We start from the raw sequence: 55,767 nt of genomic DNA, 5'->3' as shown, positions 1-55,767 counted from the left end.
TGACCGTGCCGAACAGCCCGAGCAGCGCCGGGGTGAGCCACTGGCGCCGGGGGACGCGGCCGGCGGGCTCCCTGAGCTCCTCGGCCGAGCGGACGGGCGGGTTCAGCACCAGCAGCGTCGTTCCCGAGACGGCCAGGCCGGCCCCGACGACGGCCATGGTGGGAACGCTGCCCAGCAGGCTGACCCCCGCGATGGCCAGGGCCGGGCCCGCCATGTAGGAGAGCTCCACGAGCATGGAGTCGAGGGAGAAGCCCATCCTGCGCTGCTCGACCGGGACCAGCGCGGTCAGGCACTGCCTGATCACGCTGAACACGGGGAGGGTGAACAGGCCCGCCGGGATGGCGGCGGCCAGCAGCAGCGGGAACGGCATCAGCCAGGCGGTGGACCAGAAGACGACCTGGGCGAGGGTGGTCACCGCCAGCACCGGGCGCAGGCCGTGGCTGTCGACGAACCTCCCGGCCAGCGGCGAGCCGACGGCCATCCCCACCGTGCTGGCCGCGGTCACCAGACCGGCCTGGACGTAGTTCAGGCCCAGCCCGCTGGGATCGACGACGTGCATGGTCAGCGTGATGGAGACCGCGGTCGTGGGGATCCGGGCGAGCATGCCCACCAGCAGCAACGATCGCACGCCCGGCAGTGCCAGCAGGCGGCGGTAAGGTTCGACGGCCATGATGATTACTTACCTCCCCGGGCATTGTGCCGTACGTCCCCGGTGTCCCCGCCACCGGATGACCCCCTGAGCCCGTCCCCGGCGATCTCCGCCCGCGCGGGAATCCCCAGCGTGGGCGCCCTCTGCCCGGCCCGCCGACCGGGATCGGATTACCTGGCGGATCGGGTCTGTTGAACCTGCCGGGCCCGTGCAATCATCGAACCGTCCGGGGACGCCACTGGGGCGCCTCGAGACTTCACTGGAGGTCCCACATGTCCTCTTCCGTCACCAGCCGGCCGACCTCTCTCTACGGCGGCCAGGCTGGACGCAGGGTCACCGTACGTGACATCGCCGCCGCCAAGGAGCGCGGCGAGCGCTGGCCGATGGTCACCGCGTACGACGCGATGACCGCCAGGATCTTCGACGAGGCCGGCATCCCCGTGCTGCTCGTCGGCGACTCGGCCGCCATGGTCGTGTACGGGTACGACTCGACGCTCCCCGTGTCGGTGGACGATCTCATGCCGCTGACGGCGGCCGTGGTCCGCGGTTCCTCGCGCGCGCTGGTCGTGGCCGACCTGCCGTTCGGCTCCTACCAGGCCTCCCCCCAGCAGGCCCTGGAGACGGCCACCCGGTTCATGAAGGAGGCCGGGGCGCACGCGGTCAAGCTGGAGGGCGGCCGCCGGGTGCTCCCCCAGGTCGAGGCGCTGGTCTCTGCGGGCATCCCGGTGATGGCCCACCTGGGCCTGACCCCCCAGTCGGTCAACGCTCTCGGCGGCTACCGGGTGCAGGGCCGCGGCCAGTCCGGGGACGAGCTGATGGCCGACGCCAAGGACCTGGAGTACGCCGGGGCGTTCTCGGTGGTGCTGGAGTGCGTCCCCGCGGACCTGGCCGAGCGGGTCACCTCCTCCCTGTCGATCCCGACGATCGGCATCGGCGCCGGTCCCGGCACGGACGCGCAGGTGCTCGTCTGGCAGGACCTGATGGGCCTGACCGCCACCCCGGCGAAGTTCGTCAAGAAGTACTCCGACCTGGCCGGGGAGATGGACAGGGCGGTACGCGCCTTCGCCGACGAGGTGACGGCCGGCGCTTTCCCCACCGCCGAGCACAGCTACCGCTGACGACCCGGCCGCTCCCCGGCCCCCCGCGAAAGCCGTGGAAGCCCCCGCGGGGACGCGGGGACGCGGGGACGCTGTGGAGACGCGACGAGCCCCTCGGCCGCCCTCAGACGAGGGTGGCCGGGTCGGTGTTGGCGCCGCACACCACGACGGCCACCCGCTCCCCGGGCGCCGGGCGGTAGGCACCGGACAGCAGTGCCGCGTAGGCCGTGGCCCCGGCGTGCTCGACGGCGAGCCGGTGGTCGCGCCACATCGCGCGCCGCGCCTCGACGATGGCCTCGTCACCGACCACGAGGCTCTCCACCCCGGCCGCGGCGGTGATCTCGTAGGCGAGCGCGCCCGTCCTGCTCGCGCCGAGCGCGTCGGAGCCGACCCCCGAGACCCCGACGGGTACGGGCCCGCCCGCCTCCAGGGCCCGGTGCAGGGTGGGGATGAGCTCGGGCTCGACCGCGACCACCCGGGCCCGGCCGGCGAGGGCCACGGTGATCCCCGCGACGAGCCCGCCGCCGCCGACCGCGACCAGGACCGTGTCGACCCCTCCGGTCTGCTCCAGCACCTCCAGGCCGACCGTGCCCTGCCCCGCGACCACCTCGGCCTGGTCGTAGGCGTGCACGTCCAGGGCCCCGGTCTCTGCCGCGCGCTTGACCGACGCCTCGTACGCCTCCGCGTAGAAGGCTCCGACCTGCGTCACCTCGGCGCCCAGCGCGCGCAGCCCGGCCACCTTCACCGAGCTGGACACCGTCGGGACGAAGATCTCCGCCCGGACCCCGAGGCTCCGGGCCACGTACGCCACGGCCAGGCCGTGGTTGCCGCCGCTCGCCGCGATCAGGCCCGCCTCCGGGAGCGTCCCGGCAGACAGCGCCCTGTTGAAGCCTCCTCGGGCCTTGAACGACCCCGAGTGCTGGAGCGCCTCCAGCTTCATGAACAACCCGGGCGACACCTCGATCACCGGTGTACGGAGGACATGCCCGGCGATGCGCCCGGCCGCCCGTTCCACGTCCCCGATCGACACGCTCACGCGCGCTCCCCTTCCCGGCGAACGACTCCGAAGGTTCCAGGCGAACGACTTCGAGGGGCCGCCGGGTGATCGGCGGCCTCCGTGCCGCAGTCTAGGAGAAGCCCCGGCGCCGCACGCCGGTCAGGAGAGCGCCTGCTCGATGTCGGCCCAGAGGTCCTCGATGTGCTCGATGCCCACGGCCACCCGTACGGTGCCCTCGCCGATCCCGTGCCGGGCCAGCTCCTCGGCGGTCAGGGTGCGGTGGGAGGTGGTCGCGGGGTGCAGGACGAGCGTCTCGACGCCGCCCAGGGACGGGGCCAGCAGGGCCAGCCGCACCGAGCTCATGAACCGCTCCCCGGCCTCGCGCCCGCCGACCAGGTCGAAGGAGAAGACCCCTCCGAAGTCGGGCAGGAGCTTGGCCGCCAGCTCGTACGAGCGGTGCGAGGGCAGGCCCGGCCAGTACACGGCCGAGACGGCGGGGTGGTCGTTCAGGCGGGTGGCCAGCTCGCGGGTGTTGGAGCAGTGGCGCTCCATCCGCAGCGACAGCGTCTGCATGCCGCGCAGGGTGAGCCAGGCGGCGAACGGGTCCGGGGTGGCGCCCAGCTTGCTCGCGAAGGCCCACACCTTGCGGTACAGCTCGTCTGAGGCGAACACGGCGATTCCGCCGAGCACGTCGGTGTGGCCGCTGAGGTACTTCGTGGTGGAGTGCACGACGATGTCGGCGCCGTGCTCGATCGGCCGGCACAGGATCGGGGAGGCGAAGGTGTTGTCGACCACGGAGATCAGGCCGGCCTCGCGGGCCGCGGCGCACATGCCGGGCAGGTCCGCGACCTGGGTCACCGGGTTGGCGATGGTCTCCAGGTAGACGAGCCTGGTCTCGGGCCGTACGGCCTCGCGCAGCGCCGCCGGGTCGTCCTCGGCGACGTAGGTGACCGTGATCCCGAACCGGCCCACCATGTCGTTGATCATCGCGGCGGTGCCGCCGTAGAGCGGCTTCTGCGCGATCAGGTGGTCGCCGGGCGCCAGCAGCCCGAACAGCACGGCGTTGATGGCGCCCATGCCGGAGCCGGTGGCCACGGCGCCGACGCCGCCCTCCAGGCCGGAGACGGCCTCCTCCAGGGAACGGACCGTCGGGTTGGACATGCGCCCGTAGACGAACGCCCCGTCCGGACGGCCCATCCCGTCGGCGAAGACGGCCGGGTCGTCGAAGATGAAGCCGGAGGTCTGGTAGAGCGGCACCGTGATGGGACGGCTGCCGTTCAGCGGCGGCTGGGGAAGGTGGACGGTGCGCGTCTCCGGACGGAAATCAGTCATGCCCCAAGGATGTACGCAAAATAGGCCCTTTGTCAGATCCAATCCGGCAAGATTGGTCCATCATGGGAGCCAATAACGACGAACTGATCGCCAGGCTCGGCCGCTGGTCGTCGGGCAGGGGCCCGCTCTACCTGCTGCTCGCGGTGCGGTTGCGCGCCCTCATCGACGACGGGGAGCTGCGCCCGGGCACCCTGCTGCCGCCCGACCGGGAGCTCGCGCGGTCGCTGGCGGTCGGCCGGGGCACCGTGGTCGCCGCGTACGACCTGCTCCAGCAGGAGGGCCGGGTGGTACGGCGCCAGGGCAGCGGCACCCGGGTCTGCGCCGCCCAGCGGCCGCCGTCCGGTCCCGGCGGCACGGCCAACCCGCTGCTGCTGCACCTGCTGGACCCGCCCGAGAACGTCACCCTGCTCAGCTGCGCCGCCCCGGACGGCCCGCCCCCGGTGCTGGTGGAGGCGTACCTGGAGGCGGCGGCCCGGCTGGGCCGGATCCGGCACGACATCGGGTACCACCCGGCCGGGTACCCCGAGCTGCGCGAGCGGATCGCCTCCTACCACCGGGAGCGCGGCGTGCCCACCACGGCCGGGCAGATCATGGTCACCAACGGCGGCCAGCAGGCCCTGACCCTGCTGGCGAACCTGCTGCTGTCCCCGGGCGACACCGTGCTGACCGAGGCCCCGACCTACCCCGGCGCGCTGGAGTCCTTCCGGGAGGCCGCAGCCCTGTTCCGCACGGCCGCCGACACCGAGGCGTTCGGCGCCGCGCTGGCGGACCGCCCCGCCCTGGGGTACCTCGTCCCGACCTGCCACAACCCGACCGGCGCGATCATGCCCCCGCTGGTCCGGCGCCGCCTGGCCGCCCTGGCCGCCGAGCACGACGTGCCGCTCGTCGAGGACGAGGTCCCGGCCGAGCTGTGCTTCTCCGGCGAGACCCCGCCCCCGCTGGCGTACTTCGGGGACGGGCGGCGGATCATCACGGTCGGCTCGCTCAGCAAGCTCGTCTGGGGCGGGCTGCGGATCGGCTGGATCCGCGCGGCGGCGCCGGTGATCTCCCGGCTGGTGCGGCTGCGCGCCGTCCACGACCTGGGCGGCGAGATCCTCGGCCAGCTCGCGGCGGCGTCGCTGATCTCGCAGATGGACCGGCTCCGCCGGGACCGGATCGACGTCCTGCGGCGCCGCCACGACCACCTCCTCGGCGAGCTCGCCGCGAAGCTGCCCTCGTGGAGCGCCGAACCCGCCCTCGGCGGGCAGACGATCTGGGTACGGCTCCCCGGCGACGCGGGGGCCTTCGCCCAGGTCGCGCTCAGACACGGGGTGGCGGTCCCCCAGGGACGCTCGTTCGACCCCTCGGGCGGCCACGGCGATCACCTGCGGCTGCCGTTCCTGTTCGACGAGGAGACGCTCACCGCGTCCGTCACCGCGCTGGCCGCGGCCTGGCGGGACTACGACGGCACCCGCCGTCCCGGCACCCTGCAGGCCCTCGTCGTCTGAGCGTCCGCTCCCCCGCTGACAGCCGTCCAGGAGCCCCCGGCCGGGGGGCCCCGGGGGGTGCCGGCCGGTCAGATGTCGGTGAGGCGCAGGCCCGCGTGGGCCTTGTAGCGGCGGTTGATCGAGATGAGGTTGGCGGTCAGCGCCTCGACCTGGTGGGCGTTGCGCAGCCGGCCGCCGTACACGCCCCGCACGCCCGGGATGCGGCCCGCCAGCCCGCGCACGATGTCCGTGGCCTCGCGGTCGTCGCCCAGCACCAGCACGTCCAGGTCGATCTCGGCGACCTCGGGGTCCAGCAGCAGGACGGCCGAGACGTGGTGGAAGGCGGCGACCACCCGGCTGTCGGGCAGGACCGCGGCGGCCTGCTGGGCGGCGCTGCCCTCCTCGACCGGCAGCGCGTACGCGCCCTGCTTGTCGAAGCCGAGCGGGTTGACACAGTCGATGACGATCTTCCCGGCCAGCTCGGCGCGGAGGGACTCCAGCGTGGAGCGGTGCCCGTCCCAGGGAATGGCCACGATCACCACGTCGGCCTCGGCCGCCACGGCCGCGTTCTCGGCGCCGCGTACCGCGCCGCCGAGGGTGGCCGCCGCCTCCTGGGCGCGCCCGGCGCTGCGCGAGCCGATCAGCACGGTGTGGCCGGCGAGGCCGAACCGCCGGGCCAGGCCCTTGCCCTGGTCCCCGGTGCCGCCCAGGATGCCGATCGAGACGCCGCTCACGTCCGGAACATCGGTCGGGTTGTCAGTGCTCACTCGCCGCTCCTCGTCGTCCCCCGGTCATCCGGAGCCGGAGCCCGTCGACCATGTTTCCAGTGTCCATCGCCTTTTCCGATCATCTCAGGATCGCGTTCCCCGGATCACCGCGGGGTCCGTACGGCACCATGGGCACATGGACGCTGGGGCGGTGACACTGCTGCGCGAGATGCTGGCCTCCACCGGCTGGATCGAGCGGACCCGCGAGCTGGGCCTGGCCCTGCGCGCGACGCGTTCGGCCGGGGGGCTGATGGTGGTGGGCACGCCCGCTGAGGAGCCCTGGCACCTGACCGCGCACCTGAGCGACGAGGCCAGGCTCTCCGGGCTGCCGCAGCTGGCCCCGACGCTGGTCCGCTGGGCGCCCGCACCGGACGCGCCGGCCCACCTGCGGATCGGGCTGGACAGGATCGAGCGGGCGCGAAGGGGCGAGACGCTGTTCGTGGTGGCCGAGGAGGCCGCCCCGGAGGCCCTGCTGGAACGGGTGAGCGACGCCCGCAGGACCGGTACGACGATCCTGGCGCTGGACGGCGGCGACGCCGAGCTGGCCGGTCTCGCCCACGACGCGCTGACGATCCCCGAGCGGGCGCCGTTCTCCTTCGACGGCGCCCAGCACCTGGTCAGCATGGCCGCGGGAGAGGTCGGCCGCCGCCCGGGACTGCGCGACCGGCTGGCCGGGCTGCTGGAGCGGGTCAGCGGCCCGCACCTGAACGACTAGGCGGGCCCGGTCCGGGCCCCCGGGTCGCACCGCACGGGTCACGGCCCCGCCCGTGCTCACCGGCCGTGCTCACCGGCGGGGCGGTCAGGACGTCCTCCAGCGGGCCCGGAGCCGTTCCGCCAGGCCCTCGGCCGCCTCCCTGAGCGCCGCGATGACCACGGCCTGCACCGGGTCGGGCTCCCCCGAGCGGGTGCGGCTGAGGCGGGTGACCGCGTCCAGCTTCCTGGCTCCCACTCCGGTGATGCCGGTGACGACGACCTCGCCGTCCGGGACGTCGAGCAGGGCCAGCGACGGCACGATCGCCACCCCGTGCCCCGCCGCGACCAGGGCGAGCGTGGGCGGGAACTCCTGGATCGTGTGCACCCGGCGCGGGGTGAACCCGTGCAGGGCGGCGAGCCGCTCCAGGGCCTGGCCGCTGGCGTGGTCGAGCGGCCCGGCGACCCAGGGCACCTCCGCCAGGTCCGGCACCTCCCGGGGGACCTCCGCCCAGCCCGGCGGGGCCACGATCCGGTACTCGTCCACGTACAGGGGGTGGGAGACGATGGCCTGCCGCGCCACGACGGCCTCGTCGGCGTCCTGCTCGGTGAGGGCGAGGTCGACCCCGCCGAGGCGGAGCTCGCTCAGCGCGGGCGGCCCGTACAGCTCCCGGATGCGCGGCGTGATCCGGGGGTGGCGCTCGGCCAGATCGCCGAGCGCGGGCACCAGCAGGTGCCGGATGACCGTGGGGAAGGCGGCGATCGCCACCGGCCCGGCCAACCGCTCGGTGAAGCGGATCAGCTCCCGTCTGGCCTCGTCCAGCTCCTCCTCGACGCGCTCGGCGTATCCGGCGAGCACCCTGCCCGCGGGGGTGAGGGCGACCCGGCGCTGGGACCTGTCGATGAGGGAGAGCCCGACCTCCCGTTCCAGGAGCGCGAGCTGCTGCGAGACCGCCGAGGCCGTCAGGTGGAGCGCCTCGGCCGCGCGCATGACGCCACCGCGCCGGGCGACCTCGTGGAGCACCCGCAGCCGCCGGGGATCGATTTCCATGTAGCTGAGCTTACGTGGATGGTAAGACAACTTTATTTGACCTTCAGTGACCGGGGCGGAAACCATGGGGGCATGAACCTCTTCCCGTCGGGCGCGTGATCCCGTGCCCCTCTTCATCGACCTGCTCGGCTGGGCCGGAGCCGCCCTGCTGCTGTACGGGTACGCCATGGTCTCGACGTCCAGGATGTCCGGCGACGGCATGCCCTACCAGGTGATCAACCTCACCGGCGCGGTCACCCTCATGATCAACTCGGCCTTTCACGCGGCCTGGCCGTCGGCGGTCCTCAACGTCGTCTGGGGTGCGATCGGCCTCGTCGCCATCGCCAGGATCGCCGGGGCCCGCACCGGACACGGGCAGGTGAGCGTCCCGTGAGCCGGCTGGTCGAGCTGAGCCACCGCATCACCGAGGGCATGATCACCTACCCCGGCGTCCCCGGCCCGCGCCTGGGCGTGCACCTGAGCCGGGAGGCCTCGCGGGAGGTCTACGCGCCGGGCACGGAGTTCCACATCGGCAGCGTCGAGCTGGTCGCCAACACCGGCACCTACCTCGACACCCCCTACCACCGCTACCCCGACGGACCCGACCTGTCGGGGGTGCCGCTGGAGTCGCTCGCCGACCTCCCGGGGCTGGTCGTACGGGCCGAGGGGGCTCCCTCGGTGGGCCTCGACCGGTTCGCGGGGCTGGACGTGCGCGGCAGGGCCGTCCTGCTGCACACCGGCTGGGACCGGCACTTCGGCACCGACGCCTACTTCCACGGCCACCCCTACCTCGAACCGGAGGCGGCCAGATGGCTCGCGGAGCGGGGTCCCGCGCTCGTCGGCATCGACAGCCTCAACATCGACGACACCCCGCCCCGCGGTGAACGCCCCGCGCACACGCTGCTGCTCGCGGCGGGCATCCCCATCGTGGAGCACATGACGGGGCTGGCCGCGCTCCCCGGCAGCGGGTTCCGCCTGCACGCCGCGCCACCGCTGCTGGCCGGGATGGGGACCTTCCCCGTACGCGCGTACGCCGTCGTGGACGGCTAGCGGGCGGGCTCAGTCGTCGTCCCCGTCCCACCCCCGGTCGTTCTTCTTCCAGTCCTCGTTCCGCCGGGCCGCGGTCTGCAGCGCGCCGGCCGCGGCCTCGCGGGTCGGGTACGGCCCCATCCGGTCCTTGTTCGGGCACCCCTTGTCGGGTTCGACGGCCTGGTGCGTGAGACAGAACCACCATTGATCGCTCATGCCGCAATCCTGCCCAGCCGGAAGCACAACTAGACTGCTGGACCATGACGACACTGCTCCAGCCCGGGCGGATCTCTCCCCTCCGCAAGGTCCCCTCCCACATCCAGCGGCCGGAGTACGTCGGGAAGAAGACCCCGAAGACCGGGGAGCCCGACGTCAAGACCCCCGAGATCATCGAGCGGATGCGGGTCGCGGGCAGGCTGGCCGCCCAGGCCCTGCAGGAGGTCGGCAGGCACGTGGCCCCCGGGGTCACCACCGACGAGCTCGACCGGATCGGCCACGAGTTCCTCTGCGACCACGGCGCCTACCCCAGCACGCTCGGCTACCGGGGCTATCCCAAGTCGCTCTGCACCTCGATCAACGAGGTGATCTGCCACGGCATCCCGGACGACACCGTGCTGCGCGACGGCGACATCGTCAACGTCGACATCACCGCCTTCATCGGCGGCGTGCACGGCGACACCGACGCCACCTTCCTGGTCGGCGACGTCGACGAGGAGTCGCGCCTGCTGGTCGAGCGCACCCGGGAGGCCACCGACCGGGCGATCAAGGCCATCGCCCCGGGCCGCCGGCTCAACGTGGCCGGCCGGGTGATCGAGGCGTACGCCAAGCGGTTCGGCTACGGCGTGGTCCGCGACTTCACCGGTCACGGCATCGGCACCACGTTCCACTCGGGCCTGATCGTGCCGCACTACGACGACCCGTCGCTGGCGGTCACCCTGGAGCCGGGGATGACGTTCACCATCGAGCCCATGCTGACGCTCGGCACCATCGACTACGACGTCTGGCCCGACGGCTGGACCGCCGTCACCAAGGACCGCAGGCGGACCGCCCAGTTCGAGCACACCATCCTGGTGACCGAGACCGGCCGCGAGATCCTCACGCTTCCCTGAGCCGCAGCGCGGAACCGGCCGCGGGCCGTCGTCTACGGCCCGCCCCGGCCTCGTTCCCGGGCCCTACCCCCGGTCCTGCTTCCGGAGGGGAAGCACCCCGGTGACGGTGGTCCCCTCGCCGGGGCTGCCGTTGACGCCGAGCGAGCCGCCGAGCCTGCGGACCTGGGCGCGCATGGCGACGACGCCCCGGCCCCGGGCCTCGCCGAAGAAGCCGACACCGTCGTCGCTGATCGTCATGCGCAGCCCGCCGCGCCCGTGGGTGACGGCGACGGAGACCGTACGGGCGCGGCTGTGCCGCTCGACGTTGGCGAGCGCCTCCTCCAGCACCGCCAGCACGACCTCGGCGAAGGAGGCCGGGACGTCACGGCCGGGCAGCGCCCAGATCTCGACGGCGATCCCGGTGCGCTCGGACCATTCGGTCAGGTATCCCTCAAGGGCCTGGGCCAGACTCCGGCTCCTGTCGTCGCGTACGCGCAGTTCCTCGGACACTGCTCAACCTTCCCATGCACATGGCGATCACCGGCCCCCCGACCGGATGTGACTCGGCGTGGCGCGCGACGACGAAGCGCTGCACCCGCTGCGGTGAGCACGAGCCCCTGTGGGACACCAGGCTACCGGGAGGGACACCGGGAAGGCGGTAAGGGTAGGAGGGCGTAACCGTGGGGCTACCGACCGTTGTCACGCTTGTTGAGTCTGGCCAGGTAGTCGTTGTAGTCGTCGAGCCTGCTGTCCCCGCTGCCACCGGTACGGGCCGCGGCGGCCTCGGCCCGGCGGTCGGCGTGGCGGGCCCCGCGGTCGTCGGCGCGCCACCACTGGAAGGCCAGCGCGAGCAGCACGATGAGCGTCGGGATCTCCCCGAACCCCCAGGCGATGGCCCCGCCGGCCTGCTGGTCGGCCACGGCGCTGGGCCCCCAGGTCCGGCCGAGCTGGTCGTACCACTCCGCGGCCAGCACGGTGGTCATGCTCATCAGCGCGATGCCGAAGAACGCGTGGAACGGCATGGTCACGAACAGCAGGATGAGCCGGGCCACGTGCGGCAGCCGGTGCGGGGCCGGGTCGATGCCGATGATCACCCAGAAGAACAGGGAGCCGCTGAGCAGGAAGTGCACCGTCATCGCGATGTGGCCGAGGTGCTCCTCCATGGCGGCGGCGAACAGCGGCGTGAAGTACAGCGCGTAGGTGGAGACGATGAAGATCGCCGTGGCGATCGCCGGGTGCGAGACGAACCGGACGAACCTGCTGTGCAGGATCGTGGTCAGCCACTCCCTGGGCCCGCGGTCACCCCTGCGGGCGGCCGGGGAGAGGGCCCGCAGCGCCAGGGTCACGGGCGCGCCGAGCACCAGGAAGATCGGCACCATCATGGAGAGCGTCATGTGCTCGGCCATGTGCGCGCTGAACAGCACCTTGGCGTAGCGGGCGACACCGCTCTGGGTGGCGATCAGCAGGATCAGCACGCCGACGAACCAGGCGGCCGTACGGCCCTTGGGCCAGGGGTCGCCGCGCCGGGCGAGCCGGACGACACCGGCGAGGTAGAGCCCGGCCAGCAGGGCGACGAGCGTGCCGGAGAACAGGTCGAACCACCACAGCGTCGCCAGGTTGACGAGGGAGATCTCCGGGGGCATGGTGTAGCCGAGCAGCTCGAAGGCCCTGTCCACGGGCAGGACGGCGGGCGGTGGCGCGGTACGGGACAGCGCGACGGCCAGCCCGACGGCCGCGAACATGACGACGATCTCACCGGTGGCGAACCGGACGAACGTCCCGGACCCGCCACCGGCCAGCAGCGGCAGGGTCCGCTTCCTGTGCCACCAGCCGATGACCCCGAGCAACGCGAACGCGGCCGTCTTGGCCAGCAGCAGCAGGCCGTACGCGGAGGTGAACAGCTCCGAGGGCGAGGTGAGCCTGGCCAGGACGCTGAACAGGCCGGACAGCCCCACCCCGATGAAGCACCACAGCGCCAGGGCCGAGAAGCGGGTGGCGGCGGTCGCCAGGTGCGGCTGCCGGCGCAGCGCGTGCGCGCAGAGCACGCCGAGGCCGCCCACCCAGAGCGCCAGGACGATCAGGTGCACGGCCACGCCCGTGGTGGCCAGGTCGTGGTTGGGCGAGGAGGAGGAGTGGCCGGTCAGCGCGGGCGGGAGCATGGTGATCAGGGCCAGCACGAGCAGGCCGCCGGCCGCGCCCACGGTGATCGCGCCGCGCGCGAAGAGCGCGATGGCGACCGAGAACAGCACCACCAGGGTCAGCGCGATGCCCTGGGAGACCTGGCTGGCGAAGCTGGTGAGCTCGTCGCCGGCGAGCACCTCGGCCACCGGCGCCCCGAGCGCCTCCGAGAGGCTGAACACCATGGTGGCCGCGGCGGCCCCGGCCCAGACCAGGGCCGTCCAGGAGGCGGCCCTGACGTAGGCGAGGGCGGGCCCGCCCAGCAGGCCCTTGTCGCTGGGGAGCAGGATCGCGGCGGCCAGCAGCGTGCCGACGGTGAGCAGGCCGGCCCCGTCCATCGCCAGCTTGGCCAGCGGCAGGCCCCAGCGGGTGAGGGCGCCCTGGTCGGGCAGACCGGGGATGATCCTGGGGAACGCCGCGCCCCCGGCGATCATCGCGATCACCAGCGCGACCACGGCGGCGCCGGTGCCGGCGAGGACGAGCCGTACGGTCCCGCCGTTCCCGGACGTGGCCGTGTCGTCCGTCTTCGCCGTCTTGGCCGTCTGCGCGGCCCGCGCGGACCCGCTCACGGCCGCTTCTTGCCGCGCATGCTGAAGAACATGCCGATGCCGACGCCGGTCAGGGCGCCGACGACGATCCACATCCAGCCCGGTACGCCTCCCGAGGAGCCGGACTCCTCGGCCGCGGCGGCCGGGGTGACCGGGACCTCCGACGGGGTGGCCGGGGCGCTCGCGGTGGCGCTCTCGGTGGCGGAGCCCGGTCCGGCGCCCGCGGGCGACGACTCCGACGCCTCCGGTGCCTGGGACGACGAGGACGGCGAGGACGGCGAGGACGCTGCCTGGCCGACGAGGGTGAAGGGGATCTCCCCCTCGATCGGGTGGCCGTCGGAGGAGACGACACGGTAGGCGATCACGTACCGGCCGGGAGGAAGGCCGGCCTTGACCTTCTGGGTCACCACGGCGCCGTCCACGGAGGGCTTGCCGTCCTGGTGGGACGTGTCCCCGGAGCGGACGACGACGTTCGGGAAGCGCACCGAGGCGCTGAAGGTCAGCTTCACCTCCTCCAGGCGCTCGACCTTCGCGTCCTTGGCCGGGCTGCTGCTCTTGAGCCGGTCGTGTGCGAGGGCGGGCGTGGCGAAGGCCGTGCCGAGAACGAGGGCGACGAGGAGCGCGAGGGCGGCCGCGACAGGGGAAGTCTTCATGACACCCCCAGGCTACCGACGCGGCACCGCGGTCTCGACTCCCCTACCCGATCCACGGCTGCGCGCGTCTCCCCTCCGTCCGGCCGTTCCCGGCCCCTCACCCACCCGTCCTTCCCGGCCGACCGGCCGGGGACACCTCGGCGGGCCTACAGCCCGACGCTGGCCAGTGCCCGCTTGTAGGCGTCGACGCTCCGGACGGGCTCGTCGATGCGCTCCAGGACCTGTGCCGCGGTCAGCCAGGCGTGGGCGGTGTCCCGGGTGACGGGCGAGCGCTCCAGGCACTCGGCCCCGGCCCCCAGCTCCCGCGAGGCCTCCTCCTGCCTGCCCAGCTCGGCGAGGGTCTGGCCGTACAGCAGCCGGGCCTCGGCCTGCATGATCTGCGGCATGCCGTCGAGGAGGTCGCAGACGGCACGCATGCGCTCCGCGGCCGGCTCGGGCCGGGAGAGCAGCAGTTCCACCCGGGCGAGGTTCATCGCGCAGCGCATCTTGTCCATGGGGTTGGCGGAGCTCTCGGCGAGCTCGCCCTCCACCTTCAGCAGCACGTCGCGCCAGGCCTCGGCCTCCATCGGCCGGGCGGTCAGCAGCACCTGGGCGTAGTCGCCGCGCAGGCGGGCCAGCCGGCGCGGGTCGCCGTACTCGGACTGGATGGCCAGGGACCGCTCGACGTGGGCGACGGCCTCCTGGGCCTGCCCGCTCTCGACGGCGACGATCGCGGCGCCCCAGTGCGCCAGGGTGAGCGCCTGCGGGGTGCCGAGGGTCTCGGCCGCGGCCAGCAGCTCGGCCGAGAACTGGCGCGCCCGCAGCAGGTCGCCGCGGCTGACGTAGGCGACGAGGAGCTGGCCGCCCAGCCGCATCAGGCCGTCGTTCCAGGCCGGGCGGACCGCGCCGCCGAGGATCTGCTCGGGGACCTGCACCGCCCGCGCCAGGTCGCCCTTCTCGCGGTGGCAGCGGGAGAGCGCGACGGCGACCGCGACCTGACGCTCGGGGTTCATGACCACCGTGTCGTTCTCGCGCAATCCGTCGAGCAGGACGATCGCCTCGTCCAGGTCGCCACAGGCCTCGGTCGCCAGGGCCAGGCCGTACTCGGCGTCCTGGCGGAGCTGCGGCAGACCCGCCAGGCCGCCGTCGGCGAGGAGCTCCGCGTAGCGGGTGCGGGCCTCGACGACCTCGCCGTTCTCCATGGCCAGCTTCGCGTAGCCGAGCGCGAGCTCGATCTCCTGCATCTGCTCGGCCGTGACCCCGTTCACCAGATAGGTGAGCGAGCAGTCGAGTTTCTCGGCAAGAAGCTCCAACACGGCGGGGGTCGGAGTACGCTTGCCACTCTCGATGAGAGAGACGTAGCTATCCGACAGTTCCGGGTGAGCGAGCTGCGCCTGGGAAAGACCACGTTGCCGACGGACGGTCTTGATGCGTTGACCGACTAAGTCTTGACCAGTCACGTTACCCCTTGAAAGATAGTGTTGAGCAGCAGAACCCACGACAGGAGTCTCCCCGTGCGCCGACGTCTTACCTTGTCCCTGTCTGCCCTCGCCATGCTATTTGCGGCTGCTTTTGCCGTCTCTGGCAATGCTACGACCGTGAGCGCTGATTCGTCTGCCCCTCAGAACGACACCTCCAACTATTCTTTGCCCTTGAACGCCATGGGCGAACTGGGCTGGAATGGCCCCGACTAATCGGCGACTCAGTTCACCGGTAGGGCCGGAAGTCCGACCGGAAGCGGATCCGCTTCCGCGACGGGCTTCCAGACGCTGAGTCACCACCTCCGGTGAACCCGGCGTCGTCCACCCCGGCTTCCGCACCCGGGGTCCGGTACGGATGTCCCCGAGGCCAGGTCTTCGCAGACCTGGCCTTTCGCTTGTCGCGAACACGACCGTCCGCCGCCTGGCCGATCCGGCGCTTCAGTGATCTTCTCCGGCCCTTTTCCGTTCCTCGCGGGGCATCTCGGGCCCTTTTCGTTCCCGGGGGCCGCCTCCGGCCTCTTTTCGTTCGCCGGGCGCCGCCTTCGGCGCGGCTTCGGGCCGCCGTGCCTGCCCGTGCCTGCCCGTGCCGATCGCGTCAATCGTCCCGGGAGGCCTGCGGCCCGGAGCGTCTCACTGCTCGCAGACCACGCCGTCCCCGTCCACGTCGATGTACCAGTCGTACTGCTTGTGGACGCCGCGCGTGTACGGGCCGTACCCGTCGGCGGTCGCCTGCTTGCAGGTGGCGTACCGGGGATCGCCGCCCCCGCCGGCAGGGGCGGACGACGTGGTGGTCCGGGGGGAGGGGTTCGTCGCGGGCGGGTCGGTGGCGCCCTGACCGGTCCCGCTCCGGTCGGTCCCGCCCTGATCGGTCCCGACCGGGTTGGCGGCCGGATCGGTCGCCGGATCGGTCACCGGGTTCGTGGCCGGATCGGCCGGGTTCGTGGCCGGGGTGGTGGGCGCCTGCCGGCCGGGCGACGGACCCGCGGAGGGATCGGTGGACGGGGTGAAGACCGACCCGGTCGGCTGAGGGCCCGGCGCCGGCTGCGTCCCGGCGGGGCGGGAACCGATCAGCCGGACGACCATCGCGTCCGCCTGCTCCTTGGTGAAGGCCCCGGCGATGCTCAGGCTGTCGTCGGTGATCGCCTGGGCCACCCGGGGAGCGGCCACCACCTTCTCCCCCACCACGATCGCGATCTGCTGCCTGACCGGGTCGTCCTCGTTGACCGCCTCCTCGGTCAGGGCGTTGATCTGGTCGCGGAAGGCGGGGGCGAACGCGATCCTGACCGAGTAGCCGCCGCTCTTCTCCTGGACGGCCTCGATCTTGCGTACCGCGTTCACGGTGATCCCCGCGGCGACCGTGTAGCAGTTCTGCCCGAGGTCGTCGGGGTAGGTCTCCGGGACCGTGCAGGCACCGGCCTTCACCTCGGTCACCGGCGCGAAGTGGATGGGGACCGCCAGCCGGCTGGGCGGAGGGGCGCCGAGCGGCATGTCGGGGTTGCGGGTCATGAGCACCGCGATGGTGCCGAGAACGCCGGTGATCAGTACGACCACGACCAGGGCCGCCACCAGGATCGCGGTGGTGGCCCGGCTCGCCCGCGGCACCACCGGGACCGCGACCGGGGGTTTGCCGCCCCCCGGCACGCCCGCCCCGGGCACGTTCGTCCCCGGCGTACCCGCCCCGGGCACACCCGCCCCTGGCACACCTGCGGCCGCGGGCACACCGGGCTCGGGGATGCCCGCAGGTCCGGGCACACCGGGCCTGGGGAGACCGGCGGGTCCGGGGGGACCTGCGGCCCCGGATGCGGGGGCGGCTCCGGAAAGACCGGCGTCGGGCGCGTCCATCCCGAAGCCGCCCACCCGCGTCGTGGCCTCTCCCGGATCGTCCGGTTCCCGGCCACCGGGTCCCGGCCGCCCGGCCCGCGTCCCGGCGTGTCCCGGGTCGTCGTATCCGGAGTGGCCGTATCCAGGGTCGCCGTGATCCGGACGGCCAGGCTCATCATGATCCGGACGGCCCGGAGAGCCGTAATCCGGAGCACCGGACCCCGGACCGCCGTACTCCGGACGGCCCGGAGAGCCGTAATCCGGAGCACCGGACCCCGGACCGCCGTACTCCGGACGGCCCGGAGAGCCGTACTCCGGAGTGCCGGAGTCACGGCCGGGAACGTCCCGGACGCCGGAGGGCTCCTCACCGGATCCGCCGGTGCCACGGGCATGGCGTCCGGGCGACGCGCCGGGACGCGGCGGCGGCGTGAAAGCGTCATAGGTGTCGGACGTGAAGATGGCCTGAAGGCCGGGTGGGAGGGCACCGGGGAAACCGGGCACGAAGACGCCACGGGCACCCGGCGGCGTGAAAGCGTCACGGGAACCGGGCGTGAAAGCGTCACGGGAACCGGGGGTGAAAGCGTCACGGGCACCCGGCGTAAAGGCGTCACGGGAACCAGGCGTGAAAGCGTCACGGGAACCGGGCGCGGGTTCCCGGGAGCCCTCGAACGGGTCGTCGGGACCGGCTGGAGGCCCCTGCGGTCCGGGCGGCGTCCCACCCTGCCCCGCGTGCATCCCCATCGTCACGTCCCCGCGTTCCTCACAGCCGTTCGCGTCCGTTCGCGGCGAGCCTACCGATCGGCGCGAGAAGCCGGTAACCCTCTAGGTCAGGACATGTGGCGAACGGCGGGTCATGCTCCCGGCCGGGACGCGTCCGGGGTCCCCGCGGGCGGCGGAACAGGCCCCGGCGTCCCCGCCCCGCCCGACCGTCCCCCCTCGCCCCGTCATCCCCTCGCCGGAACGTCGCCGATATGTCACCGGCACGTCACCGGCGCCTCGCCGACCTGCACGTTCGCCCCGTCCGCGCGTGATCGCCCCCTTTCGGGGAACGCACAGGGGAACGCACACCGCGGACGAGGACACGCGCCCACCCTGGAGGAGCCGTGAGAATCTCAGTTCCCCGCGAGGTCAAGAACCATGAGTACCGCGTGGCCCTGACGCCCGCCGGAGCGCACGAGTTCGCCCGGCACGGCCATCGGGTCTTCGTCGAGAAGGGCGCCGGGCTGGGATCCTCCATCCCCGACGCCGACTTCCGGAACGTGGGCGCGACCATCGTGGACTCCGCCGACGACGTGTGGGCCGAGGGGGACCTGGTCCTGAAGGTCAAGGAACCGGTCCCCGAGGAGTATCACCGGATGCGCAAGGGCCAGGTGCTCTTCACCTACCTGCACCTGGCCGCCTCCCGGGCGTGCACGCTGGCCATGCTCGAGTCCGGTGTCACCGGTGTCGCGTACGAGACCGTGCAGAGTCCCGGGGGGTTCCTGCCGCTGCTGGCCCCGATGTCGGAGGTGGCCGGGCGGCTCGCCCCGCAGGTGGGGGCGTACCACCTGATGCGCCAGGGGGGCGGGCGGGGCGTGCTGATGGGCGGGGTCCCGGGGGTGCGCGCGGCCTCCGTGGTGGTGATCGGCGCCGGGGTGTCCGGCATGAACGCCGCGGTCATCGCGCTGGGCATGCAGGCGGAGGTGCTGCTGCTGGACCGCGACATCGACCGGCTGCGCCAGGCGGACGTGATCTACAAGGGCCACTGCAAGACCGTCGCGTCCAACGCGTACGAGATCGAGCGGGCGGTGCTGGACGCGGACCTGGTGATCGGCGCGGTGCTGATACCGGGCGCGCGGGCGCCCAAGCTGGTGAGCAACGAGCTGGTCTCCCGGATGAAGCCGGGCTCGGTGCTGGTGGACATCTCCATCGACCAGGGCGGCTGCTTCGAGGACTCCCGCCCCACCACCCACGACGACCCGACGTACCGGGTGCACGGGTCGGTGTTCTACTGCGTGGCCAACATGCCGGGCGCGGTGCCGCACACCTCGACCCACGCGCTGACCAACGTGACCGTCCCCTACGCGCTGGCGATCGCCGACCGGGGCTGGCGGGAGGCCCTGCGCGCCGATCCGGCGCTGGGGGCGGGCCTGAACACCCACGAGGGGCACCTGACCAACCGGCCCGTGGCCGAGGCCCACGGGCTGGAGGCGGTGCTCACGGAGGACGTGCTGCGCGGCTAGGGTCCCTCCCGCCCGCGCCACCGGCGAAGGGCGCCGCGGACGGGAACGGAACCGGCCTCAGGGGCCGACGGGGTCCCGGCGCGCGCGCCACTTGTCGAGCAGGAGCGGGATCTCCTCATGGCAGAAGGCCATGAAGTCCCGCATCTCCGCCAGAGTGCGGCCGGGACGGGTGTCGGGGCCGCCGATCGCCACCAGGCCCTCCTCGATGGCCTCCACGACCAGCTGAAGGCGGTTGCCCTTGGTGAGGGTCGCCTCCCACCACGTGTCGTCGCTGATGCCGTAGAGATCGCGCCGCGACCCCGGCACCGGCACCCGGTGGATCATGCCGATGGTCGTCAGATGGCGTACGGCACCCGAGATGGCGCCGGAGCTGGCGTCGAGCCGCTCGGACAGGTCGGCCGCGCTGAGCGCGTCCTCCTCGGCGGTCATCACGGTCAGCAGCACCCTGGCGGCCATGGGCGGGAAGTTCCACTCGGCCATCTGGCGGCTCATCCGCTCCACGAACTGACGCACGGCTTCTTCGTCTCTCATCGGTCCTCCTCGGTCGGGCGTCAGGGGTTCGCACGAACTACTTTCATTTATCTCTGAAACTTCTGTATGTTCTGAAGAGTGAACAACATCATCTCCGTGTCCGGCCTGACGAAGCGCTTCGGCCGGACGCGCGCGCTGGACGGCCTGGACCTCGACGTCCGGGCAGGCCAGGTGCACGGCTTCCTGGGCCCGAACGGGGCGGGCAAGTCGACCACCATTCGCATCCTGCTCGGCCTGTTGCGGGCCGACGCAGGCACGGTCCGCCTGCTGGGCGGCGACCCCTGGAAGGACGCCGTCGAGCTCCACCGCCGTCTGGCGTACGTGCCGGGCGACGTCACCCTATGGCCCAACCTGTCCGGTGGCGAGGTCATCGACCTGCTCGGCCGGTTGCGCGGCGGCCTCGACAGGGCGCGCAAGAAGGACCTGATCGAGCGCTTCGAGCTGGACCCGCGCAAGAAGGGGCGCGCCTACTCCAAGGGCAACCGGCAGAAGGTCGCCCTGGTCGCCGCGCTCGCCTCGGACGTGGAGCTCCTGCTGCTGGACGAGCCCACCTCCGGGCTGGACCCGCTGATGGAGGCGGTCTTCACCGACTACATCGGCGAGGTCCGCGCGCAGGGACGCACGGTGCTGCTGTCCAGCCACATCCTGGCCGAGGTGGAGAAGCTCTGCGACCGGGTGAGCATCGTCCGCGACGGCCGCACGGTCGAGACCGGCACCCTGGACGAGCTGCGCCACCTGACCCGCACCTCCATCACCGCCGAGCTGGCCGCCCCGCCCGGCGGCCTCACCGGCCTCACCGGCCTCACCGGCCTCACCGGCGTCCACGGGCTCCGCGTCAGCGGCGACCGGGTGACCTTCGAGGTCGACGCCGACGGCCTGGACGAGGCGCTGCGGCAGCTGTCGGCCCTCGGGGTGCGCTCGCTCACCAGCCGCCCGCCGACGCTGGAGGAGCTCTTCCTGCGTCACTACCAGGCCGAGCCGGCCCGATGACCGGCACCTGGTCCCTCGTCCGGCTGATCCTGCGCCGCGACAGGTTCCTCCTCCCGCCGTGGGTGCTGGTGATCGCCGTGCTGCCGATCGTCCAGACCTCCGGCATCGCGGAGCTGTACACCGACGAGGCCGCCCTGCGCCGGTTCGCCGCCTCGATGGGCTCCGCCCCGGCCTTCTCCGCCCTGTACGGGCCGGTCCTGCACTGGAACGCCGCCGCCATGGGCGTGTGGCGGGCGGGCTTCACCCCGGTCGTGCTGGCGCTGGCCGTGATCCTGACCGTGGTGAGGCACACCCGGGCGGAGGAGGAGACGGGCCGCCGCGAGCTGCTGGGCGCCACCGTGCTGGGACGCCGGGCCGCCCTGTCGGCGGCGCTGATCGTGGCCGGGGCGGCCTGCCTGGCCGTCGGGCTGATCGTCACCCTCTCCTTCGGCGCCCACCCCGCCCCGGGCGCGCTCGCCACGGGGCTGGGCTACGCCTGCGTCGGCATGGTGTTCGCGGCGGTGGCCGCCGTGGCCGCGCAGCTCACCGAGAGCGCGGGCGGCGCCAGGGCGATCGCGATCTCGGTGCTCGGCCTGGCGTTCGCCCTGCGGATGGCGGGCGACACCGGCGGCACCGGCTGGCTGTCGTGGTCCTCCCCCATCGCCTGGGGCCAGCGGATGCGCCCGTTCGCGGGGGAGGAATGGTGGCCGCTGGGCCTGTTCGCCGCGCTGGTGATCACGCTCTGCGCGCTCTCCTACGCGCTGGCCGGGCGCAGGGACCTCGGGGCGGGCCTGCTGCCTCCCCGCCTGGGACCCGCCGACGCCGCCCCCGGTCTCGCCACCCCCCTGGCGCTGGCCTGGCGCCTGCACCGGGGATCGCTGGCCGGCTGGAGCGCGGCCGTCGCCTTCGGCGGCGCCGTGGTGGGCGCCACGGCCCAGGCCGCCTCCGGCGCGCTCGGGCAGAACAGGCAGGCCCTGGAGATGCTGGCCAGGCTCGGCGGCGGCGCCGGGGTGGGCCAGGCCCTCATCGCGAGCGTGGTGAGCGTCCTGGGCGTCGCCGTCTCGGGCTACGCGATCCAGGCCGCGTCGCGGATGCGTACCGAGGAGACGCTCATGCGGGCCGAGCCGCTGCTGTGCGCCGCGGTGAGCAGGCGGAGGTGGACGGCGAGCCACCTGGTGTTCGCGTTCGGAGGCCCGGTCGTGGTCCTGGCCGTCCTGGGGCTGTCGGCCGGGATCGCCTACGGGGTCGCCACCGGCGATCCGGGCGCCCACGTGTCCGAGGTGCTGGGGGCCGCGCTGGTCCAGCTGCCCGCGGTGTGGACGCTGAGCGCGCTGGTGGTGGTCCTGTTCGGGCTGCTGCCCAGGCTGCTCCCCCTGGCCTGGGCGGTGCTGGCGGCGTTCCTGGTGTTCGGGCAGGTCGGCGCACTGCTGGACCTGCCGGGGGCGCTCGTGGGCCTGTCCCCCTTCAGCCACCTGCCCCGCCTGCCCGGCGGGGAGGTGACGGCGACGCCGTTGATCACGCTGGTGGCGATCGCGGCGGCGCTGACGGTCGCCGGCCTGTACGGCTTCCGCCGCCGCGACATCGGCTGACGGCCCCCGCGTTCCCCGGGCCCGCACCGGATCAGGGCACGGGCCCGAACACGGGCCCGAGCGCGGATCCGGGGCCGGGCGGGCCTGCGCCGGTCAGGGAGCCGGGCTGGCGCTGGGCGCGGGGGTCGCCTCACCGGTGGCCGCCGGGCTCTGGCCGGGCGTCGCGGTCGGTGCGGACGACGGGGCGGCCGCCGGGATGGGCGCCTCGGCGGTGGTGGTGCCCACGCCCCCGCTGCAGGACGCGCCGAGCTCGGGGGTGTCCGGCCCGTTCTTGTACTTGGTGATGAACTTGGGCAGGCGCGGGTCGTCGGCCCCGTTCAGCTTGAGCTGCTTGTTCCAGGAGCTGGCCACCACCTTGGCGGGCAGGCCCGGGTAGGGGCTGAGCAGCATGTAGTCCTTGGATGCCAGCTCCCTGAGGGTGTCCACCTCGGCCTTGGGCAGGTCGGGCCGGTAGGTGATCCACACGGCGCCGTGCTCCATGGAGTGGACGGCGTTCTCATTGTTGATCGGCTGGTCGTAGATGCCGCAGTTCTGCCAGGCCGAGCTGTGCTCCCCGCCCATCGGCGGGGTCTCCTTGTACGAGACCTTGCTCTCGACGTGGAGGCTGCCCGGATACTTGGCGCTCGTGACCGCGTCCAGCGACGTTCTCGAACGCTCGTTGATCAGGTAGAAGGCGACGATCCCGACGAGCAGAACGATGACGAGACCGCCGCCACCCCACATCAGGAGCGAGGTCCTGCGTTCCTTGCGCTTCTGCTCCTCACGCATCCGGTTGAGGTGCTCGCGCCTCGCCTGCGCCTTTTCCTTGGTCATCGACCCTCCAGCCGGCAAACAACTTTTGTCACCCTATGCCCTAGTGGCGTATGTGGAGAATAAGGGTCTGACAACGTGCGACACAGCAGTGATTCCTGACAGTGGGTACGCTGAGGAGATAATGGAAACCGCGGTTCACGATGATGCAAAGCCCAAGCGACGGCCGGCGCTCGGCGCGCTGCTCGGCTGCCTGCTGGTGGCGGCCGTCCTGCTGCTCGTCATGGGGAGAACGGCCACCCCGACCGACGCCTCACCGGAGGCGGGTTTCGCCCGCGACATGTCCGTCCACCACGCCCAGGCCGTCGAGATGTCCTTCATCGCCAGGGACGGGAGCAGGGACGAGGCGCTGCGGCGGCTGGCGTACGACATCATCGTCACGCAGACGGCGCAGCGCGGGATCTTCACCGGCTGGCTGCAGCAGTGGGGGCTCAACCAGTCGGGCGAGCGGCCCGCCATGGCGTGGATGGCCGGCCACGGCGGCCACGGCGGCACCGGTGGCGGCGCTGTAACGCCGGGCGCCCCGGCCACGATGCCCGGTATGGCCTCGCAGGACGAGCTCACGAGGCTCCGCGCGGCCACCGGAAAGGACCAGGAGGTGCTCTTCCTGCAGCTCATGATCCGCCACCACGAGGGCGGCGTGCAGATGGGCCGGGGCCTGCTGAAGCTGTCCGACCGCGACGAGGTGGCCACCATGGCACGGCACATCGTCAACGGTCAGACAGGCGAGATCGAGTTGATGACCGACATGTTGCGGCAGCGCGGCGCCCAGCGCCTGCCTTCCATCCTTTAGTGGCGTCGGCGCGTCCGTGTGCGGCCGGTTCCCGGCCAGGGCAGCATGGAGCCAACCTGGCCGGAGGAATGAGAATGGTGAACGACGAGCCGGAGAACCGGCTGGAGGTGAGCATCTCCGCCGAGGTGGAAATGGGGCAGTACGCCAACTTCGCCTCTGTGTGGCACACCCAGGATGGCTTCGTCCTGGACTTCGCGGTGATCACCCGGCCGCCCCAGCTGGCCAACGACCCCTCCTCCGGAGAGCACTTCGTGAGCGTGCCGACCCGGATCGTCAGCCGGATCCGCATCCCCCCGAGCCAGGTGTTCGAGCTGATGAAGGCCCTCGAACAGCAGCTCACCGCCTACGAGCACGAGACCGGCCACAAGAACTGAGCGCCCGGCCCGGGTCCGGGCCGGGCGCCCGGGTGATGCCCTGAGGCGGAAGGCGGCCCCGGCCGCGCGGGCTCACGCCGGGGAGAGGCGCATCTCCTCCGCCACGGCGGCGGCGAACGCGTCCACGTCGGCCTCGGTGGTGTCGAACGCGGTCATCCAGCGGACCTCGCCGGTGGCCTCGTTCCAGGTGTAGAAGCGGAAACGCTTCTGCAGGCGCTCGGTCACGTCCCCGGGCAGGATCGCGAAGACCGCGTTGGCCTGCACCGGGCGCGGGATCCGCACGCCGGGCACGTCCCGCACGGCCTCGGCCAGCCGGAGCGCCATGGCGTTGGCGTTGCGGGCGTTGCGCAGCCACAGGTCGCCCGCGAGCAGGGCCTCGAACTGCACCGAGACGAACCGCATCTTGGAGGCGAGCTGCATGGCGCTCTTGCGCAGGTAGCGCAGGCCCCGGACGGCGCCGGGATCGAGCACCACCACGGCCTCGCCGAACATCAAACCCGCCTTGGTGCCGCCGAAGGAGAGCACGTCCACCCCCGCGTCGGTGGTGAACGCGCGCAGCGGCACGCCGAGCGCGGCCGCGGCGTTGGTGGCGCGGGCGCCGTCGAGGTGGACGACCATGCCCAGGCCGTGGGCGTGGTCGCAGATCGCCCTGATCTCCTCGGGCGTGTAGAGCGTGCCCAGCTCGGTGGTCTGGGTGATCGACACGACCTTGGGCTGGGCCCGGTGCTCGTCCCCGAATCCCCACGCCTGCCTGTCGATCAGCTCCGGGGTGAGCTTGCCGTCCGGGGTGGCGACCGGCAGCAGCTTCAGCCCGGCCGACCGCTCGGGGGCACCGCCCTCGTCGGTGTGGATGTGCGCCGACTCCGCGCAGATCACCGCCTCCCAGTGGGCGGTCATCGAGCGGAGCGCGACCACGTTGGCGCCGGTGCCGTTGAACATCGGCCAGACCTCGGCGGCCGGGCCGAAGTGCCCGCGGAAGACGTCCTGCAGCGCGGCGGTGTAGACGTCGTCGCCGTAGGCGGTCTGGTGGCCCCCGTTGGCGAGCGCGATCGCCTGGAGGATCTCCGGGTGGACCCCGGCGTAGTTGTCGCTGGCGAAGCCCTTCACCAGCGGGTCGTGCCTGCGGACGGCGTCCGTCATGGGCTCTCCTTCCCTCAGCCGGTGCCCGGCCCGGCGGTGAGGTCGATCCGGGTGCCGTTGGCGTCGGTCTCCCACAGCCGCTCGACCGCCTCGGCGAGGTCGTCGACGTCGGTGAATCCGGGGAAGGTCCGCTCCGGGCTCGCCTCGCGCATGCCCTCGTGCACGAGCGCCTTGACCACCAGGATGTTCGCGGTGGCGCCGGTGCCCTCCAGGGCGTCGGCGAAGGCCAGGGTCCACGCCTCGGAGGCGGCCTTGGCCGTGCCGTACGCCGCGTTGCCCTGGGTGGGCCGCTCGGCGGCCTTGGCCGAGACGATGGCGAACCGGCCGCGCTCGGCCGCCTTGAGCAGAGGTTCGAAGGCCAGCGTGACGTGCTGGAGGGTACGGATCAGCAGGTCGTGCAGGAGCGCCCAGTCCTCCAGGGACGTCTCGGCGAAGGTCTTCGACCCTCGCCAGCCGCCGACCAGGTGCACGATCCCGTCCACGTGGCCGTGCTCGGCCGCCACGTCCCGCGCCAGATCGGCGACGGCGTCGGCGTCGAGCAGGTCGACCGCGAGCAGGCCGTCGGCGCCGCTCTTGTCGACGCCGATCACCGTGTGACCCTGCCCGGTGAACCTGCGCGTGACGGCCCGGCCCGCGGGACCGCCCGCGCCGGTGACAAGGATGATCATGCTCGGATGCCCTTCGTGGAGTCGACGACATCGCCGAGCTTACGGCGCAGGGCCTCGTAGAACATGCTGAGGGGGAACTCGTCGGGCAGCACCGCGTCCACCGCGGTCTTCGGGAACCCCTCGGCGGGCAGCGCGGCCGCGCCACGCGCCCAGACCGAGGCCGGGTGCGGCTCGACGTAGGCGGCGACGAGCTGGTGGGCGGCCAGCCAGTGGGCGAGCTTGGAGCGGTCGATGCCGTCCCGGTAGAGCTTCTCCACCTCGGCCCGCAGGTCGGCGACGCCCCCGGCGAGCCGGTCCCAGTCGACGCTGAGGCGGTTGTCGGTCCACCGCACCACGTCGTTGCGGTGCAGGTACGCGAAGAGCAGCTGCCCGCCCAGGCCGTCGTAGTTGCGGACCCGGCCGCCGGTGATCGGGAAGCGGAACAGCCGGTCGAACAGGATCGCCAGCTGCACGTAGCGGGCGTGCGGCACGTTCTCACGCTCCAGCCTCACGGCCTCGCCGAACGCGGTCAGGTCGCAGCGGAGCTCCTCCAGGGAGTACAGCCAGTACGGCATGCGCTGCTTGATCATGAACGGGTCGAACGGCAGGTCGCCGTGGCTGTGGGTGCGGTCGTGGATCAGGTCCCAGAGCACGAAGGTGTCCTGGGCCAGCTCCTGCGAGGCGATCAGCCTGGCCGCGTCCGGCGGCAGGTCCAGCTTGAGGGTGGCCGCGGCGGCACCGCTCACCGCGCGGAAGCGGGCGGCCTCGCGGTCGGCGAAGATCCCGCCCCAGGTGAAGCGGGCCGGGGTCTCACGGACGGCGACGGTCTCGGGGAAGAGCACCGCCGAGTTCGTGTCGTAGCCGGAGGTGAAGTCCTCGAAGGCGATCGGCACGAACATCGGGTTGTCGTAGCGGGTCCGCTCCAGCTCGGCCAGCCAGTCCGGCCAGATCGTGCGGATCCACACCGCCTCCAGGTGCCGGAACGTGGTGCCGTTCTGGGTGTACATGGGGAAGACCACCAGGTGCTCCAGGCCGTCGACCCGCTGGGTGTCGGGGTGGAACGCCTCCAGCGCGTCGAGGAAGTCGGGCACCCCGAGGCCCGCCTCGGCCCACTTGCGCAGGTCGGCGACCACCGCGGCCAGGTAGGCGGCGTCGTGCGGGAAGCGCGGCGCGAGCCGCTCGACGTGCCCGGCGATCTCGGCGACCAGGACGGCGGCCCGCTCCCGGTCGCGTTCGACCGAGCCGTCCTTGGCCTGCAGCGGCCGGAGCGCCTCCACGGCCTCCTTCAGCGCCCGGAACTCGGCCCGGCCCGCCTGCCCGCCCCGCGACCGGCCCGCGGACGAGGGCGTCCGCGCGGCCCAGGTGATCAGGTTGCCCCAGAGGGCGGCGTGGTCGTGGTCGCCGAGCGAGTCGTCGCCGAACAGGTCGGAGTCGCCCAGGACCACGACCCGGCCCTGACCGTGCCGCAGCGCCACCGCCAGCGGGCGTCCGGCCGGGGTCGCGGCCGGAGAGGTACGGAACAGCACGGTCGCGTCCTGGGGGGCGGTGAGCGTCCCGGCGCGGTAGAAGCAGGCTCGCCGGGCCCCGGCGAGCAGGTCCTGCCCGGCGGCGACCCCCTCCCCGGGGACGCCCATGACCCAGGAGGCCACGCCGTTGTGGGCGTTCCCGGGATCGTGGGCCAGGGTGTTCTCGACGCCCACCCCGAAGCGCGCGAGCAGCTCGGTGAGGTTGCTGCCGTACTTCTCCTGCTCGTACTCGGCCATCACGACCAGCCCGCCGCCCGCGCGCACGTACTCCTCGACGGCGTCCAGCTCGTCGGGGGGCAGGACGGGGTCACCGCCGGTGGTGCGCTCCCAGCGTTCGGTGGAGGGGTGCGCGATCACGAGCACGTCCTGCCCGGCCAGCAGGTCCGGGGTCAGGGGACCGCCGGTGTGCGCGGCCACGGTGTGCCCCAGCGCGCGCAGCACCCCGGCGGCACGGACGTAGCCGCTGTCGTCGGGATGGCCCGGATTCATCGTCTCGGCCACGTCCCGCCGGATGGTCCACGACTCGCCGTGTGCCTCGTCGAACAGTACCCGCGGTAGCGCCGTCACGATAAATCCTCCTTCTCATCGAGCGTAATGCCGGAAAATATACACAGTACCGTCCTGTTTCAATAGTTCTGTGCTGGTTGGCGGGGCGGAGTGGCACGCCCGCGGACGGGGTCCGCAGCGGAGACCGCTTTCCCCACGGGCCCCGAACCCCCGGGGGCTCATGGCCTCCCGGGCCTTCTGGCGCTTGAGCCTTCTGGCGCTTGGGCTCTTGGGCTCTCGGGTTTTTGGGTTTTGGGGCTCCCGGAGCGATGAGTCCCCGGACCGGCGGGCCGATCAGCCGGGGGCCCGGACCACACGAAGGTCCGCTCCCTGGCGGGTACCTACCTCCGAGGGATGAGTGCCAGGAGCTGGATCGCCGCCAGCGCGTACTGGGCGGCGTCGTTGGTGGAGACGTACGGAGCCTCGTCGACGGGCATGAGGACGCTCGCGTCCCGGACGTGGGTGAGCCGCCAGTCGCGCCGGGCCTGGAGGGGGTTGACGTTGAGCTGGTCGCCCTCGCCGACGTCGAAGGCGTGCCAGGCCACGTCGGCCAGACCCCGGTCCCCGGTACGGACGGCTGCGTAGGCGGCCAGGCGGCTGTGCGCCTGGATCAGCGAGACACCCCTGAGCTCCGGGTCGGTGAGATAGCGGCGGCAGTACTCCAGCCACGCCTCCTCGAAACCGGCCACCCCCAGGTCGAGGTCGATCAGTTCCGCGCAGACCTCCGGCAGCCCGAAGACGGCCGACAGGTGGGAGAGGCTGATCTCGTCCGTCGTCCGGCGGAGACGGCCGTCACGCAGCTCCGCCTCCCCGGCCAGGAAGCCGTGCGGCAGGGTCGCCAGATCGGCCATCGTGCCCAGCAGCCTGTCGCGCGCGCCGGCGTCGCGGTGGCGCTCCCACCGGGTGAGCCACATCGCCGCGAGCGCGCCCCAGTCGGTGCCCAGGCCGATCCTCGGTTCGGGGACGGCGCGATACTTCCGCAGGGGGTCGAGTGCGGCGACCGCGTCCTCGGACAGTTCGTCCATGAGGTCGCCGGTGCGCTCGTCGGCGGTCAGGTAGTAGAACATGCGCCGGTAGATCGCGCTGGAGATGCGCAGCTGCTTGCAGGAGCAGCCCCAGTGCTGCACGTTGTGCCTGGAGCCCAGGCCCTTCCAGGGGCCCAGGTGGTAGACGTCCACCTCGCCGGTGTGGCGGGTCATCGCCTCGGCGAAGCGGAACACGTCGGCACGGCCGGTGCGCAGGAACTGGTACCACAGCCACAGGTCGGGTGACAGCTCGGAGTTGTCCCACGCGTAGCCGCCGACGTCGTAGCGCCAGGTGTGCCGGTCGGCGTCGTAGGTGTGCATGACGTCGCCGTAGTCCCAGAACCCGTACCAGCGGCGTTGCTCCTGCTGCGCGAGGTAGTGGTCGAAGAGGAAGTCCAGCCGCTCCTCGATCGGCCCATCGCCGGAGCGCGGGGCCCACGTGCCGAAGACGCCCGCCTCCCTGATCCGCTCGGGGGAGGCGACCAGCAGCCCCGGGGTGAGACCGGCGGCGCGCTCGGCCAGTTCCTCGTTCGGCGGGGTGGCCTCGAACAGGCAGAGCGACAGTTCGTGGGTGCGGGCGATGCCGTACGGCGTGCCGTACCCGGGCTCGTGGTCCTCGTAGGTGATCTCCAGGCCCTCCAGCTGCTCCGTGTGGCTCTCCTGGCCCAGGCCGTCGTGCCAGAAGCGCAGGTCCATGGGCGGGGAGCCGGGAGAGTGGAGCCAGACGGTCGCGGTCGCCAGGCCGGTGGCGGCGCCGCGGATGTCGAGCCGGGTGGGATGGAGCTTCCAGAAGTCACGCAGGCCGAAGCCGAGACCGCCGCTGACACCGCCCACGTAGCCGTACCCCTGGGAGCGGGTGCCGGAGGGGATCGTCACCCAGCCGTGCCCCGGCCTGGTGCGCTTGCGCAGCAGGAAGCCGTCCGCGCTGTTCTGGTCGAGCGTGTAGTCGCTCCAGGTGGGAATCAGGTGCAGGTGGCCGGCCAGCGCCGACGGATCGGCCGCCCGCCCTTCGACCTGTGCCCGCCGTACGGCCGCGCCGGGGTCGCGGCGCAGGCCGGTCAGGCCGCGCACGGCCTCGGTCAGGAACCCGGTCAGGAACCCGGTCACCGACCCCGCCTCGCCGATCCCCCTGGACGGCCCCGCCAGCCGGACGTGCCGGTCGTGCGGCTCGTCGCGCATGATCACGTCGGCGCGCAGGCCGAGGCCGCGCAGGAAGTCGCGCTCCGGGTCACCGTCCCAGACGAAGCTGTGGACCAGGCGGACCTCGGGCGAGCCCGCGTAGAAGTACAGGCGCACGGTGAACGGCAACCGGCCGGCGTGCCCGCCCTCGACCCTGACCACCGCGCGGACCGGGCCGGCCTGCTCGACGGTGACCCGCTCGACGGTGGCGGTCACCTCGTCGTCGTGGACGCTGACCAGGCGGACGTTCCTGACGATCTCGCGGGAGCCGTGCCGTCGCGAGCCCTCCGGCTCCGTGTACGAGATGGACTCGATGAGCCCGCCGCCGAGTCGCCAGGTGACCGGGCCCGAGCGGATCGTCCGGCCGGTCACGGTGACCGGATGCTCGGGCAGGGGGGTGACGGCCTGCGGGCAGAGCTCATAGGCGTCGGAGGGGTCGCTCTGCGGGCCGATGGCGTGGGCGGACCACTTGACCGAGCCGTCCGGCCAGGTGGCGGTGACCCAGCTCTGCACGGGAGTGCCGTCGCGCAGGGCGAAACCGGTCCCCGCGGCCACGGTGCCGCGCGGCCAGGGAACTCCCCAGGTGACCCCCTGCCTGCGTGGCCCGTCGAGCCAGCGTACTTCGGTCACTCCTTCACCGAACCGATCATGACGCCCTTGGCGAAGTGTTTCTGCAGGAACGGGTAGACCAGCAGGATCGGCAGGGTCGCGACGACCACGACGGCGAACTTGATGCCCTGCTCGGGGAAGAGCACCGAGTCGAAGGCCGAGACCGAACTCTCGGCGTCGACGCCGGTGAGCATCCGGACCAGTACCTGGAGCGTCCACTTCTCGTTGTCGTTGATGTAGAGCAGGGGCGACATGTAGTCGTTCCATATGCCGACCGCGTAGAAGAGCGAGAAGGTGGCGATGATCGGCTTGGACAGGGGCAGCACGATCCGCCAGAAGACCCCCAGCTCGTTGCAGCCGTCGATGCGGGCGGCCTCTTCGAGTGCCTCCGGCAGTTCCTGGAAGAAGCTCTTGACGATGATCAGGTAGAAGGGGTTGATCGCCAGAGGCAGGATCAGTGCCCAGTAGCTGTCGAGCATGCCGAGGTCCCGCACCACCAGGTAGGTGGGGATCATGCCGCCGCTGAACACGATGGTGAAGATGACCAGGTTCAGGATCAGGGTCCGGCCGGGAAGTGCCCGTTTGGACAGCGGGTAGGCCATGGTGAGCGTCAACATGACCTGTATCAGCGTGCCGACCGCCGTCACGCAGATGGTGGTGACCATCGCCCTGAGGAAGACGGGGGTGCTGAAGATGTAGTCGTAGGTGCCGGTGATGAAGGTGTCCGGCCACAGGAAGAACGGCCTGGTGGCGATCTCCGCCTCGGTGGCGAAGGACCCGGCCAGCACGTACATCAGCGGCAGGACGGTCACCAGCGCCAGGCCGACGAGGAACGCGATGTTGAACGCGTCGAAGAGCCGGCTGCCCCAGGAGCCGTGGTTGCTCACCGTGGCGGGGGTCTCCGCCGGCTTCTTCGCGGTCAGGTTGTGCGCCATGCACCCCTCCTTCAGAACAGGCCCCGCTGGCCGAGGCGCTTGGCCAGCCAGTTGCAGCCGAAGATGAGCACCAGTCCGGCGACGCCCTTGAACAGGCCGACCGCGGTGGCGTAGCTGTAGCCGCCCTGTGTGATGCCGACGTAGTAGACGAAGGTGTCGAAGACGTCGGCGACGTCCGCGTTGAGCGAGTTCCGCAGCAGCCAGAACTGTTCGAAGCTCTGGTCGAGCAGGTTTCCGGAGGTGAGGATGGCCATGATGACGATGGTGGGCCGGATGGCGGGCAGGGTGATGTGCCAGAACTGGCTCCAGCGCCCGGCGCCGTCCATGCGGGCGGCCTCGTACAGGTCGGGGTTGACCCCGGCCAGCGCGGCCAGGTAGATGATCGTGCCCCAGCCGGTGGTCTTCCAGACCGTCTGCAGCATGATGATCGGCCGGAACCACGCCTCCTGGGCGACGTAGTCGACCTTCTGCCCGCCCGTGACCGAATGGATCCATTCGGCGATCACGCCGTAGTCGACGGAGAAGAGCAGGTACGTCAGCGACGCGACGATGGTCCAGGCCAGGAAGTGCGGAATGTAGATGAGCGACTGGACCGCGCGTTTGAGCCAGCGCACCCGCAGTTCGTTGAGCAGGAGCGCGACGATGATCGGCGCCGGGAAGGCGATCAGGATCATCAGCAGCGCGATGATCATCGTGTTGCTCATCAGGCGGCCGAAGTCGGGCCCGGTGAACAGATCCTCGAAGTGCTTGAGCCCCACCCATTCGCTGCCTTCGACGCCGAGGAACGGCACGAAGTCCTTGAACGCGATGGACAGGCCGTACATCGGCCAGTACCTGAAGACGGCGAAGTAGGCCAGGCCGGGCAGCAGCATCAGGAAGAGCCAGCGGTGGCGCCCGAACACGGACAGGCGTGAGAACAACCTGCCGCGTGGCCCTGCGGGCTCGTCGGTGGCCACCTTGGCGGGCACCGGTGCCAGGTCGGTGGCCATGGCGGCCTCCTTTCTCGCGTGCCCCGCGAGGGACCCGGTGCGGGTCCCTCGCGGAACACGGCGTGTCAGGGCGTCAGCCCTTGTTGATCAGTTCCAGGAGCTCGGCCATGATCTGGGTGCCGCCGCTGTCGTACCAGCGCTTGATCTCGGCCTTGAACTGCTCCTCGGTGAGCTCACCCGCGAGGAACTTGATCCGCGCGTCGGTGGGGATCGGGTTCAGCGTGGCGCCCTTGTCCACCGCGGTCTTGGAGATGTAGGGCAGGGTCGGGTCGTGCTGCGCCGTCCGCAGGTCGAGTTCGGACAGGGTCTTCTTCTCCTCCTCGATGGCCTGCTCCTCGGGGGTGGCGCGCTTCCACGCGTACGCCTTGTCGCTCGAGAAGCCGACGCTGGCGCTGGTGCCGAGCTGGATGAATGCCTTCTCGACGTCGTTGTTGATGGTCTGGACGGCGGGGTCCTGGTCGTTGATCTTGACCGCGTACTCGCCGTCGACCTTGAAGTTCTTTCCCTCGATGCCGTTGTTCAGGAGGGTCGCGCCTTCCTTGGAGGCCAGCTTGTCCATCATCGCGAGCACCTCGTCGAGCTGCGCCTCGGTCCTGACGGTCTGCTTGGAGATGGCGACGACGTCGTTGTAGCCGGTGAAGGGCAGCGAGAACTTCTGGCCGTCGGGGCGCTTGAGGTTGCCCGCCATCGCGACCTTGGTCTGGTAGTCGCTTGTGTCCGCCTGCTTGAACAGCTGGAACAGCTCGTCGGCGCGGACGTTGACGTCGATGATGATGCCGCCCTTGCCCTGGACGAACGGGTCGTTCCACTTGACGGTGTCGAGCGTGGCCCAGTCGGGGTTGGTCAGGCCCTCGTCGATGAACCTCTTGATGTACTTCTGCGCCTCCCAGAACTCGGGAGCGTCGAACTCCGGCACCAGCTTTCCGTCGCGCACCGCGTGGCCGTTCGGGGCGCCGAACCAGACGTCGATCGCGTTGTACGGGCTGGAGGCGCTGAAGGTGGGAGCCGGCCACTTCGGCAGGATCAGGCCGTAGGTGTCCTTCTTGCCGTTGCCGTCGGGGTCCTTCTCGGTGAAGGCCTTGGCGATCTCGTAGAGGTCGTCGGTGGTCTCCGGCTCCTTCAGGCCCAGCTTGTCCAGCCAGTCCTTGCGCAGCAGGATCGCCGAGCGAAGCAGCGGACGGATCCGGTAGACGCCGTAGTTCTTGCCGTTGGTGGAGGCGTTGGCCAGGATCCGGGGGTCCTGGGGCAGGTTCGGGTATTTCTTGATCTTGTCCGTGAGATCCCAGAAGGCCCCGGCCTCGGCCGCCTTGGCGAACGCGGCGTCCTTGGGGTTGACGACCAGGAGGTCGGGCAGCTTGTCCGAGGCCAGGGTGACATTGGTCTTCGAGGGGTAGTCCGCGTTCGGCACCCAGGTGATGTTGAGCTTCTTGCCGGCGAGCTTCTCCACGGCCTTGTGCATCTCGCCGTTGGGGTCCGGTGCGGTGCCGAAGAGCTTGACCATGAGGTTCAGCCCGTCGGGCGCGGCCTGGCCCCCTTCGTTCTCGCTGCCGCACGCGGCCGTGCCGAGCAGAGTTGTTAGCGCAAACACGCCGGCCAGCAGTCGGCGGGGGGTGGTGTTCATCAGTTGCCTTTCGCGAGCAGGAGCGCCTCGTTCTCGGCGAAGAAGCGCAAGGCCAGCCAGGTGTTCAGCTGGATCCAGCCGCCCACGGCGAGCGTGGGAAGCAGGAGGGGCAGGAGTGACACCGCGTAGGCCGTCACCACCAGGGCGAACAGCAGCACGATCGAGGACGCGGGCCGGGCGAGCGCGAACAGCGACGCCTTGGGGAGATAGTCGCGTGGCCGCAGGTCGAAATGGACGTACATGGGGAGCAGGTACGCCGCGATCATCGCCAGGAGCAGCAGGGCGACCAGGGAGGCCGCGCCGTACAGGGTCGTGGTGGACAGTACGGCCGCCGCCAGGAGAATCGGAAGTACCAGTAGCGAGCCCCGCGCGAACTCCCGCCGGTAGGCGGTGGCGAACGCGCGCAGGGGCGGGAAACCCTCGCCCATCGCGTGTCTGCGGGCGAGGGTGTAGGCGGCCACCGTCGCCGGGCCGATGCCCAGCACGACGCCGCCGGCCAGGGTGAACAGCAGCCACAGCGCGTTGAGGCGGATGGCCCACCACACCTCGTCGAAGGCCGGGTAGAGGCGCATCATGGCGAGGTCACCTTCGGATCGGCGTACTCGCCGATCGGCGGAGCCGTCCGGCGAAAGCCGACCTTCCCGCCGGGCGGCGGGTCCGGCCCCTGGGCGACGAGGTGGAAGCCGTGGCTCCTGCGCGGGTCGCAGGTGTGCGAAAGGTGATCCTGTCGGCGGCCACCGCGTCCACCTCGGCACCGCAGCCGAACCGGTCCGTCTCCCGGTGCGGGCGGAGCGTCAGGCCGACGGTCTTCGGTACGACGGGCGTGATCCAGGCTCGTTCCGGCCATCGCTCGGGGTTCCGGGCGCCGCCGTAGACGATCACATGTTCTCCTGGCTGTTGTCAGCTCTCTGCGTTAGGGGGGATTAAAACGTTCTTCTTCTGACGGCACAAGACCCCATTTCAGGAAACGGTGTTCAGGGACCCTCACCCCGACGTGCGGGCACCCTGGGCGCCGGATCATGGAGATCCGGAGACCAGGGAGTTCTGCATGGTCACGAAGGCTTCCTCGGCCGCGTTCACAGCCGACGCGGTCGCTTTGGTACCCGTCGGACCCGACCCGGACGTACGCGCCGGTGGCCGAGGACCTGAGCTCCGCCGCTTCGCTCACCGGCCTTTCACAGCTCGCGTACGGCGATTCCGGGATAGTCGAGCACGAGGCCGGACTCGTCGTAGGCCAGGCGGCACGCGAAGCCGAAGGCGGGCGAGGCGTAGTCGTAGCACCGGCGGGAGCCCTCGTCGGCGACGCGGAGGTAGTCCTGCTCCAGCCGCTCGACGGCGAGGTCGGTGGCGCGCACGTAGGCGGCCGGGGCCTTCGACGCGGCTCCGGGCCCGAGACCCGGCCGGTGCACGGGAAAGGCGTTGGTCATCACCGAGGACTCCAGGCCGACGTCCAGGCAACCGTCCAGATGCGGCGCCGGTCCCGCCCGTCGCGCTCCGCCCTGCGTGAACGGCGTGGCCGCTCTCGCCCGGCCGCCCCTACGCTCGCGGCATGGAGATCGTCCGTCTGCTGCCCGAGCTTCACCAGCTGCGCTTCGAGGTCGGCCACGCCTACCTGTGGGCCGACCCCGGGGCGCTGACGTTGATCGACACCGGCGTGGCCGGCTCCGGGCCCGCGATCGCCGAGGCGGTCCGGAGCCTGGGCCGCGATCCCGGTGAGCTCCGCACCGTGGTGCTGACCCACTTCCACGAGGACCACACCGGCTCGGCCGCCGAGGTCTCCGGCTGGGGGGACGTCACGGTGATGGCGCACCGTCTCGAGGCCCCGATCGTCCGCGGGGAGGTCCCCGGGCCGCCGCCCGTCTTCACCGACGCCCCGGACTGGGAGCGCGACCTGTACGAGAACATGGCGAAGCCGCCCCCGGCGCCGCCCTCGCGGGTGGACCGCGAGCTGGAGGACGGGGACGTGATCGACTTCGGCGGCGGTGCGCGGGTGGTCCTCGCGGACGGCCACACCGACGGCAGCGTCGCCGTGTACCTGCCGGGCCGTCGCGTCCTGTTCACCGGCGACGCCGTCGCGAGCATGGACGGCACCCCGATCCTGGGCGTGTTCAACCTCGACCGTCCCCGCGCCGTCGAGACCTTCCGCAGGCTCGCAGCCCTGGACGCGGACACGGTCTGCTTCGGCCACGGGGACCCGCTCACCGGCGGGCCGGGCGAGGCGTCGGACGCCCTGCGCGCCGCGGCCGGCCGGCTTCCGGCCCGCGGTCGGTAGGGTCGCGGGATGGAGGAGAGCCGGATCGCAGACCACGACCGTCCCGCGCAGGCCCGCGAGGCCGGGACCCACGAGACGCCGCCCGGCGCGGGAGAGGCCGGTGAGGCACGGATCCGGGAGGCCGTGGCCGCGCGGCTGCCCGGCTACCGGGTCGGCACCGTCACCCCCCTGGGCCAGGGCCAGGACAACACCGCGTACGAGGTCAACGGGGAGCTGATCGTGCGCTTCGCCCGCGAGCCCGATCCGGCGCGCCGGGCCGCGCTGGTGGAGCGCGAGGCCCGGCTCCTGGCCGTGGTCGCGGCCGTCTCCCCGCTGCCCGTTCCCGAGCCGCGGTTCACGATGCCCGAGCAGGGCTGCATGGCCTACCCCACGCTCGCGGGCGTGCCGATGCTCGGCCTGCCCGCCCCGCAGCGGGCGACGTACGCCGGGCCCGTGGCCACCGCGCTCGGCGGGCTGCTGGGTGCCCTGCACGCCGTCCCGGCCGAGCGGGTGGACGGCCTGGTGGAGGCGGACGGCACGGCGCCGTCGGAGTGGCTGGAGGAGGCCGCGGAGATCTACCCTGCGGTCGCCGGGGAGATCCCGGCCGCCTGCCACGACGCGGTACGGGCGTTCCTGGACGCCCCTCCCCCGGACGGCGGGTACCGGCCGGTCCTCTCCCACAACGACCTGGGCATCGAGCACGTCCTCGTCGACTCCGGCGACGGATCGGTGACCGGCGTCATCGACTGGAGCGACGCCGCGCTCGTCGATCCGGCCTACGACTTCGGCCTGCTGTACCGCGACCTCGGCCCCGGCGCGCTGGAGGCCGCCCTGCGGGCCTACGGCCCCTTGGGCACCTCGCTGCACGAGCGCGCCGTCTTCTACGGCAGGTGCCGCGTGTTCGAGGACCTGGCGTACGGGATCGAGACGGGCCGGGACCTCTACGTCGCCAAGTGCCTCGTCGCGACGGAGTGGCTCTTCCCCGGGTAGGCGGCGCTCTCCCGGAGCGGCACGGCGACCGGCGCGGGAGGGGAGCGTGCCGATGACCGTCGCCTTCGACGGTCATCGGCGGGCGGTTCAGATCAGGCCGAGGGAGAGCATCGCGTCGGCGACGTCCTTGAAGCCGGCGATGTTGGCACCGGCCACGTAGTTGCCCGGCATGCCGTACTCGTCGGCGGTGCGCAGGCAGCGACCGTGGATTTCCTTCATGATCTCGTGAAGGCGCCCCTCGGAGAACTCGAAGGTCCACGAGTCGCGGCTGGCGTTCTGCTGCATCTCCAGCGCGCTGGTGGCCACGCCGCCCGCGTTGGCGGCCTTGCCGGGGCCGAAGGCGACACCCGCCTCCTGGAAGATCCGTACGCCCTCAGGCGTGGTGGGCATGTTGGCGCCCTCACCGATCGCGACGCACCCGCCGCGCACCAGGGACTCGGCGTCCCTGCCGGTGATCTCGTTCTGGGTGGCCGACGGCATCGCCACCTCGCACGGCACCTCCCACACGCTCCGCCCCTCCACGAAGGACACGTTGCCGCCGCGACGCCTGGCGTAGGCGTCCATCCGGAGGCGCTCGACCTGCTTGACCTGCTTGAGCAGGTCGAGGTCGACGCCCTTCTCGTCGACGACGTACCCCGAGGAGTCGGAGCAGGCGATCACGGTGCCGCCGAGCTGCTGCACCTTCTCGATCGCGTAGACGGCGACGTTGCCCGAGCCGGAGACGACGACGCGCTTGCCCTCGAAGGAGGTGCCGCGCGCCTTCAGCATCTCGTCGACGAAGAACGCGCAGCCGTACCCGGTCGCCTCGGTGCGGACCTGGGCACCGCCGTAGCCGATCCCCTTGCCGGTGATCACGCCGGACTCGTACCGGTTGGTGATGCGCTTGTACTGACCGAACAGGTAGCCGACCTCGCGCTGGCCGACACCGATGTCCCCGGCGGGGACGTCGGTGTACTCGCCGATGTGCCGGTAGAGCTCGGTCATGAAGCTCTGGCAGAAGCGCATCACCTCACGCTGGGAGCGGCCCTTGGGGTCGAAGTCCGAGCCGCCCTTGCCCCCGCCGATCGGCAGGCCGGTCAGGCTGTTCTTGAATATCTGCTCGAAGCCGAGGAACTTGACGATGCCCAGGTAGACCGAGGGGTGGAAGCGCAGCCCGCCCTTGTAGGGCCCGAGCGCGCTGTTGAACTCGACCCTGAAGCCACGGTTGATGTGCACCTCGCCCTGGTCGTCCTCCCAGGGCACCCGGAAGATGATCTGCCGTTCCGGCTCGCAGATCCGCTCGATGATCTTGGATTCGGCGTACTCGGGGTGCTTGCCGAGGACCGGCCCGATGCTCTCCAGCACCTCGCGGACGGCTTGGTGGAACTCGATCTCACCGGGGTTGCGGCGCAGGACGCTGTCGTAGATCGAGTCCAGTCTTTCGTGCAACATCACTCGTCTTTCCGGTCGTCGGTTCACGCACTCGTGGCTCCAGACCCTATGAGGCGCGCATCTCACACCTTCACCCGGGCCGCAGTGAGATCTTCTTACCCCGCCAGAGGGACCCCGGATCAGTCCCGCGGCGGACGACCCGGCGCGGGGACCTCCCCTACCGTCCTGGGTGGCAGGCCCTCGCGGCCCCGCGCAGACAGGGAGGGCCCCGTGTTCACCGACCCCATCCGGCTCCCCGGACACCTCCGGTCCCGGTGCGTCGTCCCCGGCGCGCCACCTACCCGACCGACCCGACCGAGCTGCCCGGCCGGACCACGCCCGACTCGTACGCGAACACCACCGCCTGAGCCCGGTCGCGCAGGTGGAGCTTCATCAGCACCCGCGCCACGTGGGTCTTGACCGTGGCCTCGCCGACGAAGAGTTCGGCGGCGATCTCGGCGTTGGTCAGGCCGCGGGCCAGCGAGCGCAGCACCTCCAGCTCGCGCGGGGTGAGCTCGGCGAGCTGCGGCGGGGGCGCGGGGTCGTGCCGGCCGGCGAAGGAGGCGATGACGCGGGTGGTGACGGCCGGGTCCAGCAGGGCGTCGCCCGCGACGACCACGCGGATCGCCTCCACCAGTTGCTCGGGCGGCGACACCTTGAGCAGGAACCCGCTGGTCCCGGCGCGCAGCGCGGCGTAGAGGTTCTCGTCGGTGTCGAAGGTGGTCAGCATGACCACCTTGGGCGGGTCCTGCTGGCCCAGCAGTTCCCTGGCCGCGGTGAGGCCGTCCATGCGGGGCATCGAGATGTCCATCAGCACGATGTCCGGCCTGGTCCTGCGGGCCACGGCGAGCGCCTCGATCCCGTCGGGGGCCTCACCGACCACCTCCAGGCCGGGCTCGCTCTCCACGACCAGCTTCAGACCGGCGCGGACCATCGCCTGGTCGTCGGCGATGACGACGCGGATGTTCACTTCTTCTCCTTGGCCGACGACTGGGCACCTCGTTCCCGGGACGCGCGGTCAACGACCCGTACGGCCGTGCGCGGGCGCCGGACGGGAGGGGAGAACCCCATGCGGGGAGACTAAAGCCTGGTGGCCGTCTTGCCCATAGGACAAAACACCCGGACAAGCCGATCACAAGTAGGACGCAAGTCGCCCTCTCGAAATGCCAGGAAAGGGACACGCCGGACGAGCCCGGAAGGCCGGGGAGAAACGCGCCGGGCGGCCTCAGAAGGCCGGGAAGGAGACGCTGCGCACGAACCGGTTGGCGGTCGCGTCGTCACAGGTGCCGGACGCGCAGAAATAGATCAGCAGTGCCGCCTCGTCCGGCCGGTCGACCACCCAGCCGGTGAAGTCGAGCCGGCCTCCGCGCTGCGGGTCGGCGATCGTCCCCTGCAGCCGTGAGGCCGTCTTGCCGCCCACGCTCACCTGGACGACCTGGGAGAAGACGCTGACGGTGCCCGGGAGCGAGGACTGCAGGGTCTCCTGCAGCCGCTCGGCGCCGCTGCGCGGGTCGAGGGTGTCGAGCGTCTGCGCGTACAGGCCGGTGGCCTCCTGGGGGGCGGCCTTGATGATCTCGTTCGCGGCGGCCCAGTCCGCGGTGACGGGCGTGGCGAACAGCGCCCGGAACCGGTCGGCCCGGGGTGAGGCCATCACGAACACGTCCGCGTGCGGCTCCAGGGTCCAGTCGTCGGGATGCTGGAACGCCACCGGCACCGCGGACGAGCCCCGGTACTCCGCCCAGGCGTCGCCGCCGCGCAGGAACGACGCGAGCAGCGCCACCAGCACGACGATCGCGGTGATCGCCACGCTCGCGCCGATCAGGATGCCCTTGCGGCCGGAGGCTCCGGTGCCGGGGCCGCGTCCCGGAGCGGTCGGCGCCGGCGCGGGAGGCGCCTGGGTGAGCCGGTACGGCTGGTCGGCGCCGCTGATCGCGTCACGCAGCTCCGCGACGAACCGGCCGCAGGTCTCGTAGCGCTGCTCGGGGGACTTGGCCAGGGCCCGCGTCATGACCTCGTCCACCTGGGGCGGCAGCTCGGGGCGGAGCGTGGTGAGCGGCGTGGGGGTCTCGGCGAGGTGCGCCCACAGCAGGGCGATCTCGTTGTCACGCTGGAAGGGCAGCCGTCCGGACAGGGCCTCGTAGACCACGCAGGCCAGTCCGTACTGGTCGCAGCGGCCGTCGATGTGCTCCTTGTTGATCTGCTCGGGCGACATGTAGCGGGGGGTGCCGATGAACTGGTTGGTCTGGGTCAGCCCGGAGATCGAGGTGCGGTGCTTGGTGATGCCGAAGTCGGTGAGGTAGGCGTGGTCGCCCTCGGTGTGCGCGGCGATCAGGATGTTGGCGGGCTTGACGTCGCGGTGCACCAGGTCGTGGGCGTGCGCGGTGTCGAGCGCGGCGGCCACCTGGGCGAAGATCCGGTTGACCTGGCCGACCGGCATCGGCCCGCGGTCGTAGAAGAGCTTGCGCAGGTCGGGGCCGTCGACGTAGCGCATGGCGATGTAGAGGGTGCCGTCGTCGGCGCTGTCGGCCTCGTAGACCGGGATGATGTTGGGGTGGTCGATGCTGGCGACCGTGCGCGACTCCAGCACGAAGCGCTGGCGGAACCTCTCGTCCTCGCCGAGCAGCGGGTTGAGGATCTTCAGCGCCACCCGGCGGTTGAGCCTGGGGTCGATGGCGAGGTAGACCACGGCCATGCCGCCCTTGCCGATGATGTCCTCGATCTGGTAGCCGGCCACTTCCCGGCCGATCAGCGCCCTGTCGTTCACCGGCGTCACGTCTTGGTCGGCTGGCCGCAGTAGCCGCAGAAGCTGTGGGCCGGGCCCAGTCGCATCCCGCAGCCGGTGCAGTACTTCTGCTGCACCGTGGCGTCGGCCGGTTTGACGTCGGGACCGGTCTGGGCGCCGGGGTCGCGCGCCACCAGCACCGGCCCGGGAGCGGTCGAGGAGAGTTTGGGCAGGGCCGGGAAGGAGCGGCTGACCACCCTGGTGGAGTCGGCCTGGTCGTCGAGGACCTGCCGGGGCGGGACGGACGGCGGATCGAGCAGGGGAGGACGGGTGTCGGCGGCCGTGCCGGGCCCGGTCGCGGGCCCGGTGTCGGGCCCGGTGTCGGCGGGTCTGCGGCGCCAGAGCAGGAAGGCGGTGGTCAGCACGGCCAGCACCAGCAGGCCGCCACCGGCGACGAACGGCCACAGGGGTGCGCCCCGGGGCGTGTCGGTGGAGGTGGCCGCCGTGCGGGTCGCCTGGTCCTCGGCGGTGCCGCGCTTGGCCTGGGAGGTCTTCAGGTGGGCGGCGGCCACGGTGTGGCCGGGGTAGAGGTCCAGCACCCGCTGGAAGGCGGGGACGGCGTCGCCGTAGTAGTGGGTGTGGAAGCGGGTCAGCGCCTGCTCGAAGGCGGCGTCGATGGGCCCGCGCCCGGGGGTGACGTTCGCCTCGGCCAGGGCCTTGGTGACCTCCCGGATGCCGATCATGCGGGCCTCGGTGCCGCCGCCGACGAGCAGGCCGACGACCTCGCCCTTCTTGTCCTCGATGACCGGGCCGCCGAGCAGCCCCTTGTCGATGAGGGCGCCCAGTTTCCTGGGCTCGTCGACCTTGTTCTCCGGGTCCTTGAACTGCCGGCCGCCCTCACCGGCGCCGCCCGCCCGCAGGTGGGCGATGTCGACGGTCTCGGGCAGGTTCGCGGCGGGCCGTCCGGTGAACCCGGCGACCGCCACCGGTGAGCCCTCCTTGGAGGGCACCGTGGCGGCGAGCGGGGCGGTGGGCAGGCCCGCGCTGCCGTCGGCGCGCCCGACGGGCGAGAGCACCGCGGGGCTGTCGGGCGTGTCACCGGCGCGGACGATCTCGGCCTTGAAGCCCTTCTCGTCGGCCGGGGAGATGTTGGGGAAGACCGTGATCTCGGTGGTGACGTCGACGATGCAGGTGGCGGTGGACCGCTTGGGCGGGTAGCACTCCTGCAGGTGGTGGTCGAGCCTGTCGTCCTTGAGCCTGTGCCGCTCGAAGTCCGCGGGGATCTTGACCTTGTGGTGCTCGGCGAAGATCTTGTTGGCGGCGTGGATGCGCACGTCACGATCGGTCGTGACCACCCGGGTGAGCGTGACGATGCCGCCCTCGGGGTTGACCACGGTGCCGGTGCCGCTGCCGATGGGCACCTTGTAGGAACGCTCCACGTGAACCAGCTCGCCGATGTGGTCGAGCAGCGTGATGTCGACGTTCGCGGTGGCCTCGATCCGGACCACCGCCGGGGTCACCAGGTCGGTGATCCCGCTGGGATGCTCGTGGGCCAGCGCGGGGGCCGTCCCGGCGATCGCCAGACAGAGCCCTCCGACCATCGCCAGCGCCGAACCTGACCGCCGCATCTCCGCTCCCTACCGGGCATGAAACAAGGGTCGTCAATCGGGATGAACATGTGGACCGCCCGGAGGCGGGTTGCCTGTCGTCGTTCTCGCCCCGGCCCGCCGGGAGTCACGGGACGGTCATCCCTTTACGGCCTTCACCATCCTGTTCACGGCCTTTCACCAACCCGCGCCCCATCGCGGGCGGTTACGCAAAGTCTAATCCTCGTGGGCCCCGTGGGCGACAACGGACGGATACCGGAATCCGGTCGAAAGCCCGGTCGCGCCGGGCCTTCCGGCTCCCTCATAGGACGTTGATTTACATTTCTCCAATAGCAGACAAAAGAGACATAAATGCATATATCCAGCTATAGGTGCGGCTCGATACCACGATCACCCCGGACGGTACGGCGACGCGGAGCGGTCCGGTCGTCGGGTACGGCGGCGAGCCGGGCGACAGGACGGCCCCGCGTCTAGGGGGCCGCGACCCGGAAGCCGAAAGACCGCGTTCACCGGGAGGCGGACCCGTTCGACCACAGGTGGGCGCCTTCGCGGACGGCGGTGTGGACGGCCCGGGCGATGCGGGCGCCCCAGGTCGAGCGCGGGCCGCCGAACGGTTCCTGCGAGCCGTCCCCGGGGCGGTGCTCGGGGACGGCCACGCAGACGGCGTCGGAGGCGGTGCCGGTGCCGGAGAAACCGGCCTCCAGCAGCGCCTGGGTCTTGGCCTCGGTCACCGTCATGACCGCGTTGACCAGGGCCGCGTCGCTCATCGCGACCGGTACGGCCACGATGATGTTGACCGTGCCCGGCAGGCGTACCGGGACCGGGCCGGGGCCAGGGCCGGGGCCGGGGCCGGGGCCGGGGCCGGGAAGGAGCATCGGGGTCGGCGCGGGCTCGTGCAGGAGCATCGGGGCCAGTTCGGGGTCGGGCACGCCCTCGGGGGCGGCGGCCCAGGTGGGGACGCGCAGGCCGACGGTCGCCACGGCCTCCACTCCCCCGTCGGCCGCCCGGGTGAACCGGTCGACCGACGCCGCGGTGAGCATGCCGACGCCGGGTCCGGCCGGGGCCAGCTCCAGCAGGTGCTCCACCGGGTCCATCCGGGCGTACCCGGCGATGACCTGCGCGTTGAGCGCCCAGGCGGCCGGACCGATGCCGCCACCGAGCACGGCCGAGGAGATCGCCCGCCACCCGGGGCCGAACTCCCACAGCAGGCAGGCCAGCCGGGCGCCGTCCTCGTGGCGGTGGCTCAGGAGCGGCGCCGCTCTCACGGGCGCTCCAGGTGGCCCAGAATCGCGGCTTTCACGGGCGGCTCCAGGTGACCCAGGATCGGCGTGGCTCTCACGGGCGCTCCAGGTGGACCTCGGGCCTGCCGGCCGTGCCGGTCCCGACGCGGACGCGGGCCTCGAAGTGCTCGGCGATCAGCTCCTCGGTCAGCACCTCGGCGGGAGCACCGGAGGCGGCCACCCGGCCGGCCGAGAGCAGCATCATCGCGTCAGCGTACTGGCCGGCGAGGCTCAGGTCGTGCAGGGTCGTGACGACGGTCAGCCCGTCGGCCAGCCGCAGGCGGTCCACCAGCTCCAGCACCTGCTGCTGGTGTCCCAGGTCCAGGGCCGTGGTGGGCTCGTCGAGCAGCAGCACCGGGGCCTGCTGGGCCAGCGCCCTGGCGAGCACGACGCGCTGGCGCTCGCCACCGGACAGCCGGCCGAGCGGGCGGGAGGCCAGCCCCGACAGGTCCAGCCGCTCCAGCACCGACGCGGTCACCTCCCGGTCGCGCCGCCCCTCGCGTCCCAGGTAGGGGATGTACGGGGTGCGGCCGAGCAGGGCGTAGTCGAACACGGTCATGTCGACCGGCAGCGCCGGGGTCTGCGGGGCGTAGGCGAGCAGCCGGGCGCGGTCCCTGTGCCGCAGGCTGCGGACGGGGGCGTCGTCGATGAGCACGTCGCCGCCGTACGGCAGCACCCCGGCCAGGGCGCGCAGCAGCGTGGACTTGCCCGCTCCGTTGGCCCCGATGACGGCCAGCCAGCCGCCGTCGCGGACGTCGAGGCCGACCTCGGAGAGCACGGGCCGCCCGTCCAGCACGACCGCCAGGCCCCGTACCGTCAGGCGGCTCATCGCGTCCCCGCCCGGCACGTCGTCCGAAGCGACGTCCGGTGCGTCGTCCGGCACGTAGTCCGACAAGGCGTCCGACAAGGCGTCCGACAAGGCGTCCGACGAGGCGTCCGGTGCGGCGCGGAAGGTGTCACGTCTCCATCCTCCGGGTCATCCTCAGCACGGCCACGAAGAACGGCGCGCCGACGAAGGCGGTCACCACGCCGATGGGCAGCTCGGCCGGGGCGAGCACGGTCCGGGCGAGCAGGTCGGCCAGGACCAGGAAGGCGGCCCCGCCGATCAGCGAGATCGGCAGCACGATCCGGTACGACGTCCCGGTCAGGCGGCGGACCGCGTGCGGCACCACGATGCCGACGAAGCCGATCAGCCCGCTGACCGCCACGGCCGCGGCGGTGGCCAGGGAGGCCGCGAGCAGCACGATGAACCGGACGCGGGTGGCGTTCAGGCCCAGGGTGACGGCCTCGTCGTCACCGACCGAGAGCACGTCGAGCAGCCTGCCGTGCAGCAGCATGATCACCACCGAGATCGCGGCGTACGGGGCGACCAGCGTGATCTGTCCCCAGCCGCCGCCGAGGTCGCCGAGGATCCAGGCGTAGATGCGCTGGAGCTCCTCGACCCGCAGCTGCTGCAGGAACGTCTGGACGGCGGTGAGGAAGGAGGTGACCGCCACCCCGGCGAGGACCAGGGTGGCGGTGCCGCCGCCCCGGCCCGCCACGCTGCCCAGCCCGTAGGCGAGCAGCACGCCGCCGACGGCCCCGGCGAAGGCGGCCAGGGGGATGCCGACGGCCATGTCGTCGCCCCGGCTGAAGACGATCGCCGCGGTGGTCGTCAGCCCGGCGCCCGCCGCTGCTCCGAGCAGGTAGGGGTCGGCCAGCGGGTTGCGGAAGACGCCCTGGTAACCGGCCCCGGCGATGGCCAGCAGGCCGCCGACGAGCGCGGCGAGCACGATCCGCGGCAGCCGGATCTCCGACAGCAGGCCCAGCTCGACCGGGGCGAGTCCCGAGTCGGCCGAGACCAGCGGCAGCCAGTCGAGAAGCTGGAGCAGCACGCTGCGCGGCGCGATGTCCGCCGCGCCGGCCAGCAGCCCGGCGAACATGCTCGCCAGGAGCAGACCGGCGGCGGCGAGCGTGACCGCCGGGCTCAGCCGGGCCGCCTGCCTCGCCCGCACCCCGGCCTGACGGTCCGCGTCCGCGCCGTGGATCCCGGGGGAAGGGAAGAGATCGGTCACTTAGCGGCTCACCGGCCGGCCGAGGCCTTCTGGACGGCGTCGCCGACCTGCCTGGCCAGGTCCACGACGCGCGGCCCCCAGCGGGAGGCGACGTCGTCGTCGAGCGGGACGACCCGGTCGTTCTCGATCGCCGACAGCTTGGACCAGCCCGGCCGCTTGGCGAGGGTGTCCTTGGACTGGCCGCAGCACTTGGTGTCGGCCAGGAAGATCAGGTCGGGGTCGGCCTGGGCCACGAACTCGGCCGAGAGCTTGGGGTAGCCTCCGGCCGCCTCGGGGGCCTTGTCGGCGATGTTGGTCAGGCCGAACAGCCCGTAGATCTGGCCGATGAAGGTGGAGGAGGTGGCCGCGTAGGGGGTGACGTCCAGCTCGTGGTAGTAGGTGAGCTTCGTGTCCTTGGGCGCGGCTGCGGCGATCTCGTCGAGCTGCTTGCGCATCCCGGCGACGAGCTCGGCGGCCCGGTCCACGTTGCCGGTGGCGGCGCCGAGGTCGGTGATCTGGTCGTAGGCCTCGTCGAGCTCGGTGGCGGCGGGCTCCAGCAGTACGGGGACGCCGACCTTGCCCAGTGCGGCCACCAGGCTGTCGGTGTCGTTGGAGATCACCACCAGGTCGGGCTTCTTGGCGACGATGGCCTCGACGTTCGGCTTGAAGCTCGACAGGTCGCTCTTGGGGGCGTCGGCGGGGTGGTTGGACTGGTCGTCCACGGCGATCACCTGCGGGCCCGCGCCGATGGCGAACAGGCCCTCGGTGGCGGTGGGCGAGAGCGAGACGATCCGCTCGGGCCTGCGCGCCACGGCGACGGCGCCGTTGCCCGCCTGGACGGTGACGGGGAAACCCGCCGCCGAGGGGGTGGAGGCCGCGGAGGCGGAGGCGGTCGCGGCCGGGGAGGTGGAGGTGGTCGCGGCCGGGGAGGCTGCGGGAGAGCTCTGGCCGCACCCGGCCAGGGTCAGTGCGGCGAGCAGGGCACCGGCGAGGGCGCTGCGTACGGGCCTCACACGAGGTCCTTTCAGTTGCCGGAACCGAGAGACCCGGGAAGGACGGGTCACCCTTTTCCACGAGGGTCGACGACGTCGACGCGGCGGAGGCGACCTGGCTCGACCCCCGGAAGGGCCATGACAGTTGCGGGACAGCGCCGGGCTCACACCGGACTTCGCTCAGCTACGCGTCGGACGAACGCTATCAATCCCCTCGGATGGCCGGGTGTCCCGGTGTGCCGGTACCGTGCCCTCCCGCGTCCCGGCCGGGTCTCAGCCGAGCTGCTCCTCGGCGGCGGCGATGATCTCCTGCAGGCGCAGGCCGTGCGCGGCGTCCAGGGGGTGCCCGCCGCGCCGTACGGTCAGCGCGAACTCGGCGAGCATCAGCGAGAAGACGTCGGAGCCGAGCCGGGTGTCGTCGAGGGACTCGCGGCCCAGCCGGCCGTAGATCTCCACCTGGGAGGGCGGGACCTCGCCCGGAACGCTCATGCACAGAGACGCCTCGCTGACCGCGCCGGTCTCGTGCTCCAGCAGCAGCCCGACCCAGCCCAGCGGGTTGCCGTGCGCGCGGACCCCGACGACCCTGCCGAGCGCCGCGTCCAGCATGTCGATCATGTGCGGGCCCACGTCGAGGATCGCGCCGCGCTCCAGGCGCCAGGACGTGGCGAAGTCCCCGCCGAGCATCGCCCCGGAGACGTTGGCCGCCCGCCCGCCGAACGGTTCGAGCGCCGAGACCCTCGCCAGGAACGCGCGGGTGGCGGGTGAGTAGCGCCAGGTGAGGACCATCTGCGAGGGCACGCCCGCCTCGGCGACCGCCTCGGCCAGCCTGCGGGCCCCGGCCAGGTCGGCGGCGAGCGGTTTCTCCAGCAGCAGCGCCTTGCCCGCCCTGGCCGCGAGCACGCCGAGCTCGGCCTGGACCGCGGGCGGGACGGAGAACGCCACCGCCTCGCAGTTGTCGAAGAGCTCCTCGATGCGTTCGAACACCGGGGCCCCGAACCTGGCCGCGGCCTCGGGACGGCGGGCCCAGACACCCGCCAGACGCGTGTTCGGACCGGCCGCGAGCATCGGCGCGTGCACCATCTCGGCCCATGGCCCGGCGCCCACCAGACCCACAGATAACGTCACCGATCCAGTTTCGCACGCTCCCATGCCCTGATCGCGTGCTCGGGTCGGTGTGCCGTGGTCCCGCCGCCGAGCACCTCCTCGTTCGGGTCGCGGAAGCGCCGTTCCGTCGCGCCGACGTCGAAGTTCCCGGCGGCCCCGACCTGGCCGGGGCCCTTCTGACCGGAGATCACGCGCCGGGCTTCCCGGCCCGCGACCCCCCGCCTATGCTTATCAAGCGCTTGGCCGAAATAAGGGGGCGTCCGATGGACCGTCCGTTCCGGTTCGCCGCCGTGATCCGGGAGGCCGTCTCGGCCAGGGACTGGGCCGAGAAGGCCCGCCGCCTGGAGGACTCGGGCTTCGACGTGCTGCTCGTTCCCGATCATCTGGTCGGCCCCCGTTTCGCGCCGGTCGCGGCCATGACCGCGGCGGCCTGCGCCACCGGGCGCCTGCGGGTCGGCACCCTGGTCCTCGCCGACGACCTCCGCCGTCCGGAGGTGCTCGCCGAACAGGCCGCCACCGTCGACCTCCTCTCGGAGGGCCGCCTGGAACTGGGCCTGGGCACCGGCTGGACGGCCGCCGACTACGCCTCCGCCGGGCTGGCGTTCGAGCCGCCCGGGGTCCGGGTGGACCGGCTGGCCGAGGCCGTCGCCGTGCTCAAGGGCCTGTGGGCGGAGGGGCCCTTCACCTTCCACGGCGAGCACTACCGGATCACCGGGCCGGAACGGAGCCCCAGGCCGTGGAGCCGCCCCCACCCGCGGCTGCTGCTCGGCGGCGGCGACCCGCGCCTGCTCGGGCTCGCCGCCCGCGAGGCCGACGTGGTCGACATCGGCACGCGGGTACGCGCCGACGGCACCGGCACCGGCACCGACGGCGCGGACGGCGGGCGTGCCGCCTTCCTGGCCGGGATCGACGTCGTACGACGGGCGGCCGGGGACCGCTACGACCGGATCGAGCTGGGCACCGGCGTCCACCGGGTCGGCGCCCGCAGGCGCGAGGGGTCATGGAGCGCCGCGGGCTCCTTTCGCCGGGACGAGACCCCGCGGGTGCTGCTCGGCACCCGTCACGACATCGCCGACACGCTCCGCCACTGGCGCGACGCCCACGACGTGTCCTACTTCGTGCTCCACCACGAGCGCGACCTGGACGCCTTCACCCCGGTCGTCCAGGAACTCGCCGGCCGCTGACCCGCCCCGCTCCTTCCCCGCCCCGCCGGCCACCGGCCCCGCCGCGCCCCACCACGCCGCGCCCCGTCCCATCCCGTCTCATCCCGCCGCGCCTCACCCCGCCTCACCCCGTCTCATCCCGTCTCGCCGGCCCGGACCAGGCCCTGCTCGTACGCGAAGACCACCGCCGCCACCCGGTCGCGGAGCCCGGCCTTGGTCAGCACCCTGGACAGGTGCGTCTTCACCGTGGCCTCGGACAGGTGCAGGACCTCGGCGATCTCCGCGTTCGAGCGGCCCCGCCCGACGTGCTCCAGCACCTCCCGCTCGCGCGCGGTGAGGCGCTCCAGGGCCGTCCCCCCGCCGGGCGGCACGCTCAGGAAACGCTCGATCAGCCGCCGCGTCACCGCCGGGGCGAGCAGCGCCTGCCCGGCGGCGACGGTCCGGACGGCCTCGGCGATCTGGCTGGGCGGGGCGTCCTTGAGCAGGAAGCCGCCCGCGCCCGCGCGCAGCGCCTCGTACACGTACTGGTCGAGGTCGAAGGTGGTCAGCACCAGCACCGCCGGGCCACCCGGTTCGGCACGGACGCGCCGCGTGGCCTCGATGCCGTCCATCCTGGGCATCCGGACGTCCATCAGCACCACGTCCGGCCGCAGCAGCCGCGCCTGGGCCACCGCCTCGGCACCGTCCCCGGCCGTCCCGGCCACCTCGATGTCGGGCTGGACCCCGAGCATGGCCGACAGTCCCGACCGCGCCAGCGCGTGGTCGTCGGCGATCAGGACCCGGATCATCCCGGCTCCACGGGCAGCCGGAGGCGCACACCGTACCCGCCGCCCTCGGCGGGCCCCGCGTGCAGCACCCCGCCGTACAGGCGGGCCCGCTCGCGCATGCCGACCAGGCCGTGCCCGGAGGTGGACGGCCGCGACGGCGGCGGGTCGGCCCCGGGGGCGTTGACCACCTCCAGGCCGAGTTCGGCGCCACCGTAGGTCACCCGTACCTCGGTGTCGGCCGCCCCGGCGTGCCGGCGGACGTTGGTGAGCGCCTCCTGGACGATCCGGTAGGCGGTGAGCTCCAGCCCCGCGGGCAGTGCCCTCCGGTCGCCCCGCTCGACCAGCCGCACCGGCAGCCCGGTGGAGCGGACCTGTTCCACCAGCTCGGGCAGCCGGTCCAGGGTGGGCTGCGGTGCCAGCGCCTCGTCCTCCTCGTTGCGCAGCGCCTCCAGCACGTGACGCATCTCCACCAGCGCCTCGCGGGCGGTGCGCGCCACCGCGTCCATGTGGTCGCGTGCCCGCTCCGGGTCGAGCCCGCCGACCTCGTACGCGGCCCCGGCGTTCAGCGCGATGATGGACAGGGAGTGCGCGACCACGTCGTGCAGCTCGCGCGCGATCCTGAGCCGCTCGACGGCGACCGCCTCCCGGGCGCGTTCGCGCGTGCGTTCCTCGGCCTCGCGCACCTGGGCCTCCCTGCGCTGCAGCAGCCACCCGGCCGTCCACGCGCCGGTCACGAAGAACACCATGATCAGGGCCGACCCGACGTCCGGCTCGTCCTCGCCGTAGTACCGCAGGGCCAGGGCGGTGGCCATGCTGCCGGTCGTGACGGCCCACGCCGCGGCCGCCAGGAGCAGGGACGGCACGTGCAGCCCCACGGAGAAGACCGCCACCAGGAGCGAGGGGAAGGGCGCGACGGTGGCCGGCGGCACCTCGGCGACGGCCCCCCACAGCAGCAGCACGGACGCGATGACCACCAGCACCGGCAGCGGCGCGTACCGCCGGGCCACCAGCGGCACCGTCCCCGTCAGGGCGAACGCGGCCTCGATCCAGAACGGGTCCGGGCCGGGCGGCAGCACCTCGGCGACGCCCCAGACGGCCAGCACCGCGGCCAGCGCCACGTCCGGGCCGGGCGGGCGCCGAGGCACCCGGGCCAGTCGCGCGAGAGGGTCCACGCACAGACCGTATCGCCCGGCGACGGCCCGGACGTCAGCCCCGCGGGGTAGGCGGGTCGGCCCGGGGTCGTAGGCGGTCACGCCTCCCGGTGGACGCGGCCGGGTCCCGATCCTCCCTAGCGTCGCGCCATGTCCCAGAAAGAACCCGCGCCCACTTGGCGTACCCCGGCGACCCTGTCGGCGACGGCCGGCGGCCTGGCCATGGCCGCCGTCGGAGCGATGCAGGCGGTACGGCCCTTCGACGACGACCCCCGGGTGCTCGGCGAGGAGCACCTCATCCTCGGCCTGTTCGCCGCCTCGCTGGTCCTGCTCGTCCCCGGCCTGTTCGCGCTGGCCCGGCACGGCACCGGTGCCGCCGTCGCCGGAGCCGTCGCCGTCTCGGCCGGTCACCTCCTCCTGGCGTTCGGCGCGACCGCGTCCAACCTGCGCGGGGAGGACCCCCGTGGTTCGGTCACGTGGCCGCCCCGGCGAACCTGGCCATGCTCGCCGGGGCCGTCGTGACGGCGGTGTCGCTGTGGCGGGCCGGGCGGGTGCCCCGGCCGATCGCGGCCGCCCTTCCGGCGATGTGGCTCTGCGAGATCGTCCTGGCCCAGGTCGGCGGAGGGATGATCGCCGGCGTCTACTGGCTCCTCGTCTGCCACCTGCCCGCCCCCGGCGCCCCGGAGGAGGTCACCGTGCCCGAGTACGGCCACGGGTGAGGCACGGCCCCCACCCGCCGCCCTCCCGGTCCCGTCCGGGGCCATGATGGTCGTCATGAAACAGATGACGCTGCTGCGGCACGGCGAGACCGAGTGGAGCCGGGACGGCCGACACACCGGGCGCACCGACCTGCCGCTCACCGCCAAGGGCGAGGAGCAGGCGCGGGGGCTGGCCCCGCTGGTGGAGGGCCGGACGTTCGACCTGACCCTGGTCAGCCCGGCCCTGCGCGCCCGGGAGACCGCCCGCCTGGCGGGGCTGGGCGCCTGCGAGACCGAACCCGACCTGTGGGAGTGGGACTACGGCGGCTACGAGGGCATCACCACCGCCACGATCCGCGAGAGCCGTCCGGGCTGGTACCTGTGGCGTGACGGCGTCGTGCCCGGTGACGCGGACCATCCCGGTGAGAGCGCGGCGCAGGTCGGCGCGCGCGCGGACCGGGTGATCGCCCGCGCCAGGGCCGTCGAGGGCGAGGTGGTGCTGGTCGCGCACGGGCACTACCTGCGGGTGCTGTGCGCCCGCTGGCTCGGCCTGCCCCCCGAGGACGGCCGCCTGTTCCGGCTGGACACCGGGACCTACTCCCGGCTCGGCTTCGAGCACGACGAGCCGGTCGTCCTGGCGTGGAACGCGCCCCTGGAGACGGCGCCGGTCGGCAGGGCACCCGTCTGAGGGCTCTCTCCCGCGACGGGGTCCGCGCCGGGGTCCGCGCCGGGCTCAGGCCGCGGCGGCGGCCGGCTGCGGGCCGCGGCCGGTCAGCCACTCCAGGACCTTGCGGTGGCCGTGACAGGCATCCTCGAAATGACCCCACCGCCAGTACCGCGGCTGGTCGCGCACTCCGGTGACCCATGTGCGGTAGGACACCGGAGTGGGCGAACCCTCTCCCGTGGCGGCCGAGGCGACGCCGTAGGTGCGGATCACGACGCGCCCGCCTGGCGCGATCAGCACGTCGTCGGCCACCGGATACAAGGTCATCTGGTCGAGCACGTCCGAGCCCCCAATCACTGTGAGCTCGAACTCTCCCGTGCCGGCCCACTCCCCCGGTTACACCGTCGGCGCGCCGCGGTTAACCGGGCCGCCCCGATGTAAAAACGGCGTTACACCGTGAGACCGTCGAACTCCCCATCCTTCACCCCGAGCACCAGGGCACGAATCTCGTCCCGGGTGTAGATCAGGGCGGGCCCCTCCGGGAAACGCGAGTTGCGGACCGCGATGCTGCCGTCCGACAGTTCGGCCAGCTCGACACAGTTGCCCGTCGAGTTGCTGTAGCGGCTCTTGCGCCAGCTGGCCCCGGCAAGGTCAGTGGCGGGCATGCCGTTGTAGGTCTGCTCCATTTACATCTCTCTGAGAAGGTCGCCGAGGATCTCGGCGGTGCCCCCGGGCGTGGTGCTTTCCACGCACAACTGCTCCATGGCCGTGAGGTACGGATCGACATCCTCACGCTTGTCCAGGTAGAGGGCACCCCAGAGCTGCTCGACATAGACGACGTCCGACAGGTCGGACTCGGGAAACCGCAAGATGCTGAACGCACCACCCTCAGCCGCGTGCATTCCGAACCGGAAGGGCATCACCTGGAGGGTGATGTTGGGAAGCGTGGCCACTTCCAGCAGGTGCTGGAGCTGCTCACGCATGATCTCCTTGCCTCCGATGGGACGCCTCAGGGCCGCCTCGTCGATGACCGCCCACAACCGGGGGCCGTCCTTCTTCGTCAGGCGATCCTGCCGCTGCATGCGCATATGCACACGACGCTCGATCTCCGCCTCCGGCACGTCCGGGTAGCCCAGCCGCATCACGGTGCGCGCGTAGGCCGACGTCTGCAGCAGGCCGGGAACGAACTGCACCTCGTAGGTGCGGATCATGTTCGTGGCCTCCTCCAGCCCCACGTAGGTGGTGAACCAGTGCGGCAACAGGTCGCCGTACTTGTGCCACCAGCCGGGGGTGTTCGCCTCGCGGACCATCTCCAGCAGGCCGCGCCGTTCCGCGTCGTCGAGTACGCCGTACAGGGTGAGCAGGTCTTCCACGTCACGTGTCTTGAAGCCGACACGGCCGAGTTCCATACGGCTGATCTTGGACTCCGAGGCGCGGATGTGAAATCCGGCCGCCTCACGGGCGAGCCCCTTCTCCTCACGCAGCCGGCGCAGGCTCGCGCCGAGCATGATGCGCCGAACGGTGGAACCGGTACCGGGCGGATCCATGGACACGTGGTGCTCCTCGCTCGCTTTCCTGATCTCCAGTGTGTCACTTCGCGGCCTGAGAGTCCCTGGCCGCGGCCAAGATCCCCTTTCGTGTGGATTTGCCCAATCATGGGTAACGGTAGCGGTTGCACAGGCCTGATGCACGTGCATTCGCTCTTGCACCTGCACAGGAGTTTGGACCATGATTACGGCTGTGCAGTCCGCCCAAACCGCGCCCCCCCGAGCCTCCACGTCCTGGACGACCCTTGACTGGTGGCCCCCCGCCGGATGGTGGCCCGACTCCGCCCGCGATCTGCTTCCCGGATCTCCCGTGGTCATGGCCAGCGCCACCTTCGTACTCCCCCCGCACGCCGAGTCCGTCCACTCCGCCCGAAACTTCGCGACGGGCACCCTCACCGGCTGGAGCCTGGGTGAGCTGAGCGAGAACATGGAGCTGGTCGTCTCCGAACTGGCGACCAACGCCTTCCGACACGGGCTGCGGCTGGCCGAGTCCCGCGCCAGGGAGCCGATCCGGCTCTCCCTGCTCCGCCGGGGCACGACGGTCGCCTGCACCCTCAACGACCCGGGGGCCGGCTTCCCCTCGCTGCGCACGCCCTCCGCGCTCGACATCGGCGGCCTCGGACTGCACATCGTCGAGTCGCTGAGCCTGCGCTGGGGCTGGGCACCGCTGGCCCCGTACGGAAAGATCGTCTGGGCCGTCCTGAGGACCGGACGCCACGACGACCCCGACCACCCCTGACCGCAGCCTCTCCTCCCCGTCCTCCCTGTCGGGTTCCGGCCACCGCCGGCGTCCCGCCCCCGGCCGCCCGCCGGGTGCCGCCCTCTCCTTCCCGGGAACGGCACCCGGCCGGCTTCCGCCTCCCCGGCCCCGTTCCGCGTTCCGGCACCCGCCAGGACCCCCGCACCCCGAGACCCCCGAGACCCCCGGGATCCGTGCTCCGGGGCCCACCGGACCTCCCCGGACGGCGCCGCCCCTTCCCCTCGGACGGCGCCGGGGGGGGGGGGGGGGGGGGGGGGGGGGGGCAACAACGGGGGGGGGGGGGGGGCGGGAAGGAAAGAAAGCAAAAGAAAGGAAAGG

Annotated in this window: 55 protein-coding genes (1 of these 55 running past the window's edge); 18 read left to right on the top strand and 37 right to left on the bottom strand. The window is 72.2% G+C overall.

Annotated features, from left to right (window positions below; genetic code table 11):
• Nucleotides 1–670 carry the 5' portion of an MFS transporter gene (locus ACZ6RT_RS22065; RefSeq protein ID WP_470155728.1) on the bottom strand. 536 nt of this gene lie to the left of the window's left edge, so 670 of the gene's 1,206 nt are visible here — the first part of the coding sequence; the start codon lies at nt 668–670; its stop codon lies beyond the left edge, outside the window.
• Nucleotides 671–921: 251 nt separating this feature from the next.
• On the opposite strand from ACZ6RT_RS22065, the gene panB reads away from it, so the two are divergent.
• Nucleotides 922–1,767, top strand: a complete 846-nt coding sequence (gene panB / locus ACZ6RT_RS22060) for a 3-methyl-2-oxobutanoate hydroxymethyltransferase (RefSeq protein WP_399193518.1) — start codon at nt 922–924, stop codon at nt 1,765–1,767.
• Between the two features lie 103 nt (nt 1,768–1,870).
• Here panB and ACZ6RT_RS22055 read toward each other — a convergent pair whose 3' ends face one another.
• Nucleotides 1,871–2,782, bottom strand: coding sequence for a threonine/serine dehydratase (locus ACZ6RT_RS22055; protein ID WP_470155726.1), 912 nt, complete (start codon nt 2,780–2,782; stop codon nt 1,871–1,873).
• A gap of 120 nt (nt 2,783–2,902) precedes the next feature.
• A complete protein-coding gene (locus ACZ6RT_RS22050; protein ID WP_399193522.1) occupies nt 2,903–4,075 on the bottom strand; it encodes a trans-sulfuration enzyme family protein in 1,173 nt (390 codons plus the stop codon).
• Between the two features lie 62 nt (nt 4,076–4,137).
• Here ACZ6RT_RS22050 and ACZ6RT_RS22045 point away from each other — a divergent pair, with 62 nt between their 5' ends.
• The gene (locus tag ACZ6RT_RS22045) at nt 4,138–5,562 is read left to right on the top strand and encodes an aminotransferase-like domain-containing protein (RefSeq protein WP_470155724.1); all 1,425 of its coding nucleotides are present in this window, start codon (nt 4,138–4,140) and stop codon (nt 5,560–5,562) included.
• Nucleotides 5,563–5,630: 68 nt separating this feature from the next.
• On the opposite strand, the gene npdG is transcribed toward ACZ6RT_RS22045, so the two are convergent.
• Nucleotides 5,631–6,308 (bottom strand): NADPH-dependent F420 reductase, encoded by a 678-nt coding sequence (npdG, locus tag ACZ6RT_RS22040; RefSeq protein ID WP_399193526.1) that lies wholly within the window; start codon nt 6,306–6,308, stop codon nt 5,631–5,633.
• A 136-nt stretch (nt 6,309–6,444) separates the two neighbouring features.
• Between npdG and ACZ6RT_RS22035 the strand changes: the two genes are divergently transcribed.
• Entirely contained in the window at nt 6,445–7,023 is a 579-nt protein-coding gene (locus ACZ6RT_RS22035; protein ID WP_399193528.1) for a hypothetical protein, read from the top strand.
• An 84-nt stretch (nt 7,024–7,107) separates the two neighbouring features.
• Here the strand turns inward: ACZ6RT_RS22035 and ACZ6RT_RS22030 are convergent, their stop codons facing one another.
• Nucleotides 7,108–8,049: a LysR family transcriptional regulator gene (locus ACZ6RT_RS22030; protein ID WP_399193530.1), complete on the bottom strand. Its 942-nt coding sequence runs from the start codon at nt 8,047–8,049 to the stop codon at nt 7,108–7,110.
• A 103-nt stretch (nt 8,050–8,152) separates the two neighbouring features.
• Here ACZ6RT_RS22030 and ACZ6RT_RS22025 point away from each other — a divergent pair, with 103 nt between their 5' ends.
• Both ACZ6RT_RS22025 and ACZ6RT_RS22020 read left to right on the top strand, forming a co-directional pair.
• Nucleotides 8,153–8,422 carry a CBU_0592 family membrane protein gene (locus ACZ6RT_RS22025; protein WP_399193532.1) on the top strand — a complete coding sequence of 90 codons (270 nt, stop codon included), beginning with the start codon at nt 8,153–8,155 and terminating at the stop codon, nt 8,420–8,422.
• Entirely contained in the window at nt 8,419–9,078 is a 660-nt protein-coding gene (locus ACZ6RT_RS22020) for a cyclase family protein (RefSeq protein WP_399193534.1), read from the top strand. Before ACZ6RT_RS22025 ends, ACZ6RT_RS22020 begins: the two co-directional genes overlap by 4 nt.
• 9 nt (nt 9,079–9,087) lie before the next feature.
• Here the strand turns inward: ACZ6RT_RS22020 and ACZ6RT_RS22015 are convergent, their stop codons facing one another.
• Nucleotides 9,088–9,273 (bottom strand): hypothetical protein, encoded by a 186-nt coding sequence (locus ACZ6RT_RS22015; protein WP_344886632.1) that lies wholly within the window; start codon nt 9,271–9,273, stop codon nt 9,088–9,090.
• 44 nt (nt 9,274–9,317) lie between these two features.
• Between ACZ6RT_RS22015 and map the strand changes: the two genes are divergently transcribed.
• Entirely contained in the window at nt 9,318–10,166 is an 849-nt protein-coding gene (gene map / locus ACZ6RT_RS22010) for a type I methionyl aminopeptidase (RefSeq protein WP_399193536.1), read from the top strand.
• A gap of 63 nt (nt 10,167–10,229) precedes the next feature.
• Here map and ACZ6RT_RS22005 read toward each other — a convergent pair whose 3' ends face one another.
• The 5 genes from ACZ6RT_RS22005 to ACZ6RT_RS21985 form a co-directional block, all read right to left on the bottom strand.
• On the bottom strand, nt 10,230–10,655 hold the full coding sequence (locus ACZ6RT_RS22005) for a sensor histidine kinase (RefSeq protein ID WP_470155720.1): 426 nt from the start codon (nt 10,653–10,655) through the stop codon (nt 10,230–10,232).
• A gap of 176 nt (nt 10,656–10,831) precedes the next feature.
• A complete protein-coding gene (locus tag ACZ6RT_RS22000) occupies nt 10,832–12,892 on the bottom strand; it encodes a bifunctional copper resistance protein CopD/cytochrome c oxidase assembly protein (RefSeq protein WP_470155718.1) in 2,061 nt (686 codons plus the stop codon).
• Nucleotides 12,889–13,524, bottom strand: coding sequence for a copper resistance CopC family protein (locus ACZ6RT_RS21995; RefSeq protein WP_470155716.1), 636 nt, complete (start codon nt 13,522–13,524; stop codon nt 12,889–12,891). Before ACZ6RT_RS21995 ends, ACZ6RT_RS22000 begins: the two co-directional genes overlap by 4 nt.
• 146 nt (nt 13,525–13,670) lie before the next feature.
• Nucleotides 13,671–14,963 (bottom strand): helix-turn-helix domain-containing protein, encoded by a 1,293-nt coding sequence (locus ACZ6RT_RS21990; protein ID WP_470155714.1) that lies wholly within the window; start codon nt 14,961–14,963, stop codon nt 13,671–13,673.
• A gap of 651 nt (nt 14,964–15,614) precedes the next feature.
• Entirely contained in the window at nt 15,615–16,670 is a 1,056-nt protein-coding gene (locus tag ACZ6RT_RS21985) for an excalibur calcium-binding domain-containing protein (protein WP_470155712.1), read from the bottom strand.
• 1,238 nt (nt 16,671–17,908) lie between these two features.
• Between ACZ6RT_RS21985 and ald the strand changes: the two genes are divergently transcribed.
• Nucleotides 17,909–19,027: an alanine dehydrogenase gene (ald, locus tag ACZ6RT_RS21980; RefSeq protein ID WP_470155710.1), complete on the top strand. Its 1,119-nt coding sequence runs from the start codon at nt 17,909–17,911 to the stop codon at nt 19,025–19,027.
• A gap of 57 nt (nt 19,028–19,084) precedes the next feature.
• On the opposite strand, the gene ACZ6RT_RS21975 is transcribed toward ald, so the two are convergent.
• Nucleotides 19,085–19,558, bottom strand: coding sequence for a GbsR/MarR family transcriptional regulator (locus ACZ6RT_RS21975; protein ID WP_399193550.1), 474 nt, complete (start codon nt 19,556–19,558; stop codon nt 19,085–19,087).
• Between the two features lie 78 nt (nt 19,559–19,636).
• On the opposite strand from ACZ6RT_RS21975, the gene ACZ6RT_RS21970 reads away from it, so the two are divergent.
• Nucleotides 19,637–20,548 (top strand): ABC transporter ATP-binding protein, encoded by a 912-nt coding sequence (locus ACZ6RT_RS21970; protein WP_470155708.1) that lies wholly within the window; start codon nt 19,637–19,639, stop codon nt 20,546–20,548.
• Entirely contained in the window at nt 20,545–22,116 is a 1,572-nt protein-coding gene (locus ACZ6RT_RS21965; RefSeq protein ID WP_470155706.1) for an ABC transporter permease, read from the top strand. The genes ACZ6RT_RS21970 and ACZ6RT_RS21965 overlap by 4 nt, the downstream gene beginning before the upstream one ends.
• Nucleotides 22,117–22,209: 93 nt before the next feature.
• Here the strand turns inward: ACZ6RT_RS21965 and ACZ6RT_RS21960 are convergent, their stop codons facing one another.
• Nucleotides 22,210–22,929 carry a DUF3105 domain-containing protein gene (locus ACZ6RT_RS21960; protein WP_470155704.1) on the bottom strand — a complete coding sequence of 240 codons (720 nt, stop codon included), beginning with the start codon at nt 22,927–22,929 and terminating at the stop codon, nt 22,210–22,212.
• Between the two features lie 121 nt (nt 22,930–23,050).
• On the opposite strand from ACZ6RT_RS21960, the gene ACZ6RT_RS21955 reads away from it, so the two are divergent.
• Together ACZ6RT_RS21955 and ACZ6RT_RS21950 are read left to right on the top strand one after the other, a co-directional pair.
• The gene (locus ACZ6RT_RS21955) at nt 23,051–23,719 is read left to right on the top strand and encodes a DUF305 domain-containing protein (RefSeq protein ID WP_470155702.1); all 669 of its coding nucleotides are present in this window, start codon (nt 23,051–23,053) and stop codon (nt 23,717–23,719) included.
• 74 nt (nt 23,720–23,793) lie between these two features.
• Nucleotides 23,794–24,093: a DUF3467 domain-containing protein gene (locus ACZ6RT_RS21950; RefSeq protein WP_344886609.1), complete on the top strand. Its 300-nt coding sequence runs from the start codon at nt 23,794–23,796 to the stop codon at nt 24,091–24,093.
• 72 nt (nt 24,094–24,165) lie between these two features.
• On the opposite strand, the gene ACZ6RT_RS21945 is transcribed toward ACZ6RT_RS21950, so the two are convergent.
• From ACZ6RT_RS21945 to ACZ6RT_RS21905, 9 genes are all read right to left on the bottom strand, one after another.
• Entirely contained in the window at nt 24,166–25,233 is a 1,068-nt protein-coding gene (locus ACZ6RT_RS21945; RefSeq protein ID WP_470155700.1) for a threonine aldolase family protein, read from the bottom strand.
• A gap of 14 nt (nt 25,234–25,247) precedes the next feature.
• Nucleotides 25,248–25,901 (bottom strand): SDR family NAD(P)-dependent oxidoreductase, encoded by a 654-nt coding sequence (locus ACZ6RT_RS21940; RefSeq protein ID WP_399193562.1) that lies wholly within the window; start codon nt 25,899–25,901, stop codon nt 25,248–25,250.
• Nucleotides 25,898–27,973 carry a DUF6421 family protein gene (locus ACZ6RT_RS21935; RefSeq protein WP_470155698.1) on the bottom strand — a complete coding sequence of 692 codons (2,076 nt, stop codon included), beginning with the start codon at nt 27,971–27,973 and terminating at the stop codon, nt 25,898–25,900. Before ACZ6RT_RS21935 ends, ACZ6RT_RS21940 begins: the two co-directional genes overlap by 4 nt.
• A gap of 320 nt (nt 27,974–28,293) precedes the next feature.
• Complete coding sequence (locus ACZ6RT_RS21930) at nt 28,294–30,786, bottom strand: exo-rhamnogalacturonan lyase family protein (protein ID WP_470155696.1); 2,493 nt, start codon at nt 30,784–30,786, stop codon at nt 28,294–28,296.
• On the bottom strand, nt 30,783–31,700 hold the full coding sequence (locus ACZ6RT_RS21925) for a carbohydrate ABC transporter permease (protein WP_399193567.1): 918 nt from the start codon (nt 31,698–31,700) through the stop codon (nt 30,783–30,785). Before ACZ6RT_RS21925 ends, ACZ6RT_RS21930 begins: the two co-directional genes overlap by 4 nt.
• Before the next feature lie 11 nt (nt 31,701–31,711).
• Nucleotides 31,712–32,689 (bottom strand): ABC transporter permease, encoded by a 978-nt coding sequence (locus ACZ6RT_RS21920; RefSeq protein WP_470155694.1) that lies wholly within the window; start codon nt 32,687–32,689, stop codon nt 31,712–31,714.
• A gap of 73 nt (nt 32,690–32,762) precedes the next feature.
• Entirely contained in the window at nt 32,763–34,310 is a 1,548-nt protein-coding gene (locus tag ACZ6RT_RS21915) for an extracellular solute-binding protein (RefSeq protein WP_470155692.1), read from the bottom strand.
• Entirely contained in the window at nt 34,310–34,885 is a 576-nt protein-coding gene (locus ACZ6RT_RS21910) for a YesL family protein (RefSeq protein ID WP_399193572.1), read from the bottom strand. Before ACZ6RT_RS21910 ends, ACZ6RT_RS21915 begins: the two co-directional genes overlap by 1 nt.
• Before the next feature lie 600 nt (nt 34,886–35,485).
• On the bottom strand, nt 35,486–35,776 hold the full coding sequence (locus ACZ6RT_RS21905) for a putative glycolipid-binding domain-containing protein (RefSeq protein ID WP_470155804.1): 291 nt from the start codon (nt 35,774–35,776) through the stop codon (nt 35,486–35,488).
• Nucleotides 35,777–35,859: 83 nt separating this feature from the next.
• On the opposite strand from ACZ6RT_RS21905, the gene ACZ6RT_RS21900 reads away from it, so the two are divergent.
• On the top strand, nt 35,860–36,582 hold the full coding sequence (locus tag ACZ6RT_RS21900; protein ID WP_470155690.1) for an MBL fold metallo-hydrolase: 723 nt from the start codon (nt 35,860–35,862) through the stop codon (nt 36,580–36,582).
• Between the two features lie 9 nt (nt 36,583–36,591).
• Complete coding sequence (locus tag ACZ6RT_RS21895) at nt 36,592–37,551, top strand: phosphotransferase family protein (protein ID WP_470155689.1); 960 nt, start codon at nt 36,592–36,594, stop codon at nt 37,549–37,551.
• An 87-nt stretch (nt 37,552–37,638) separates the two neighbouring features.
• Here ACZ6RT_RS21895 and gdhA read toward each other — a convergent pair whose 3' ends face one another.
• The 10 genes from gdhA to ACZ6RT_RS21845 all read right to left on the bottom strand — a co-directional run bounded on the left by gdhA (nt 37,639) and on the right by ACZ6RT_RS21845 (nt 48,890).
• Nucleotides 37,639–38,982 carry an NADP-specific glutamate dehydrogenase gene (gene gdhA / locus ACZ6RT_RS21890; RefSeq protein ID WP_399193578.1) on the bottom strand — a complete coding sequence of 448 codons (1,344 nt, stop codon included), beginning with the start codon at nt 38,980–38,982 and terminating at the stop codon, nt 37,639–37,641.
• 277 nt (nt 38,983–39,259) lie between these two features.
• Nucleotides 39,260–39,931 (bottom strand): response regulator, encoded by a 672-nt coding sequence (locus ACZ6RT_RS21885; RefSeq protein WP_470155687.1) that lies wholly within the window; start codon nt 39,929–39,931, stop codon nt 39,260–39,262.
• Nucleotides 39,932–40,186: 255 nt separating this feature from the next.
• The gene (locus ACZ6RT_RS21880) at nt 40,187–41,725 is read right to left on the bottom strand and encodes a serine/threonine-protein kinase (RefSeq protein WP_470155686.1); all 1,539 of its coding nucleotides are present in this window, start codon (nt 41,723–41,725) and stop codon (nt 40,187–40,189) included.
• Between the two features lie 5 nt (nt 41,726–41,730).
• Complete coding sequence (locus tag ACZ6RT_RS21875; RefSeq protein WP_470155684.1) at nt 41,731–43,311, bottom strand: hypothetical protein; 1,581 nt, start codon at nt 43,309–43,311, stop codon at nt 41,731–41,733.
• 485 nt (nt 43,312–43,796) lie between these two features.
• Nucleotides 43,797–44,555, bottom strand: coding sequence for an adenosylcobinamide amidohydrolase (locus tag ACZ6RT_RS21870; RefSeq protein WP_470155682.1), 759 nt, complete (start codon nt 44,553–44,555; stop codon nt 43,797–43,799).
• A gap of 70 nt (nt 44,556–44,625) precedes the next feature.
• A complete protein-coding gene (locus ACZ6RT_RS21865) occupies nt 44,626–45,399 on the bottom strand; it encodes an ABC transporter ATP-binding protein (protein WP_470155680.1) in 774 nt (257 codons plus the stop codon).
• Between the two features lie 127 nt (nt 45,400–45,526).
• The gene (locus ACZ6RT_RS21860; protein ID WP_470155802.1) at nt 45,527–46,540 is read right to left on the bottom strand and encodes a FecCD family ABC transporter permease; all 1,014 of its coding nucleotides are present in this window, start codon (nt 46,538–46,540) and stop codon (nt 45,527–45,529) included.
• 92 nt (nt 46,541–46,632) lie between these two features.
• The gene (locus tag ACZ6RT_RS21855) at nt 46,633–47,616 is read right to left on the bottom strand and encodes an ABC transporter substrate-binding protein (protein ID WP_470155678.1); all 984 of its coding nucleotides are present in this window, start codon (nt 47,614–47,616) and stop codon (nt 46,633–46,635) included.
• A 252-nt stretch (nt 47,617–47,868) separates the two neighbouring features.
• Nucleotides 47,869–48,720 (bottom strand): Gfo/Idh/MocA family protein, encoded by an 852-nt coding sequence (locus ACZ6RT_RS21850; protein ID WP_399193592.1) that lies wholly within the window; start codon nt 48,718–48,720, stop codon nt 47,869–47,871.
• Nucleotides 48,717–48,890: a hypothetical protein gene (locus tag ACZ6RT_RS21845; protein WP_470155676.1), complete on the bottom strand. Its 174-nt coding sequence runs from the start codon at nt 48,888–48,890 to the stop codon at nt 48,717–48,719. Before ACZ6RT_RS21845 ends, ACZ6RT_RS21850 begins: the two co-directional genes overlap by 4 nt.
• A gap of 72 nt (nt 48,891–48,962) precedes the next feature.
• Between ACZ6RT_RS21845 and ACZ6RT_RS21840 the strand changes: the two genes are divergently transcribed.
• Nucleotides 48,963–49,883 (top strand): TIGR03621 family F420-dependent LLM class oxidoreductase, encoded by a 921-nt coding sequence (locus ACZ6RT_RS21840; protein ID WP_470155674.1) that lies wholly within the window; start codon nt 48,963–48,965, stop codon nt 49,881–49,883.
• A 113-nt stretch (nt 49,884–49,996) separates the two neighbouring features.
• On the opposite strand, the gene ACZ6RT_RS21835 is transcribed toward ACZ6RT_RS21840, so the two are convergent.
• Together ACZ6RT_RS21835 and ACZ6RT_RS21830 are read right to left on the bottom strand one after the other, a co-directional pair.
• On the bottom strand, nt 49,997–50,650 hold the full coding sequence (locus ACZ6RT_RS21835) for a response regulator (protein ID WP_470155672.1): 654 nt from the start codon (nt 50,648–50,650) through the stop codon (nt 49,997–49,999).
• The gene (locus tag ACZ6RT_RS21830; protein ID WP_470155671.1) at nt 50,647–51,801 is read right to left on the bottom strand and encodes a sensor histidine kinase; all 1,155 of its coding nucleotides are present in this window, start codon (nt 51,799–51,801) and stop codon (nt 50,647–50,649) included. The genes ACZ6RT_RS21835 and ACZ6RT_RS21830 overlap by 4 nt, the downstream gene beginning before the upstream one ends.
• A 129-nt stretch (nt 51,802–51,930) precedes the next feature.
• On the opposite strand from ACZ6RT_RS21830, the gene ACZ6RT_RS21825 reads away from it, so the two are divergent.
• From ACZ6RT_RS21825 to ACZ6RT_RS21815, 3 genes are read left to right on the top strand one after another with little or no spacing between them, the layout of a single operon-like run.
• Nucleotides 51,931–52,302: a hypothetical protein gene (locus ACZ6RT_RS21825; protein WP_470155670.1), complete on the top strand. Its 372-nt coding sequence runs from the start codon at nt 51,931–51,933 to the stop codon at nt 52,300–52,302.
• Entirely contained in the window at nt 52,257–52,499 is a 243-nt protein-coding gene (locus tag ACZ6RT_RS21820; RefSeq protein ID WP_470155668.1) for a hypothetical protein, read from the top strand. The genes ACZ6RT_RS21825 and ACZ6RT_RS21820 overlap by 46 nt, the downstream gene beginning before the upstream one ends.
• A gap of 55 nt (nt 52,500–52,554) precedes the next feature.
• Nucleotides 52,555–53,166, top strand: coding sequence for a histidine phosphatase family protein (locus tag ACZ6RT_RS21815; protein ID WP_470155666.1), 612 nt, complete (start codon nt 52,555–52,557; stop codon nt 53,164–53,166).
• Nucleotides 53,167–53,211: 45 nt separating this feature from the next.
• Here the strand turns inward: ACZ6RT_RS21815 and ACZ6RT_RS21810 are convergent, their stop codons facing one another.
• The 3 genes from ACZ6RT_RS21810 to ACZ6RT_RS21800 all read right to left on the bottom strand — a co-directional run bounded on the left by ACZ6RT_RS21810 (nt 53,212) and on the right by ACZ6RT_RS21800 (nt 54,689).
• Nucleotides 53,212–53,481, bottom strand: coding sequence for a hypothetical protein (locus tag ACZ6RT_RS21810; protein ID WP_470155664.1), 270 nt, complete (start codon nt 53,479–53,481; stop codon nt 53,212–53,214).
• A gap of 110 nt (nt 53,482–53,591) precedes the next feature.
• Nucleotides 53,592–53,828, bottom strand: a complete 237-nt coding sequence (locus ACZ6RT_RS21805; protein ID WP_030921376.1) for a DUF397 domain-containing protein — start codon at nt 53,826–53,828, stop codon at nt 53,592–53,594.
• Nucleotides 53,829–54,689 carry a helix-turn-helix domain-containing protein gene (locus tag ACZ6RT_RS21800; protein WP_470155800.1) on the bottom strand — a complete coding sequence of 287 codons (861 nt, stop codon included), beginning with the start codon at nt 54,687–54,689 and terminating at the stop codon, nt 53,829–53,831. It lies immediately after the preceding gene.
• A gap of 193 nt (nt 54,690–54,882) precedes the next feature.
• On the opposite strand from ACZ6RT_RS21800, the gene ACZ6RT_RS21795 reads away from it, so the two are divergent.
• Nucleotides 54,883–55,428, top strand: coding sequence for an ATP-binding protein (locus ACZ6RT_RS21795; RefSeq protein WP_399193606.1), 546 nt, complete (start codon nt 54,883–54,885; stop codon nt 55,426–55,428).
• The last annotated feature ends 339 nt before the right edge of the window (nt 55,429–55,767 follow it).

Source organism: Streptosporangium sp. NPDC050148 (assembly GCF_055586505.1).
This window is presented reverse-complemented; position numbering and strand designations above follow the sequence as displayed.

What these genes read in the sequence shown, in the direction of transcription:
- ACZ6RT_RS21835 (WP_470155672.1), bottom strand. Translation starts at nt 50,650, where the DNA reads ATGATCCGGGTCCTGATCGCCGACGACCACGCGCTGGCGCGGTCGGGA.
- ACZ6RT_RS22050 (WP_399193522.1), bottom strand. Translation starts at nt 4,075, where the DNA reads ATGACTGATTTCCGTCCGGAGACGCGCACCGTCCACCTTCCCCAGCCG.
- ACZ6RT_RS21950 (WP_344886609.1), top strand. Translation starts at nt 23,794, where the DNA reads ATGGTGAACGACGAGCCGGAGAACCGGCTGGAGGTGAGCATCTCCGCC.
- ACZ6RT_RS21840 (WP_470155674.1), top strand. Translation starts at nt 48,963, where the DNA reads ATGGACCGTCCGTTCCGGTTCGCCGCCGTGATCCGGGAGGCCGTCTCG.
- ACZ6RT_RS21865 (WP_470155680.1), bottom strand. Translation starts at nt 45,399, where the DNA reads ATGAGCCGCCTGACGGTACGGGGCCTGGCGGTCGTGCTGGACGGGCGG.
- ACZ6RT_RS22045 (WP_470155724.1), top strand. Translation starts at nt 4,138, where the DNA reads ATGGGAGCCAATAACGACGAACTGATCGCCAGGCTCGGCCGCTGGTCG.
- ACZ6RT_RS21945 (WP_470155700.1), bottom strand. Translation starts at nt 25,233, where the DNA reads ATGACGGACGCCGTCCGCAGGCACGACCCGCTGGTGAAGGGCTTCGCC.
- ACZ6RT_RS21995 (WP_470155716.1), bottom strand. Translation starts at nt 13,524, where the DNA reads ATGAAGACTTCCCCTGTCGCGGCCGCCCTCGCGCTCCTCGTCGCCCTC.
- ACZ6RT_RS22030 (WP_399193530.1), bottom strand. Translation starts at nt 8,049, where the DNA reads ATGGAAATCGATCCCCGGCGGCTGCGGGTGCTCCACGAGGTCGCCCGG.
- ACZ6RT_RS21815 (WP_470155666.1), top strand. Translation starts at nt 52,555, where the DNA reads ATGAAACAGATGACGCTGCTGCGGCACGGCGAGACCGAGTGGAGCCGG.
- ACZ6RT_RS22015 (WP_344886632.1), bottom strand. Translation starts at nt 9,273, where the DNA reads ATGAGCGATCAATGGTGGTTCTGTCTCACGCACCAGGCCGTCGAACCC.
- gdhA (WP_399193578.1), bottom strand. Translation starts at nt 38,982, where the DNA reads ATGTTGCACGAAAGACTGGACTCGATCTACGACAGCGTCCTGCGCCGC.
- ACZ6RT_RS21825 (WP_470155670.1), top strand. Translation starts at nt 51,931, where the DNA reads ATGTCCCAGAAAGAACCCGCGCCCACTTGGCGTACCCCGGCGACCCTG.
- panB (WP_399193518.1), top strand. Translation starts at nt 922, where the DNA reads ATGTCCTCTTCCGTCACCAGCCGGCCGACCTCTCTCTACGGCGGCCAG.
- map (WP_399193536.1), top strand. Translation starts at nt 9,318, where the DNA reads ATGACGACACTGCTCCAGCCCGGGCGGATCTCTCCCCTCCGCAAGGTC.
- ACZ6RT_RS21955 (WP_470155702.1), top strand. Translation starts at nt 23,051, where the DNA reads ATGGAAACCGCGGTTCACGATGATGCAAAGCCCAAGCGACGGCCGGCG.
- ACZ6RT_RS22035 (WP_399193528.1), top strand. Translation starts at nt 6,445, where the DNA reads ATGGACGCTGGGGCGGTGACACTGCTGCGCGAGATGCTGGCCTCCACC.
- ACZ6RT_RS21800 (WP_470155800.1), bottom strand. Translation starts at nt 54,689, where the DNA reads ATGGATCCGCCCGGTACCGGTTCCACCGTTCGGCGCATCATGCTCGGC.
- ACZ6RT_RS21915 (WP_470155692.1), bottom strand. Translation starts at nt 34,310, where the DNA reads ATGAACACCACCCCCCGCCGACTGCTGGCCGGCGTGTTTGCGCTAACA.
- ACZ6RT_RS21875 (WP_470155684.1), bottom strand. Translation starts at nt 43,311, where the DNA reads ATGCGGCGGTCAGGTTCGGCGCTGGCGATGGTCGGAGGGCTCTGTCTG.
- ACZ6RT_RS21920 (WP_470155694.1), bottom strand. Translation starts at nt 32,689, where the DNA reads ATGGCCACCGACCTGGCACCGGTGCCCGCCAAGGTGGCCACCGACGAG.
- ACZ6RT_RS21965 (WP_470155706.1), top strand. Translation starts at nt 20,545, where the DNA reads ATGACCGGCACCTGGTCCCTCGTCCGGCTGATCCTGCGCCGCGACAGG.
- ACZ6RT_RS21910 (WP_399193572.1), bottom strand. Translation starts at nt 34,885, where the DNA reads ATGATGCGCCTCTACCCGGCCTTCGACGAGGTGTGGTGGGCCATCCGC.
- ACZ6RT_RS21900 (WP_470155690.1), top strand. Translation starts at nt 35,860, where the DNA reads ATGGAGATCGTCCGTCTGCTGCCCGAGCTTCACCAGCTGCGCTTCGAG.
- ACZ6RT_RS21895 (WP_470155689.1), top strand. Translation starts at nt 36,592, where the DNA reads ATGGAGGAGAGCCGGATCGCAGACCACGACCGTCCCGCGCAGGCCCGC.
- ACZ6RT_RS21925 (WP_399193567.1), bottom strand. Translation starts at nt 31,700, where the DNA reads ATGGCGCACAACCTGACCGCGAAGAAGCCGGCGGAGACCCCCGCCACG.
- ACZ6RT_RS21805 (WP_030921376.1), bottom strand. Translation starts at nt 53,828, where the DNA reads ATGGAGCAGACCTACAACGGCATGCCCGCCACTGACCTTGCCGGGGCC.
- ACZ6RT_RS21940 (WP_399193562.1), bottom strand. Translation starts at nt 25,901, where the DNA reads ATGATCATCCTTGTCACCGGCGCGGGCGGTCCCGCGGGCCGGGCCGTC.
- ACZ6RT_RS21975 (WP_399193550.1), bottom strand. Translation starts at nt 19,558, where the DNA reads ATGAGAGACGAAGAAGCCGTGCGTCAGTTCGTGGAGCGGATGAGCCGC.
- ACZ6RT_RS21960 (WP_470155704.1), bottom strand. Translation starts at nt 22,929, where the DNA reads ATGACCAAGGAAAAGGCGCAGGCGAGGCGCGAGCACCTCAACCGGATG.